The sequence below is a fragment of the Campylobacter sp. B0100352/1 genome (assembly GCF_020135855.1).
GTDB classification, from domain to species: Bacteria; Campylobacterota; Campylobacteria; order Campylobacterales; family Campylobacteraceae; genus Campylobacter_D; species Campylobacter_D taeniopygiae.
In genome coordinates this window covers 1-49,923 of sequence record NZ_JACHTP010000010.1, presented here as the reverse complement: position 1 = coordinate 49,923, position 49,923 = coordinate 1, and the positions used below count along the sequence as shown (strand labels likewise).

Sequence of the window (49,923 nt, the reverse complement as noted above, 5' to 3'; positions counted from 1 at the left end):
GTTTGGCGATAAAAATATATAATAATAAAGAAATAATTGCCACCATAATCAAAGAAGAAACAATTTGCACATAAGTCATTTTAAGAATTGGCTCGGTTACAATATCAAGTGGTTCGCCAATACATATGGTTGAATTTTCGTATTTTGCACATATAGCAAATCTTTCACTATTGTCTCTTTTTCTTGTATATTCAAAAGGTTCAAAATCCGCTTTTGTTTTAGATATAGCAGCAATTTGATCAATATTATAACCTTCTTTAAGTTGCTCTTTATCTGTCGCTGCAAAAATTTTATTGTTTTTATCAAATGCAAAAGTTCTTCCAGGATTTGCCTCATACTCTTGTTGTAAATCTTTAGTTAAAACATCAATTGCCAAAACTCCAATAAATTTACCATCTTTGTATAGGGCTTTAGAGTAGGTAAAACAAGGAAGTTTAGAAGTGATATCGACATAAGAAGGAGTTATATAAACATCATTTGTTTTTAAAGCTTCTTGATAATATTCTCTTGTTCTTGCATCATAATTATCTGCTTTTCCATAAATACCAAAATCTAACCCTTTAGAATCAGAATCAGAATCAGAAACAATTAATTCTCCATTAGGTTGAGCAATATAGGCTGCCAAAAATCCTCCAGCATCCCTTAAAACTTTAAGCTCCTCGCCCACATTTTCTTTAAGTGCTTGCTCACTACTCAATTCATCATAAGAAAAACCTGAAATTCTTTTACTATAATTTTCAAGAGCTTCCAAATTCTTTTCTTGAAATGATATAAGAGAGTTTTTAGCAACCTTTATATAACTAGTTTCTGTTTCAATAACTTCATCATAAATCAAGTTCTTTAGGAAAAAATAAGTTATAAAACCTAAAATACTTAAGCAAATTATAGTTATTAAACCTGCAACAAAAGAAACCTTAAATTTCAAATTTCCCATAAATATTCCCTTTTTCAATTTTAATAATTTTTACCAAAAGATGGTATTATAACGAAATAAGAATTTATTTTATATTAATTAAATACTATCTCTAAAATATTTAAAACAGGGTTTAAACAATGGTAAAAAAAATATTTTTCTTATTTGCAATTTTATTAAGCTTTTTAAATTTGACTTGGGCTAAAGATATAAAAAATCACAAAGATATCCCTACTGTAAGTGTGAGCATACCACCTCAAGCCTTTTTTGTTGAGAAAATAGCCGGAGATACTGTAAAAATAAATATTATTTTACCGCCTAATACCAATGAACATCATTTTGAATTTAAGCCAAGCGTTATGAAAAAACTCGAACAAAGCGAAATTTATTTCACTATAGGTTTAGAATTTGAAAAAATTTTTATTGATAAATTTCATCACAATTTTCCCAACTTAGAAATAGTCAATATGCAAAAAAATATCAAATTACTTGATTTTCAAGATTCACACCACCAAAAAGATCCTCACACTTGGCTAGATCCTGTCTTAGTGCAAACCATGGCTTTAAATATTTATGATGCCTTGATCCAAAAATATCCTGAAAATAAAAATCTTTACAAAGAAAATTTAAACAAATTTTTAGCAGAATTAGACAATCTTAATTTGCAAATTTCTTCAAAACTTGAAAATATAAAACAAAAAGAATTTATTGTTTATCACCCTTCTTGGGCTTATTTTGCTAAACGCTATCATTTGATTCAAATTCCTGTAGAAAATTTAGGAAAAGAGCCAAAGATAAAAGAATTAAAACAGCTGATAACTTTTATTAAAGATAAGCACATTAAAACTATTTTTGTTCAAAATGGCTTTCCTGAAAATGCAGCAAAAACCTTAGCTCATCAATGTGATGCCCAAATTTACATCATCAATCATCTTTCAAAAGATTGGGAAAAAGAACTTTTAAAAGTCAGTGATGCTTTATCTAAAGCTTTAAAATAGGTAATTTATGGAATTTTTTTCTATTAAAAATCTTAATTATTCCTATAATAAAGAATGTGTTTTAAAAAACATCGATCTAACATACAGTAATCAAGATTTTTTATCCATAATAGGTCCAAATGGTGCTGGAAAATCCACACTCATAAAGCTGATTTTAGGACTTTTAAATTCTCACAATACAATTATATTTAAACAAATTAAAAAAAGTGAAATCGGCTATGTTCCACAACATACTTTAGCTAATCCAAATTTTAATCCTAGAGTCCTTGAAGTCGTGCTTATGGGACTTATCAATAAAAAAAGATTTGGTTTTTACAAACAAGAAGATAAAAACAAAGCCTTAAAAGCTTTAGAAAAAGTCCAAATGCAAGATTTTTGGAATAAAAAAATCAACGAATTAAGCGGGGGGCAAAGACAACGCGTATTTATAGCAAGGGCTTTGGTGGATGAATGCAAAATGCTTATTTTGGATGAACCAACCGCAAGTGTTGATAGCAAATCAGCGATACAAATTTTTGAGCTTTTAAAATCTTTACATGAAAAAGGCATAGGCATTTTGCTTGTTTGCCATGATATCAATTTAGTTCTTGCTTATAGCGATAAAATCGCGCATTTAAATAAAGAATTATTTTTACATTCCAATCAAAAAGAAAAAAAGAAAAGTGATTTTTTAAAACATTTATACGAAAATCATTCCCATTTTTGCGATGTAGAAATGAGTTTAAATTCATGCTTGTGCGATCATAATTGCAAGGATAAAAATTTAAAAACATCACTGCACTTTTCTAAGGAAAAATAATGTTTGAAATTTTTCATTTCACTGTATTTCAAAACGCTCTTTTTGCGGCAATTTTAGTCAGTATTGCTTGTGGAATTATAGGAACTTTAATCATGATCAATCGGCTTTTTTCTATGGCTGGAGGGATTACACATGGGGCTTTTGGGGGTATAGGGATCGCTTTTTATTTTTCCTTGCCTATTTTACTTAGTACAAGCATTTTTACTCTCATCTTAGCCTTTATCGTTGCCTTTTTAGTCAAACATTACGAGCACAGAAGCGATAGTATCATTGCTGTGATTTGGGCATTTGGCATGGCGATTGGGATTATACTTATAGATTTAAGTCCTAACTATAATACTGATCTTATGGCTTATCTTTTTGGAAACATTTTAGCGGTTGAAAATGAGGATTTATACCTAATGGGTTTAATTGATGGGGTTGTGATTTTTTTAATGCTTTTATTTTATAGACAATTTGAAGCGATAAGCTTTGATGCTGAATTTGCAAAAGTGCGTGGAATTAATACAAATTTTTTCCATTATCTTTTGATTGCACTGATGGCATTTTGTATTTGTATTTCAATCCGCCTTGTTGGACTTATTCTTATTATAGCGCTGCTAAGCATTCCTAGTTTTATCGCTGAAAATTTTAGTAAAAAACTTGGTTTTATAATGATTCTAGCAAGTTTTTTAAGTATGATTTTTTGCTTAGGTGGGCTTTTGCTTAGTTATTATTTCGATCTTTCTAGTGGAGCTTGTATTATTATCGTTGCTTGTTTTGGTTTTTTAATCAACTTAGGCGTGAAAATCGTTTGCAAAAGGTAAGGGTGCGAACAAAATTTTTAACTTTATGCGACCTTCTAAGAAATTTAAAAAATCACTTGCTTTAAAAAAATACTCATCCTTTTTGCTTTTCTCTTTTAATTCTAAAGTCCTCCCGCACAAAGGATAAATAAGCCAAACCTCTTTTACCTTAAATTTAGCAGCATAGGCAAACATTTGATAAAGATCGCTTTGTGCGATAGAGTATTGTTTTTTATCATCACTATCACTTAGAATTTTCCATTTAGTATCTGCGATTATATGATCTTGGATATAAAGATCTGGTTTAAGCAAAAAACAATCTTCGCTGTTATTTTTATTCATTAGAAATTTAGTTTTATCTTGAGTTTTAATCTTAATTTGATCATTGGCTATTTTAAACATATGAGCTACATAATCTTCAAAAAGTTTTTCCATAGGAAAAAGCAAAGCAAAAGCTTCGTTACTTCCTTTATAAGGGGTAAAAGTTTCTTTTTGTAAAAAAATCCTACACCAAGAAAGCAAAGTTTCATAATAATCAAAATGTCTTGAAATTTTATACTCAAAATCCTTTTTATAATTTTTAGATAATTGCACATCATCAAGCATTTGCAAGGCTTTTGTGACTTTAAATTTATGCATAGTTGTTTTGGATTTTAAAAACTCAAGTGTAGATTTTATCAAACGATTTGGCGGAATATCCAAGATAAACTCATCGCTTTCTGTAAAAAATCTTTCTTTATGGATAAGATTGTGTTTTAAATTTTCACTAAAAAGCAATTTTCCCTTTAAAAAAGCCCTGTTATCTTGTATGCTCACATAATCTTTTTTTAATCCTTTTTTAAAAATCAAATCCAATTCTTCTAAAAACATAGAAATAAAAATTTCAAATAAAGGCATTTTAGAAGTTTTCAAAGATGAAATATGACTTTTTTTAAAAGGAGAATTTTTTAAGGTTGTAAGCAAATTTAACAAAAGCTGCTTAGAGGGAAAATTGTAATTTTTTTCATAGTTAAAATTTACAAATTTTTCTATTTTGATCTCGTTTTTAGGCTCGTTCTCTTGTATATCTAGTTTATAAATTTGTTTTAGTTGATGAAAATTTATTTTTTTTAAATTCTTATCTTTTTCTCCTTGATAATTTTCTAAATCGGTGCATTTGGGCAAAATCTCCAAAATACCGCTTTTTGTTTGTATCATACCCACATAATTTTTAGCTTTTAGCGTATTTTTATTTTTAAAACCTAAAAAAATTTCATTATTTTTAGCAAATTCTTCTAATTCTTTATAAAATTTATTTGCCCTATTTCCAAAATCTTTTTTTAAGTCATTCTCGCAAAAAGCTTGATACTCAATAACTTGAAAAACATTAGTCATTGTTTTTATTATTTTCTTCGGTTTTGTTATCGCTAATTTGATTTTCATAAATTTTTTGATACGTTTCTATTTCATCCCAAATTTCATTATCAAAAGGGTTAATATTATAAATAGTTTTCTCATCGTATGTTTCTAGCTTCTTAATGCTATGTAAATAATCATTTTCTTTATTTTCTGCTTTTTCAACCATACGATTATCATTTAAAACGGCATTTATTGAAGCATAATCATCGTAAAAATACTCTTGCAAAAGAGGGATGATTTTATTTTGAAAAACGCTCTTTAAATTTTCTAAATTTTTAACACCTATGAAAAACGCATGCCCTATAGTTTTTTCCCTATCTAGCAAGCATTCTATACGAGTATTGATAGCTGTTAATAGTTTTGATAAATCTACATCTTTATATTCTAAATTTTCTAATTCTTTAGGATTGGGCATCATCTCTACAAATTCAAAACGCCTTCTTAAGGCTGTATCAAGCGAAGTTATACTTCTATCAGCTGTATTCATAGTGCCTATAATATAAACATTTTCAGGTACTCCAAATTTTTCACCACTATAAGACAAAGTTACCCTTAGCTCTTCTTCTGCCCCTATTCTTTTGCTTGGTTCTATCAAAGTTATAAGCTCACCAAAAATCTTACTTACATTACCGCGATTGATTTCATCAATAATGATAATGTAGGGTTTCAATTCCGGTTTTTTGCTAACTCTATCATCTATTTGAAAACTTTGTTCTTTTTCTTTAAATAATTGAACTAATTGAAAATAATAGCTATCAATTTGTCTTCTATGCTTGTTATTTAAAATCTTTTTAATACTTCTTCCTTTTAAAACATCATCTTTGTTTTCTAAAAGTGTTTTAAAAATTTCTAAATTTAAATATAATTTTACACTAGTATCATCTGTGATAATTCTATACTTTCCATTATTTTCTTCTAGCTTAAATCCACCGCCTTGAGTTTTTTCTATAAATTTTTGTTGCTCTACTAATTCATCTAAAAAAACTTCTATTTTATTTTCTAAATTTTCATTCTTTGCAAATTCTTCTTGCGTTAATGAAGATTTTTCATAATTATCCAAAGCTTCTTTACAAAGTTCTTTAAAAATTCCATTTTTTATTTCGTATTCTAATTCTTTAGAACTTCTATTATCTTCGTTTATAACAGGTTTTATACCCTCTACAAATTCTTCATATCCGTAACTTTGATGAAAGGTAGTAAAAACTATTTGTCCATTTTTTACATACTCATCAAATTTTGCTTTTTTATCTATTCTATTTTCTAAATTTTCACCCAAAATTTCTAAAGCTTTATCTATAGTATGATAAGTCTTTCCTGTCCCTGGAGGCCCATAAAGAATTTGATTTAAAGATATATTTTCATCTTGTATATCTTTTCCAAAATGAACTTTAAAAAATTTCTCATAATATTTCAATGCATTAAAATACATATTACCATTTTTAAGATTTTCTGATAAAAAATTTTTATCTTTGTCTAATTTGTGTTTATTTCTATAAAATTCATTGTTATCGCTACAACTATACAAACTCTTATCTAAAAATTTCTTAGATATATTATCTATTGCATCAATATATTCTTTTATAACTTCATCGTGCAATTCACTTTTTAAAAAATTAAAAAATAGTTCTTTTATTTCTCTAATATAATTTTCACTATTTTCACCATATTCAAACCATAAAGGATTGGCTATTTTATTTATCATATCTATTAATGATAAATTTTCATCTTCTATTAATTTTCTATAAATTTCACATGTTTTCAATTTCTGTTTAAATTTATTTTTGGATATTACGTTTAAAACATCTTTTGAAAAAATATTAACTATTTTAATATTTTTTATATCTTGATAATGAAAAGCTATTTTCCATTTTACAGCATCCCCAAAATTTATCTTTTCTATCGCCTCTAAATCATTATTTTTACTTGCTTGTATTATTTTTACAATTATTTTTTTTACATTTTCAAAAGCTTCATCTTGGTTATTTCCATATTTAGATAACCAAGCATAATTTTGATTATACAATCTACCTTTAGAAGATTTTTTTTCACCCTCATCGTTTCTTCTATATATACCAAATTTAAAACTTGAGCCACCCCAAATGCTTCCTATATTGCCAAGTTTATTTTCTATCCAAAAAGTAAAATCATCTCTATTTGGATTTTCTTTTAACACACTGGTATATTCTTTTAAAGTCATTTCTTGGACTCTATCTAAAGTCCATACTTCTTGAAATTGTAAAAAATTATCCACCAATTCTTGAGATTCTTTTTTATCTAAATTCCACATTCAATTTCCTCTTTAGCTATTTTAAAAATTAATAAGCATTATAATAAATTATTTATTAATATTTAATAAATAATTTATTTACCACTGTACAAAAGTTCTAGCTTTTTTTATATCATTAAATTTAAGAGTGATTTTTTCATTATCTAAGGTTTGTAAATTTATATTTTCATTTTCAACGCTAAGAATTTTTGCCTCGATCTTTTCTTTTTCATTGGTTGTGATTTTTACAAGCTCATTGATACTTTTTTCAAAATGCTCTATTTTGCTAAGCTTTCTTTCAAGCCCACAGCTTGAAACTTCTAAAAAATATTCTCCACTTATAGGTGGTTCCACATCAAAAATAGGCGATAAAATCTCACTAAGCCTAGCACAATCATCCAAATTTATCCCCGCTCTTTCACCTTTTTCATTTAAAGGATTCATCACATAAATTCGGTAAATTTTTTTTCCATTTTCACTGACTAATTCACTATCATAAAGTTCTAAATTTGCTTCTTTGCATAAAGCCTCAAGATTCATTTTTTTCCTTTTTTATCTTTTCAAAAAGTGCATCCATGTGATTTTGATACTCGAGTCTATCATCAAATTTAAAATGAAAATTCGGACAGCGATACCAACCTTGCTCACTCATACAATAGTTTTGCAAAGCCCTTGATGCCTTTTTTAAAGTGTTAAGAATTTTTTCTTGCTCATGAGCATTGAAAAACATTTTATCAAGATACACAAAAGCATCATATCTGCCTTTTTTGCATTCTACATCCACAACGCAAAGATTTTTTAAATTCTCATCATCCAAATTTGCCAAAGCTTCAGGGATAAGCTCTTTTAAAATGCTTTCTGTGCGTAATTTTTTAATCTCAGCTGGATTCATAGACTTACTTTTTCTTCAACTTCTTTATAACTTTCTATATAATCACCCACTCTCATATCATCACATCCTTGTATGCCAACGCCACACTCATAACCTTTTGCAACCTCTTTAACATCATCTTTAAAACGTTTTAAAGAACTCACGCTTCCTTCAAAAACCACCACACCTTCTCGTATGAGACGAATTTTAGCCCCTCTATTGATCACGCCTTCTGTAACCATACAGCCCGCAATTTGACCCAATTTTGGCACATTAATCACTTGTCTGATTTCAGCTTGACCCAATTGCTCTTCAGAAATTATAGGGCTCATCATACCACCAAGCAAGGCTTTAACATCGTCTAAAAGATTATAAATAACATTGTAGGTTTTTATTTCAACACCTTTATCTTTAGCGCGTTCTTTGATTTCCCCTGTTGGACGTATATTAAAACCAAGCACGATAGAATTTTCACTCGCACTAGCAAGTTCAATATCGCTTTGTGTGATTCCACCTACCCCGCTATGGATGATATCGACTTTAATTTCATCGTTTCTTAATTTTTCCAAACTCGCTTTTAAAGCTTCTAGCGTTCCTTGAACATCTGCTTTTAATATAACTGGTAAAGCTTTGATATTGCCTTCTTTGATTTTAGCTCCAAGTTCATCAATGCTGACTTTTGTAGATTTGCTAAGCTCTTTTTGACGATTGTATTCATAACGTTTAGCCGCATATTCTCTTGCTTCTTTATCGGTTTTAACGGCGATTAAAATTTCACCCGATTGCGCTACCTCGCTTAAGCCAACTATCACTCCACATTCACCTGGCTTGATCTCTTTAAGTGCTTTACCTTGATCATCACTCATAGCCTTTATTTTTCCATAAGAAACACCCGCTACAACCGTATCACCTACTTTTAAAGTTCCATTTTGCACGATCACAGTAGCAACCGCACCACGACCTTTTTGTATGGAAGATTCTATAATGCTTGCTTTTGCGTAATTTTTAGGATTTGCTTTTAACTCTAAAATATCAGCCTGCAAAAGCACAATTTCGAGTAAATCTTCTATCCCCATCCCCGTTTTAGCAGATACACCTACAAATTCATAACTTCCACCCCACTCTACTGGCATGATCTCAAGTTCAGCAAGTTGTGTTTTTACCATATCAGGATTTGCACCCTCTTTATCCATCTTATTGATCGCTATGATGATAGGCACATTAGCAGCTTTTGCATGATTAATCGCTTCTTTTGTTTGAGGTTTAACCCCATCATCAGCAGCTACAACGATAATAACAATATCAGTGATACTTGCACCCCTTGCACGCATAGCCGTAAAAGCCTCATGACCTGGAGTATCGATAAAGGTGATCTTTCGATCATTTTTTTCCACCATATAAGCACCCACATGCTGGGTAATTCCCCCTGCTTCACCACTTGCAACACGAGATTTTCTGATAAAATCTAGCAATGAAGTTTTACCATGATCAACGTGTCCCATTATCGTAATAACAGGTGCTCTAGTGATTAAATCTTTTTCATCATCTTGAGTTTCATAATCTTTTACATAATCAAATTCATCCGCTTCATTAGTAATAGTAATTTCTATGCCAAATTCAGAGCCCAAAATCTCAATAGCATCTTCATCTAAAAAATCATTTTTAGTTGTCATCATACCAAGCATAAAAAGCTTTGAGATCACTTCACTTGTGCTTTTGCCTATTTTATCGGCAAATTCATACACTCTAATTTCTTTAGGAATTTCAACGCTTGTAATGGCTTCATTTTCTTTTTTTTCCACTTTTTTAGGCGGTTTTTTACGACTTCTTCTTTGAATTCCGCCTTCAGCAAAATTAACAGAATTACCCACAGCTTGGCGTAAAAAATTAGGCTGTTTTTTAACCATATTGTTCGGCTTTTCTTCTTCCTTAACGCTAAAATCAGGCAAAACAACCTCATCCTCATCATCTAAAGAAATTTCGGCAAAATCTTGATTTCCTAAAAGATCCATTTTTTGAGTATTTTCTTTTTTGACTGCGATATTAGGTTTTTTATCTTTTTTCTTCTTTTTTGCAGAATCATCAAGATCAGTATTTGAAAACATCGTTTTTAAATTAATTCTTTCTTGATTTGAAGGAGTATCAGCAGCACTTTTTGGTTCTTCTTTTTTTGCAAGTTCTTCTTCGGTTTTTTTCTTTTTAACAATCACAAGCCCTCTTCTTTTTGCCAAAGTAGCACTCGCTAAACTCTCTTGAACTTTTTCTTTAGGCTCTTCTTTGACTTCTTCTTTTGGCTTAATCGTTTCTACTTTTTCTACCTTTTCTTGTTTTGCTACAGTAGTAGTTTTTGCAGTTTGAACCTTGTCTTCTTTTGCTTTGGTTTTTGTTTTTTTTGCCGGAGTTTGCTTGATATTTTTCTTAAAAGCTTCGGGGATAACTTTAGTTTGTATGTATTCATAAATTCCCGCAGCAACATCAGGTTCTACGGCATTTGATGCGGTTTTGATATTGAGTCCTAATTCGTTGGCCTTTTCGATGATTTCTTTGCTATCGTATCCTAATTCTTTTGCGATTTCATGAATTCTAATTTTTGCCATTTAAAACGATCTCCTTTATATTCTGCTGAGTGATTTTTATATTTAATTTTTTACATATTTTTGAGAATGTGGCCTGAAATTTTTCATCCTCCATTAAAAGACAATGATTGCACAAATAAATACTACGACCAAAAGCTAAATTTTGGTATAACTCCGCCTTAAAAACCTTTAATCTATGCAATTCTTTTTGAAAAAAACGATTTTTGCAAACCACGCACATTCTAACCGGTTTATGTTTGTCTGCATTTTTAGAATTATATCTTTTTTTTTCATTTTTTAGCAAATTTCAAAACCTTTATTATCAAATTCTAAAACCAAAATTTTAAAATTTCTAAATTTTTTCTCAAGTTGCTGTTTTAAATAATTTGCATCCTCTTTATAAGCAAGATTAAAAAAACTAGAACCTGATCCTGAAAGAGTACTCATTAAAGCTTTGTTTTCTAAAGCAAATTTTTGCACCTCAAAAAGTTCGGGTAAATTTTTCATTCTATGATTTTGATGAATTAAATCTTTACTAGCTATAGTTAATAAATCGTATTTTTTTTCCAAAAAACAAGCTGTAAGAAAAGAAGAATGAGCTAAGTTAAATACGCACTCTTTAAGATTAAAACTTGATGGCAAAGCTGTGCGACTTTGCTCTGTGCTTATAAATACATTTGGAATAACTACAACAGCACTTAAATTTTCATCTATGGATTTTTTTATACTAAAAACATTTTCATTTTCAACTACAGAAGTTACGAATCCTCCCAAAACCGCCGGAGCTATATTATCAGGATGATTTTCATATTTTAATGCCTCATTTAAGATTTTTTGTTTTTCAACCCTAAATCCAGCCATTTCAAAAGCCGCTCCAATAGCTCCAACAATGACAGCAGAAGAGCTTCCAAGACCTCTAGATAAGGGAATTTTATTTTCAAAAATAAAGCGAAATTTTTCTTTTTTTCCACTCAATCTTTCATAAACTTCATTAAAAATATTCACAAAAATATTATTTTTTTTAAGGCTTAAATTTTCACTGCCTTCTCCATAAATACTGATGCTAAAAAAATTGGATTTTTCAATGATAGTGCTATTAAAAAGCCTTATGCTTAAACCAAGACAATCAAATCCTGGTCCTAAATTTGCACTCGTTGCAGGTACTAAAATTTTCAATATTGATTCCTAGTAAAATTATTTAAATTGCAGGTAAAAAATAAAAAGGTAGATTATCATCTTTTTTATTAAGCTTGCTTAAATTTGAAGGTAGGATAAACTCTCCTGAAACAGCCTTTTCTAAAACAATTTCATCCCCTTTTTTGACAAAACACATTTCCCTATGAGCACTGATGGGCTGATTATTATTCAACTCAAATGCGCTAATTGCAAACAAAGGGATATTTTTAACTATACTTAGGGTACTCAAACTCACATAAGAAATTTTAATCCCCATAAAAGAGCCTGGACCGTTAGCGTAAATAAGCTCATCAAAGGTGAAATCTTGAAGTAATTCTTGTAAAATTTTAGGTATAAATTCACTCGCTTTTTCATCGCTTATTATGCTTTTTACAAGAAGATCATTTTCATAAATACCAAGCATTAAAGGCTTAGATAAGGCATTAAGCAAGAGAGAAGTTTTTATGCAAAAACCTTTTCATAAGCTTTTTCATTTGCTTTTTCAAGACTGACAATCTCATAAGCTTCTTTATCTTTTAACACCTCTTTAGTGAGCAAGTGATTTAAATGATGGCTCCCAGCAAAAGATATATAATCGCCAAAAACTCTATATCCAAGCAAGGTTAAATCCCCAATAGCATCTAAAATTTTATGTCTTACAAATTCATCCTTAAAACGCAAACCTTCAGGATTTAAAATTCTACTCTCATCGACAACTATAGTATTTTCCAAACTGCCGCCAAGGGCTAAATTTTTATCTCTAAGCATTTGAACATCTTTTAAAAAACCAAAAGTTCTAGCTCTTGCGATATTTTCTATATAATTTTTTTTGCTGAATTCAAAATTATAAGTTTGCTCACCTATAACCGCATTATCAAATTTGATGGTATAATTAATGCGAGGCTCTTTAGTCGGTATTAATCTTACAAATTTATTCCCATCTCTTACTTCTATTGGTTTTTTAATAACCATAATTTTTTTAGGTGCATCTAGTTCTACAACTCCCGCTTCATCAAGCATCATACAAAAACTAATACTTGATCCATCCATAACAGGAGCTTCGTTTGCATTTAAAACAATACGCACATTATCAATTCCATAAGCATTTATAGCACTCATTAAATGTTCTATCGTTGAAATAAAACCGCGATCATCTCCTAAAACAGTGGCCATTTGAGTATTGATTACATTTTCAGGAATCGCTTTGTAACTTGCATTTAAATCACTCCTAAAAAAAACTATGCCGCTATCAGCCTCTAAAGGCTCAAGAGTAATTTCGATAGGTTCGCCTTTGTGTAGTCCTATTCCCACACCTTTTACTGATCTTGCTAAGGTTAATTGTTTCATTGTTTTTGTCCTAAAATTATTTTTTTTCCATTATTTAAAACTTTATAAATATTTTCCTCGATCCATTTTCTATCTTGCCATTGCTCCGGACGTGTTTCTACTCCTTGAACTAAAACGCCAAAATGCAAATGATCTCCAAGAGCTAAACCGCTTTTTCCTGTTCTTGCGATCACACTTTGACTGGCTATTTTTTCGCCAACATCAATATCTTTAGATGAGCAATGTCCATAAAGACTATAAACACCAAAGCCATGATAAACAATCAAATTAAGCCCGTAAATTCCATTCTTTTGTGCAAATACAACTTTTCCAGAATTATTGCTAAAGATTGGAGCTTCTCTAACACTAGCCAAATCTATACCCATATGGTAAGAATCGCTAACAAATTGACCATTATAAGAATAATATCTATGATCAGCAAAATCCCCAACTTTTAACGCATGTTTCAGTGGCAAAAATAAATTAAGGGAAAAATTATCAATTTTATCTTCTAAAACATTTGAAGTGATTTCATGTATAAGTTTTTCATTATCATTTCTTAAAGTTTCATTGACGAATTTAAATTTGTCAAAACGCGTAAAATTATTGTCCTTTGGAGCGTATTCTTGAGCTAAATTTTCAATTTTACCATCTAAGAAACTATCCGTAAGGCTGATATTAGAAACTTTATACTTTCTATTTAAAAAATAATACCTTATGCGCTCTTTAGAAGTATTTCCAGCCTTATCCGTTGCAATCACATAAGCTCTAAATTCATCATCTCTTGCATCCCAAGCAATAAGGGCTGCATAATAACCATCTTTAATATAAGGAGTTGCTTTAAAGATCTTTCCTCTATTTGTCTCGATATAAACTTGATCTAAGTTAGCATCTTTTGCAGAAAATACAACGCTAGCTGCCCCGCCTTGCTCGATTTGATAAGAATTGCTTAAAATATTTATTTTAGGAGAGGCATTATCGACTATAATCGCGATTTGTTTTTTTGCTTTATCTTGATCAAAAATATTCCAAAAACAATCATTTTCAGCAATGATTTCCATGATGAAAGATTTTGATTTTTCGCTACTTTTTGGCAAAGCAACTTGCAAAGTAATATCATTTAATTTTTGTATTTTTTCATCTGCAATTAACATTCCAGAATCTTGATCATCTTTTTTTAAGATAATTTTTACATTTTTAATAGAATGATTCTCATCTTTAATATGCACAGAAATAGGTTTTTCAAGATTTGTATAGACAATATCGGGCATAAGAATTTGAGGTAAGCTTTTTCTCACTATATCTTCTTTTTTTACAATAAAAAAAGCTGCCAAAACAACAAGGATTAAAAAATATAGATAAAAAGTCTTTTTCTTTCTTCTTGCCATCTTTTCTTCCTAAGATAAAAATCAATATTTTTAGTTTTTAAAAATTTTATAAAAATATAGTAAACACTTAAAATAGAGAAATTAAAAATCATAAAGAAGCTTAACTTAAATAAAAACAGCTTTAAAACATCTTGTTTTTGTTAAAATTTTTCTGATATAATCATAACTTTGTAATATAAAGCTTATTTTTAGGTAAAAAAATCAATGAAAAAAATTATCAGTGTTTGTTTATTAGCTACTTTGAGTAGTGCTACTGTTATAAAAGAAATTAAATTTAGCGGTTTAAATCATCTTTCAAATACAAGCGCACTTAATCTTACCGGTTTAAAAATTGGAGAAAAGCTAGATCTTTCTAAGGTTAATAAAGCCATACTTAATCTTTATAAGCAAAATTATTTTGATAATATTGCCGTAGAAGAAAATAATGGGATTTTAAACATTATTGTTACAGAAAAACCGAGTATTGCTAAAATCACAGTTACAGGAATTGCTTCCAATGATCGTAAGCAAATTGAAAGTATGCTCGGAATTAAAAGAGGAAATTTATTTGACGAATCAAGTGCCAAAGAAGCATGCGATCGCATTAAAAACTACTATGAAGCAAGAAGTTATTTTGACACTGTTGTAGAATACAAAACAAAAACTCTAAACAATACAGACGGCCTAGAACTTGAATTTATAGTAAATCGTGGAGAAAATATTATCATCGATAATGTTTATTTAAGTGGAGCTAAAAAGCTATCTTACTCCGATATAGAACCTGCTGTTATCAATAAAGAAAAAGAATTTATGGGCTGGATGTGGGGAAGAAATGACGGAAAGCTTAAAATATTTGAATTAAATAATGATAGCGCAAGAATTAGCGATGAGTATATGAAAAAAGGGTATTTAGATGTACAAGTTTCAGCTCCTTATCTAAAAACTTATACGGATTTATATCAAGCTGATTTAACCTATTTTATCAAAGAAGGCAAACCTTATAAAATTAAAAATATCTCTATAGAAAATCCTTTATTTGAAGAAAAGCAAAATTTAAAAACAGTTAAAAATCTACGCTCTAGCGTCGGTAAAATTATCAATATCGAAGATGTTAGAAAAGATGTAAAAACTTTAGAAACGCAAAGTGCTGATTTAGGTTATGCTTTTGTTGAAGTTTATCCAGATATCCAAAAAAATGATGAAACCCATGAGGTTACAATTAATTTTAAAGTCATTCCTCATGAAAAAGTTTATATTAGAAATGTAATTATTGCAAATAATTCTCGTACAGTCGATCGTGTTATACGTAGGGAATTATATATTACAGAAGGCAATTTATATAATAGAACGGATTTAACCGAATCCAAAAACGCTCTAAGAAGAACTTCTTATTTTGATGATGTTAATATTAAAGAAAAAAAGGTTGATGATACACATATTGATCTTATTGTCGATGTCAAAGAAGCTTCCACAGGTGCAATTTCTGGAGGTATAGGATATGGATCAAGTGATGGACTACTTTTAAATGCTTCTCTTTCTGATACAAATATTTTTGGATCAGGAATCAAAAGCTCGGTGAGTGTGGATAAAAGCGACGATACTTTATCAGGAAGAATCAGCTTAATTAACCCACGAGTTCTTGATAGTCAATATAGCCTAGGAGGAACTCTTTATTCTAATGATTATGAGTGGGATAATTATTCAGAAAAAAATTATGGATTTGATATTACTGTAGGTCGTCAATTTGCAAGATATTTTAATGCAAGTTTAACTTATAATTTAGAACAAAGTGATATTTATCATCTTAGTCCAACCCTTTTAAGAACAGGCTATGATCTTGGAAAAAGTATCAAAAGTTCTATATCTCCAGCCCTTTCATTTAATAATACAGATGATTATTATTTACCAAGATCTGGAATCATCACTTCGACAAGTCTTGAGTATGCTGGAATCGGTGGAGATCAAAAATTTCTATCCTCAAGCACTAAGTTTAATTTTTATCAAGGTTTGCAAGATTATATAGGCTATGATCTCATTTATCGCTATAAAGCTAGTTTTTATAAAGTTTGGAATAGAGGTTACTTACCAATCAACCAAAGAATTTATTTGGGAGGTATTCGCTCAATTCGTGGTTTTGAAAGTAGAACTGTAAGCCCTAAAAATGAATGGGGTGATGAAGTGGGCGGAACGATAGCTTTTGCCAATTCCGTAGAGCTTAGTTTTCCATTGATAGATAGAATCAAACTTCGTGGAAGTATGTTTTTTGATTATGGTATGATAGGACGTAAAAATTTAGATGAAATTAAAAGAATGAGTACGGGCGTTGGTTTAGAATGGATCACTCCTATAGGACCTTTACAACTCATCTTTGCTAAACCGCTAAATAAGAAAAAAGGCGATGATACGAGTACTTTTGAATTCAATCTAGGAACACGTTTTTAATATTTTTTAGATGCATTAATGCATCTAAAAATTCAAATACTTACTACAAATAAATTTCATTTCATAAAAATTTTACTAATTGCAAGAAAAGATAAGAAAATTTTGATATAATTCTTAAATTTTTTAAATCTAATTAGGTAGTTTATATGAATTTTGCAGATATTTTTTCAAAAATTAGAAGACAACAACCTAGCGTAAAAGAAGCACCAAATCACTGGGTAAAATGCCCAAGCTGTCATGCTTTAATGTATTATAAAGAAATAGAATCTTGTTTTAATGTATGTCCTAAATGTTCTCATCATATGAGAATTTCTCCTATAGAAAGAATCAATCTTTTAAGCGATGAAAATAGTTTTGTAGAATTTGATGCAAATTTGGAAGCTATTGATCCTCTAAAATTTGTTGATAGCAAATCCTATAAAAAAAGATTGAGTGAAAATCAAAATAAAACAGGCAAAAAATCTGCGGTCGTAAGTGGAGAATGTACAATTGATGGGATTAAAACTCAGCTAGTTGTATTTGATTTTTCTTTCATGGGAGGTTCTTTAGGATCAGTAGAAGGTGAAAAAATAGTTCGAGCCATACAAAGAGCCATCAGTAATAAAAATCCTTTAGTGATTGTAAGTGCAAGTGGAGGTGCTAGAATGCAAGAAAGCACCTATTCTTTAATGCAAATGAGTAAAACAAGTACTGCTTTAAAACTCTTAAGCAAAGAAAAAATTCCTTATATTAGCATCTTAACAGATCCAACCATGGGTGGCGTGAGTGCTTCTTTTGCTTGGCTTGGAGATTTGGTGATTGCCGAGCCAGGGGCTTTGGTAGGCTTTGCAGGAGAAAGAGTTATAAAACAAACCATAGGAGCTGATTTACCACAAGGCTTTCAAAGAGCTGAATTTTTATTAGAACATGGTCTTATAGATGCAATAGTCGAACGATCTGAAATGAAAAAATATCTTAGCGATGTACTTAAGTTTTTTTGCGGAAACTGATTTGCAAATTAATATTTTTTATATACAAAAAAGTGATGAATTTGAAATTTTAGATCAAAAATATTTTAAGTTAATATCTAAATTTGCCACAATTAAAGAATACAATCTTTTTAACAAAAAAATAGCTAATGCACAAAATCTTAATAATCCAGAACTAGCAAAAAAAAGTTATGAAGAAGTATTTAATGCACATAAAAAAGGCTTTAATATAGCCCTTGATGAAAGAGGCAAAGAGCTAACAAGTTTAGAATTTGCCAAAATGATACAAGATAAAATTGAATTAAGTTTTTTTATAGGTGGAGCTTATGGACTGAGAAAAGAATTTACAGAAAAATTAGATTTTAGCCTTTCGTTGAGTAAATTGACTTTGGCACATTATTTTGTTAAAACTTTGCTTTTAGAACAAATTTATCGCGCCTTTTGCATTAACTCCAATCACCCTTACCATAAATGAATTAGGAAATTTCATGAAAAAAAATGACTTAAACTTTTTTAAAGATAATATAGAGCAAAGAAAAAAAGCTATCAAAGAAGATTTGCACAGCAATTCTAAAGAAATTGAAGCCTTACACAATAGCGTTCCTAGCGATAGTGTTGATTTTTCAGTGATAGAAACAAATTCTCAAATTGATCTTGCTATCAGTGCTAATTTAAAACAAGAATTAAAAGAAATTGAAGAATCTCTCGATAAAATCAAAAACAATACTTATGGAATTTGTGAATCTTGTGATGACGAAATTGCTGTTGAAAGACTCAAAATAAAACCTCATGCAAAATATTGTATCACTTGTCGCGAAAATTTAGAAAAAGGAAAAATTTATGAAAGTTAAATTATTTTTGGGTGCTAGCCTTATTTACACTCTTATAATTTTTGCATTTGCTTGGTATTTAAAACTTGGTAGCTATACTCTAAATTTTAGGACTTATAATTTTGAGCTTCCGGTTATGATTTGGTTGATTTTACCTTTAATTCCTTTGATTTTTTTTGCTACTTTTCACATGATCTTTTATCATTTTTTACTCACTTTTAAATTCAAGCATTTCTTCAAAGACTCTGCCAAATTTGAAAGCTATATCCAAAATTTACTTTTAGAAAAAGAGTTAAATACAAGCTTTAGCACTCAAGAATTTAGAAAAGTGGCACAACTAGCAAAAATTGTAAAAACTCATGAAAAAATTCCAAATGAAACCAAGATCAATGAAATTCTAGATCTTATTGATGCTTTAAATAATCAAGAATATGTCAATATTTCTAAATTCAAGCTCACAAATAATAATATTTTATTTTTAAAAAATGAGCAAAATCGCATTCAAAATGATATAAATTATGCCTATTCTAAAATAAAAAACATCACTGAAATCAAAGACGAGTTTGAGGAATTAGCCTTTAATACTCTTCTTAAAAAAGGCAATTACGAACAAATCAAAAATATTAAAATTTCTAAAAATTCTCATCAAATTTTAAATTTAATCAAACGCTTTAAAGATGGAAATCTTGAACTTAATACCGCTGAATTTGAAGTTTTGCTAACTCATTCTCTCTTAAATGAAAAAGAATATTTAAGCATTGCGAAAATGAGTACTAAATTTTTTAATCCAGATGCAATACTAGGAATTTTTTCTAAAATAAAAAATGAAAAAAATGAAGCGTTAAAAGCATACTTATATTTACTTGCTGAATTTGGACTTTTAGATGAGTTAAGAGAGCAAATTAGAAAAGATGAAAAAAAATTCAGTGATTTTAAAGCCTTTTTAATCCTTAAAGAAAATAACATCAAATTTGATTTAAATCATCTTATACAATGATAGATTTTACCAATAAACCCTTATTTTTAGCTCCAATGGCAGGTTTTTCAGACTTGCCATTTAGAAATGTGGTTAAAAAATTTGGAGCTGATGTAACCATTAGTGAGATGATAAGCTCTAATGCTTTAGTTTATGAAAGCTCTAAAACTTTGCACATGTTAGAACGTTCCGAATTTGAAAAACCTTATATTGTGCAAATTGCTGGAGGCGATAAAGAAGTGCTTAAAAAAGCGGTTGAACTTCTTAATCAAATGGATTTTATAGATGGTATCGATTTTAACTGCGGCTGTCCTGTAAATAAAGTAGTTAAGCAATGTGCCGGTAGTGCCTTATTAAACGATTTGGAACTTTTTAAAACTTTAGTGGGAGTGATCAAGCAAACCAATAAAAAAAGATTGACAAGCGTCAAATTTAGACTAGGATTTAATGAAAAATATCCTGAAAAAATGGCTAAAATTTGCGAAGATTTAGGTGTTGATTTTGTAAGCATTCATGGACGAACAAGAAAACAACTTTATAGCGGAAAGTCTGATTATGACTCTATAGCCTTTGCTAAAGCAAATGTAAAAATTCCTGTTATTGCTAATGGGGATATTAATGCAAATAACGCGCTTGAAGTTTATAATATCACAAAATGCGATGGATTGATGATAGGAAGAGCAAGTATAGGTAATCCTTGGATCTTTTATGAAATAAAACATAATAAAAAAGTTGAAGAAAACTTAAAAAAAGAAATTATATTAACCCATTTTGAAGAAATGCTAAAGCATTACCAAAATCAAGCTGTAAGTATATTTCGTAAGCATTTGCATGAGTATTCTAAAGGACACAAAGAAGCTTCAGCTTTTAGAGATGAAATCAATCGCATCAATGATGCAAAAGAAATGAAGAAAAAAATAGAATCATTTTTCCAATCATTTTAAATTTGAAGTTTTTAAAAGATTAAAAACTTCAATAAAATTTTTTACTGACATCCCTCGCATTCTATGCTGCGATCGGCCACATTGACTTTTTCACTATTAGGGCTTTCACTTCTTAAATAATATGTAGATTTAACGCCAAGCTCCCAAGCGAGTTGGTAAATTTCATTAAGATAACCTCCGCTTGCCTTATCTAGCGATAAAAAGATATTTAAACTTTGTCCTTGATCGATCCACTTTCCACGTATAGCAGCTGCTTTTACTAAAATTCTTTGATCAAGCTCATAAGCTGGAGTATAATATTCCCAAGTTTCAAGGCTTAAATTTGGAACAACAACAGGTATCATGCCGCTTAAATTCTGCTCAAACCACTTACGCTTATAAACAGGTTCTATAGTTTGAGTGGTTCCTACCAAAATAGATATAGAAGAAGTAGGAGCGATCGCCATTAAATACCCGTTTCTCATACCATCTTTTTTTACTTTTTCTCTAAGTTTATTCCAATCACAATCACTTTGATTAAACAAGCCTTCTCTTAAAGTTAAAGCTTTAGCTTGTTCATTAGCAACATCAATAGGAAAAATTCCTTTACTCCAGTTTGATCCTTGAAAATCAGGATAAGATCCTTTTTCTATAGATAAATTAGAACTTGCATTGATAGCCTCAAAACTAATTTTTTCCATAATTCTATCAATCATTTCAAAATGCTCTTCACTTCCCCAATGAATTCTAGCTTCAGCAAGCATTTGCGCTTCTCCCATAACTCCAAGCCCTATAGAACGCGATTTTAAATTTGTATCTTTTACTTTTCTATGAGGATAAAAATTTAAATCGATCACATTATCAAGCATACGAATAGCCGTAGGCACAACGCGTTCTATATCTTCATTAGAATGTACTTTACTTAAATTAACACTTGCCAAATTGCACACAGCGGTTTTGCCGTCATTTTTGTATTTTTCAACTATATAAACTTTATTGCCATCAATACTATCTAAAGTTGAAATTTTCTTAGCTGATTTTTCATAGCCACCATCTATAATAACACGCTCTTCTTCATCATAATGTCTCTCATCGCCGTTTTCAAAAACAACTTTAATTTGATAATAATTAGCATCGGTATTTTGAAAAATTTCAGTGCATAAATTTGAACTTCTAATGATTCCAACGTGAGAATTTGGATTGGCTTTATTAGCAGTATCTTTAAAACATAAAAATGGCAAACCTGTCTCAAAATAATTTAACAATATTTTTTTCCAAAGCTCTTTAGCCTCTACGATTTCTTTAACTATATTTTCATCTTTTTCATATTCTTCATAGCGTTTTTCAAATTCTTCACCATACAAATCACACAAATCAGCTGTATCAGCAGGATCAAAAAGCGTCCATTTATCATTAGCTCTAACCCTTTTCATAAAAAGATCATTGATCCATAAAGCAGGGAAAAGCTCATGTGCTCTACGTCTTTCCTCTCCGGAATTCTTTCTTAAATCTATAAAATCGCCTATATCCATATGCCAAGGCTCTATATAAACCGCAATAGCACCTTTTCTAGTTCCAAGTTGATCTACAGCCACCGCAATATCATTTGTAATTTTTAAAAAAGGAATAATCCCTCCGGCTGCATTTTTATGTCCGTCTATGCTTCCACCCATAGCACGAACTTTAGACCAATCCCAACCTATACCACCACCAAATTTAGATAAAAGTGCCATTTCTTGATAAGAATCAAAAATTCCTTCAATATTATCAGGAGTACTTCCTATATAACAAGAACTGAGTTGATGTCTAGTGGTTCTAGCATTTGAAAGAGTTGGGGTAGCAAGCATAATTTCAAATTTAGAGATCAAATCATAAAATTTTTTAGCCCATTCTCCAGGATTAAATTCATTTTGCGCCAAAAACATAGCTATAGCCATAAACATTTGCTGTGGAAGTTCTATGGGCATACCCTTACTATCTTTGATCAAATAGCGATCATATAAAGTTTTAACACCCAAATAAGTAAATTGCATATCGCGTTCAGGCTTAATATAGTCATTTAAATCATCTAAATCATATTTTTCTTTTAAGCCTAATAAAATTCTTCCTTCTTTTTCTCCTCTTTCAAAATAATCACGTAGGTGATTATAGCGATTCATACCATTAACTTTTTTATACAAATCAAACAAAAAAAGTCTAGCAGCAACAAAAGTCCAATTTGGACAATCAATATCTATCTTATCTACAGCCGTTTTAATAAGAGTTTTTTGAATTTCTTCGGTTGAAATTCCATCCCTAAACTGAATTTTTGCATCAAGCTCTAACTCACTTAAACTCACACCTTCTAAATCTCTCACAGCATCAAAAGTGCATTTTTTAATTTTAGAAATATCTAACTCTTCTGTTCGGCCATTTCTTTTTATAACTTTCATTGTTTTCCTTGCTTAATTATTTAAATGTTCTTGCAAAAATAGCATCAATATTTTTTGTATAGTAATTATAATCAAAACATTTACGTATATCTTCTTCGCTTAAACTTTTTCTTAAATCTTCATCATTTAAAAGTGCGATTAAAAATAAACTTTCGTTTTTATCATTGATTGCTTCTTTGCCATTTTGCAAATCAGCCCATACCTTCATAGCATTTCTTTGAACGATTTTATAAGCTTCCTCGCGACTAATTCCTTTGAAAGGAAGTTCTAGTAAAACACGTTGAGAAAAAACAAGTCCTCCGGTAAGATTTAAATTTTTCATCATATTTTCTGGATAAACTAAAAGATTTTCAATTAAATTTGTAAGACGTGCAAGCATAAAATCTGCTGTTATAAAAGCATCAGGTAAAATAAATCTCTCTACACTAGAATGAGAAATATCTCTTTCATGCCAAAGTGCAACATTTTCCAATGCTGGAGTAACAAAAGATCGAAGAACTCTGCAAAGTCCTGTAATATTTTCACTCAAAACTGGATTTCTCTTATGTGGCATTGCCGAACTTCCTTTCTGCCCTGCACTAAAAAATTCTTCAGCCTCATAAACTTCCGTTCTTTGAAAATGCCTTATTGCCACAGCGATTTGCTCACAAGATGAAGCTAAAATCGCAATAGCTGAAATCACTTGTGCGTAACGATCTCTTTGGATAACTTGATTTGAAACTGGAGCAGGTTTAAGATCTAAATTTTTGCAAACCTCTTCTTCAAATTCCAAAGGAGCGTGGGCGAAATTTCCCATTGCACCGCTGATTTTTCCATAACTAATCACTTCTTTAGCGTACTCTATAAGATCTTTAGCGTGCAAAATTTCATCATACCAAATTGCCATAACCAAGCCAAAAGTTATAGGCTCACCATGAATTCCATGACTTCTTCCAACCATTAAAGTATTTTTATGCTCCATAGCACGTTTTTTTATGGCTTCTAAAAGCAATGAAATATCCTCTAAGATAAGCTCCAAACTTTCTTTGATTTGTAAAGCAACCGCGGTATCAATGCAATCAGAACTCGTCATTGCATAATGCACAAAGCGACTCTCTTCTCCCAAACTTTCACTCACACTTGTAAGAAAAGCTATAACATCATGTTTGGTTGTTTTTTCAATTTCATCAATTCTATCAATGTCAAATTTTGCATTTTTTAAGATTTTTTCACAGTCAGTATCATTAATAAGACCTAATTTATTCCAAGCTTTTACAGCTGCTAATTCTACTTTTAACCATGCATCATATTTGGCTTTAACATCCCATTTTTTAGCCATAATTTCTCTGCTATATCTTGCAACCATGCTTTTAAACCTTTTTTAGTTATAATTTTAAAATGAAAAAATGGAATTTTATCTAAAAAATTCTAAGAAAGAAGTTAAATGCCCTATATCAAAACAAAACTACCTAATAATGGAAAAAAGGCGTTTCAAGTCCTTATGGAGGCCTTAAAAATTCCCATAAATGAGGCACAAAGACTGATTGATAAAAAAAGACTTTTTTGCGATGGAAATTTAGTTGAAGAAAAAAATAAAATTTTACATGGAACGATAGAATTAATTGTTTATGAAACCCATCCAAAGGGAGTGGAGATTGTATTTGAAAATGAAGATTTTGCCGTACTTGAAAAACCAAGTGGCGTTCTTAGCCATCCTAATGGAAGGCATTGTCAATATAGCCTTAGTGATGAAATTTGGCATTTATGGGGAAAGCAAGCCTGTATAGCCCATCGTCTTGATAAAGAAACCAGCGGTTTAATCCTCGTTGCAAAAAATAAATATGCTCAAATTGAATTTAAAACCATGTTTGAAAAAAGACAGATTCAAAAAGAATATTTAGCTTTGGTTTTAGGAAAAGTAGAAAAAAATTTCAAAATTGATGCTTGTATAGATTTAATCAAAAATTATCACGATGTAAAAACCAGAATGCAAATTTGCGAAAAAGGAAAACAAGCTTTGACCGAATTTGAAATTTTGAATTTTTTTCCTAAACACAATTGCACACTTTTACTTTGCAAACCCTTAACAGGAAGACAGCATCAAATAAGAATTCACTTACACCATGCAAAATATCCTATATTAGGCGATCCACTTTATGGCTTAAAAAAAGAAGAAATTGAAGCGATATTAGATGAAAAAATAAATTTGGAAGAAAGAATCCATCTAACAGGTGCTAAACGCTTATGTTTACATGCTAAAACATTAAAATTCATTTTTAGAGATCATCAATTTATCATTGATTCTAAAAAAAATATTGAAAATGAATTTATACAAGCCTTATATATCTAATGCTTTAAAAATTTATTATTAATTAATAAATTTTACATTATGATTATAAAACTTTTAAAAACAAGGAAACTAAACAATGAAAATATTTTATACAATGCTATTTTTAATAACAACAACATTTGCAATTGATATGATCACTCCACTTCCAGATAAAATACCTTATGATAAACAAAAAGCTATCCTTGGAAAAAAATTATATATGGATACCTCTTTATCTAAAGATGGAAAAGTATCTTGCAATACCTGCCATAATATTAATAATTATGGAGTGGATAATACCACAAATTCAACAGGGGTGAATAATCAATTAGACACGCCTTTTAACACACCAACGACTTTTAATTCTGTGTTTAATTTTGTCCAATTTTGGAATGGACGGGCACAAAATTTACAAGAACAAGCAAAGGTGCCTTTATTTAATCCTAAGGAAATGGGTCTAACTCCAGAATTTCTCTTAAAACAAGTCAATGCAAATGCTGATTATGTAAAAAGTTTTAAAGACATTTATGGGGAAGTTAGCGTAGATAACATAGCTGATGCAATTACAGAATTTGAAAAAACGCTCATCACTCCAAATTCTCCTTTTGACAGATATTTAAAAGGAGATAAAAATGCAATTTCTGAAAAAGCAAAAAGAGGCTATGAAGAATTTAAAGCTCAAGGTTGTATTTCTTGCCATCAAGGACAAAATATAGGGGGCAATATGTTTCAAAAAATTGGCATTTTTCAAGAATATCCTAATCAAGAAAATTTAGGACGCTATGAGATTACAAATAAAGAGAGTGATAAAATGGTATTTAAGGTACCAAGTCTTAGAAATATAGCCAAAACAGCCCCTTACTATCATGATGGAAGTATACCGACTTTGGATGCTTGTGTTCAGTTTATGGCCTATTATCAACTTGGAAAATTTTTAGATCAAGAAACCGTAGATGATATAGTAGCTTTTCTAGAAAGTTTAACAGGAGAATATCATGACAGCATCCAATAAAAAAATTTCTTTTTTATATCAATTTATTTTTTTAGCAATTTGCACACTGGTTGCTATTTTTATATTATTAGGAATTATTTTCAATAATTACACCTCAAGTAAAAATACCAAAGAAATTATAAATACTTTACAGACGCTTCAAATTTTAAATACACGCATCGATAAAGTTTTTCAAAATAGCTTTAATTTTATCAACTATGATGAAAGTGTTGCAGCTGTTAAACAAATGGAAGATATGTTAAAAAAGCTTAAAGAATTAGGGATTGATGATTCTCATGCTGAAGCTATTTTTAAAGAAAAATTAGCACAATTAGATCATTTTAAATCGGCTAATTCCATCGCCGTAAATTCTAAATTTTATCTTTTTGAATTAGCTAAAGATTATTTCAATGAAACTGAAAATAATTTAAGCAAAAAAGATTCTCAAAATTTAAAGACAATGAATGCTATTCTTAGAATTGTTGCCACAGAAAATGTTTTAGAAAAAACCACATTAAAACATTTAGATGCCTTGATACAAAATTTATCAATGATGAAAAATAATGATACTTTAGATCTTTTTGCAACCCATTATAAAATGATCTTAAAACAAATCCAAATTATGCAAAGCGAATCAACTATTTATACTAATTCTACTTTAGCTAAGGAACTCAATCGCCTTAATCAAATCACACAATCAAATATTGATAAAATTAATATACAAAAACTATACGTAGCAATTGGGGTTTTTGTTTTGGTTTTTGTTTTACTGATTTTATTTATCTCTATTACTTTGAAAAAAATCATTATTCCTGTAAGAATCTTAGAAAAGCTAAGTACTAATTTAGCCAGTAAAGAAGCCAACTTATCCTCTCGCTTAAATATAGATCCAAAAAGCGAACTAGGACAAAGTGCTGCACACATCAATTCTTTTATTTCAGTTGTTCAAAATTCTGTACTTGAAGCTATTGAAAATGCAGAAGCCAATCATAAAAATTCCGAACAACTAAAAAATAACGCTAACACACTTGAAGAGAGTTCTAATTCCCAAAATAATCAAATTGAAAATGTGAAAGAAATTACTAATGTTTTAGATGATCACATTATACTAGCTGGAAATTTGGCACAAGAAAGCGTTGATAATATGCAAGATATGCATTTATTGATGAATAAAGTTGGAAGCACTCTTACTCAACTTGTTAATCTTATTAATGAAAACAATGCAAAAGAGCAAAATGTTGTTGTCAATATGGATAATTTAACCCAAAGTGCCGACAATATTATAGAAATTACTAATTCTGTTAGAGATATAGCCGATCAAACCAATCTACTTGCTCTTAACGCAGCTGTTGAAGCAGCTAGAGCAGGAGAACATGGACGAGGTTTTGCAGTCGTTGCTGATGAGGTTGGAAAACTTGCCGATAAAACAAGTAAATCTCTTTTAAGTATCAATGCTACTGTTAATACTATCGTGCAGCAGATCAATGATAATAAATCTTTAATGGATCTTATTCACGAATCCATGAAAGAAACTTCTGACAAAACCAATAGCTTACAACAAGAACTCATTAACTCTATGCACAAGTTAGAAAGCTCTATACAATCGACTCAATTTATGAAAGATAAAAGTACGCAAGTGCAAGAAAAAATGGTTATTTTAAGAGATAGCGTTGATAAAGTAAATGAACTTGCTAACCTTATCAAAGATCTTTCTTGTGAAATTAATAATATTTCTAGCAATGTCTTCAATGGAGCTTCTAAACTTTCACAAAAACTTAATAATTTCAAATAATTTTTTCCGTATTTTATAAATACGGATTAAATATTTTATGTTTATTTTATTTTAATGGGGTACAATTTAATAACTTTAGCTAAAAAGGAGTTATTATGGAGTTTTTGGAACTTTTATTAATTTTTGTTGCCTTAATACTCATCATTAAAAAACCAGAAAAAGAAAATCTGGCTTTTAGTTTAGTGATGATAGCTTGGCTTATGATGATTGTTTTTTATGTTGGTCACAAATCAACTGGACTTTTAACCATAATGAATTTGTAAAAAGGATAAAAAATGAACGAAATTAATAAAGCAAAAAAATTTTATACCTTAATGTGTCTAGCGGGTTTTTTAATCATACTTTTACCCGTAGGAACTGCAAATATTATTTTTGGTTATTTTCTAGCTGACAGCCCTTGTGTGCTTTGCTGGGGACAAAGAGAGGCGATGATTTTTATCGGAGTAATGGCTCTTTTCATAGTTCGCTATGGAATGAAAGGAAAATATCTAGCTGCTCTTTTAATCATGACTGCAGCGGGTCTTTATCAGTCTTTTGCGCATTTTGGAAATCATGCCATGGAAGATTTAGATCAAGGTTTTGGTTTGCCTGTTTTTGGAATTCATACCTATTTTTGGGCTGAAGTTGTATTTTGGGCAGTTGTATTGCTTTTAGGTTTCATTTTTATTTTTGCACCAAAATTCAGTGCCTTTGATAAAGAATTAAATGGTGAAAAATTTAGAAAATACACAGGCTTCTCACTTGCTGCTGTTGTTATTAGCACTATTATTGTAGCTTCAAATGTTTTTCAAGCTTTTGTTGGAACTGGCGTATTTCCTTATGTAGGTCAAGGAGATCCTGTAAGATTTACCCTTAATCCAAAATATATAATTTGGAGCACAGATAGCTGGAATGGATTATGGCAAAATATCTCTTTCTTAGGAAAACGAGATGTTAAAGCTCCTGATTATGCTTTTGCACCAGCAAGTGATAAACTAGGAATTAAATTTGATAATGATGTTAATAATTCTCCGTTTGCAAAAATTGATGAAAATCTAAAAATATTAGATGAACAAACCATTAGCTTTAATAAAGCGATCAATACACTAGATTTTATCAACAATGAATTTGTAGCAAGTTCTAAATGGGATGTTTATTTCTTAGACAACAACTTCACTACAAAAGATAGCTTTGAGCTTGATCCATATTTTTCAGCAAGCATCGATCCTATCGTAGGAATTATTCCTTATATGAATGATAAATTTATCCTTATGGGTTCTAATAAATCTTTCTTAAGATTTAAGAAAAATCCAAATGCGGACGACACTTTACAATATGCTGATTTTGTAAAAGGAGCTAATCACTTTGAAGGTCAAGGAAAAGATCTAGGCCGTGGAAGATTAAGTACTATAAGATCTAAATTTAATCACGTAGCAAGTATGACTACAGATGATCAATATTTTTATCTTGCTACAGTTCCAAACAATAAAGACGCTAAAACCTTTGTTATTTCTAAATACTCTTTAAAAGATCTTGTTTTATCTGGAGAATTTACACCAAAAGCAGATCTTAAAGAAGGTAAAACTTTAGGGGATCTTTATATTACTTCAATGACTGATAAAGATGGAAAAATATACGCTTTAAGTAAAAATCATAATGTTATAGCAGTGATTGATCCAGTTAAAGAAGAAGTTGTTAAAACTCTATCTTTTCCAAATACTATAACTAATGCAAGAAGTATTTTCTTTAAAGATGGAAAAATAAATATTCTTTCTTATCAAGATGGAGCAAATAAACTCTTTACTCTAAATTAAAACTCAAGTCCTAGTTAAAGCTAGGACTTTTGCATTTTTAAAAGCTTAAATCCAAAATCATCTTGATATTCCCCTACGATTTGAAAGCCAAATTTTTGATAAAATTTTAAAGCTTTTTTATTGTCAAAATTAACTTCTACTTTATTTAACTTAAAATCCTGCATCGCCTTTTTTAAAAGTTGAGATCCAAAACCTCGATTAAAAAACGAAGGGTGTATAAAAAGCATTTGAATTTCTTCTTGATGAAAACCTAAAAAACCTGCCAATTCATCTTTTTCATAAGCAAATAAAAATTCTAATCCTTTAAAATCAAAATCCATTAAATATTTTTTAATGATTTTAAAATTCTTTTCATCTAAAAAATCATGACTTGCCTTAACACTTTCTTCCCAAAGCCCTAAAAGCTTTTCTATTTGAGTTTTGCTTAATTCTTTATAGTGTCTAATCATTTTTATATTTAATCCTATCTTTTATTCCTGCTTTTTTAAAACCTTTTAAACGAAGCAAACAGCTATCACATTCCCCACAAGCTTCATCATTGCTTTCATAACAAGACCAAGTAAGCTCCAAAGGCACATTTTCTTTTAAAGCTAACTCAACGATTTGCCCTTTATTGAGATTTATAAGCGGAGTTTTTAGTGAAACTTTAAAATTTTTACTCGTTCCATTATTGATAAATCTCTCTGCTTTTTCTATAAATTCACAAGTACAATCAGGATAACCACTACCATCTTCTTCCACAACCCCTATAAAAATACTTTCACAATTTTCTTTTTCAGCTAAAGATCCCGCAATGCTTAAAAAAATTCCATTGCGAAAAGGAACGTAGGTTATAGGTGGAGTGTCGCTATTTAAAAGAAGTTCATTTTTAGGTATATTTAACTCCTTATTAGTTAAAGCATTTCCTCCTATGATCTTAATAAAACTTACATCCAAAATATAAGATTTTTCAACTTTTAAAGCTTGGCAAATTTTTTTAAAACATTCTCTTTCTTTTTCTTGAGTTCTTTGTTCATAATCAAAATGCAAAGCTACGATCTCATAGCCTTCTTTTTTTGCCAAATAAGCACACAAAGTGCTGTCCATTCCACCGCTGATTATGCAAAGTGCTTTTTTACTCATTTTTATCCTTAATTTGTTATAATTTTTGTAATTTTAACGAATTTTTTAATCTAAAAATATAAAAAGGCAATTTTATGATAAATATAAAACTCATAGAACACATTTTTAAAGCCGCTTCTATTAGTCGCTGGAATGATTACCCAAGAATGGCAAATTTAGTTGAGCTTGATAAACAAGCGCATAAATTTATTATTGCTTATTTTATTGCTAAAATGGAAAAAGATGTTGATATGAAAATGATTATAGAAGGGGGTATTTTTGAGTTTTTAAGTCGCGTTGTGGTGACCGATATACGCCCTGATGTTTATCATGAAATCGTGCGTCAAAAAAAAGATGAGGTTAATGCTTGGGTTTTAAGTAAAATCGAGCCCATGATAGCAGATATTGAAGATGGAGAATTTCTTAAACGTTTTGAAAATTATCTTAATAATAATTCCTATGCTAAAGAAAGACTCATTTTAAAGGCTGCTTCTTATTTTGCTACTAGATGGGAATTTAATATCGTTTATCAAACCTCAGCTTTTTTAAATGATATTGACGATATTAAAAACAAAGTTGAAGAAGAATTGGAAGATTATTACGAGTTAATAGGAGCTAGAAAAATCGCTCTAAATCAAAAAATAGCAAAAATAATCGATCTTAGCGGAAGATTACGCTTTCAAAAACGTTGGGCACAAACTCCAAGAATTCCAGAAACTGCGGTGCTTGGACATATGTTAGTAGTTGCAATTTTGGGTTATTTTTATTCTTTAAAAATCAAAGCTTGTGATAAAAGATTAGAAAATAATTTTTATTGCGCTTTATTTCATGACTTACCAGAAAGCCTTACAAGAGATATTATTAGTCCTGTTAAATATGGCATAGAAGGTCTTCATGAAATTATAAATGATTATGAAATGAAACTAATCAATGAAAAAATTCTTCCTTTTGTACCTGAAAATTTAAGAGCTGAATTTTCTTTTATACTAGGCATTAGAGAAGGAAGAGCTGGAGAACCTAATTTTGTAAAAAATGAATTTGAAAATCGCACCTATAAAAATAAAAAAATAGAACTTTGTAGTGGGAGCTTGAGTTCTTTTAATGAAAATGATTTTGGAGCGATTGATGGAAAAGCTTTAAAATACTGTGATAAACTCGCTGCTTTTATAGAAGCAGGACTTAGTATAAGCTATGGGGTTAAGTCCAAAGAACTTGAAGGTGGTTTTTTAGGAATGTATGAATTTTTTGAAAAAAACCGCACTATAGATGGAGTCAATTTTTTTGAAATATGCACAAAACTTAAAGAATACTTTAAAATTTAAAATAAATTTATTGACAAGATATATTGAATGCGGTAGAATGAAATTGTAATCAAAATCCAAAAAAAGGAGAGACTATGAAAACTGATAGAAAATATACTCTAGCATTTTTTATAGGGATTTTAGCAGGTGTTTTTGGTGCAATTGTAAAATGGGGATGGGAAGTGCCTTTTCCTCCACGAAATCCTAATGTATTTTGGCCAGTAGATGCATTAGAACGCGTAACTCCACCTAAAATTTTTCTAGAGCAATTAGGGTTACCTACGGATTGGACTTATACATTTTCAGGTATGCAAATGCCTTTGTCAATTTTTATAGTCCATGTGGGATTTTCTATTGTATTTGCAATAGCATATTGCATGATAGCAGAGAAATGGCATAAAATCACAATGTGCCAAGGAGCTGTTTTTGGCTTTTTTGTTTATCTTTTTGCCCATGTAATTGTTATGCCTTTAATTGCAGAAGTTCCACCTCTTCCAGAAATTCCTTTTGATGAACATTTATCTGAAATTTTTGGACACATAGTTTGGCTTTGGGGTATAGAAATCGTGCGTCGAGATATAAGAAATCGTATCACGAAAGAAGTTGAAATATAAAAGCATCTTGAATTAGATGCTTTGCAATTTCATCAAGTATTTATAATTGATAAAAATTATCAATTGACAGAAGTATTTTTTTATAATACAATACACACTTATCTTAAAAAAGGAGTCTAAATGAGACAATACGAAACTTATAAGTGTTCAAAATGTGGCAACGAAGTTGAAATTCAAGTTGTAGGCGGAGGAAAACTTACCTGTTGTGGCGAAGAAATGCAATGCATTACAACAGATTTAACGGCTGTAAATCTCATGAAAGCTTTTGCAGGAGAATCTATGGCTAGAAACAAATACGACTTGTTTGCCGATATTGCAGAAGAAGAAGGATGGCATGCAGTTGCTAGACATTTTAGAGAAGCTGCCGAAAATGAAAAATGGCACGCAAGGGCTGAATTTAAAGCTTATCATGAAATCGTAGATGGCAAACCTTTAGAAATAACAACAAAAAATCTTGTAAGCGCAGCAGAAGGTGAAAATTACGAACATACAACTATGTATCCAAATTTTGCAAAAATCGCAGAAGATGAAGGCAAAAAAGCTATAGCAAGATTATTTACTGCTATTGGAAAAGTAGAGATTGAACACGAAAGAGAATATCTAGCTCTTAAAAAAATGCTTGAAGAGGAAGAATTCTTTAACAGCGAAGAAGAAGATTTATGGGTTTGCGAAGTTTGCGGACATATCCATCGTGGCAAAAAAGCTCCTGCTGCTTGTCCTTTATGTAAAGCTCCAAGAGAATACTTTAAAAGAGAATTTTTAGGTTAATTAAGCAAGCCTTATATTAAGGCTTGTAACTCCTCTTAGATAAATTTAGTAAAATATTTCTATGAAACTTTTATTTTCAGATAATGAACTTTTACCTAGGTATGATGAAAATTTAATAGGCATAGATGAAGCAGGACGTGGGGCTTTAGCGGGTCCTATGATGATGGCAGCTTGTAAGCTTAATAAAAAAATAGACGGACTTTGCGATTCTAAAAAACTCAGCGAAAAAAAACGCGAAGAACTTTATGAAATCATTATACAAAATTCAAACTATCTCATCTTAGCTTTTTCATCCGATCAAATTGACACTCTAGGGCTTAGTGCTTGTTTAAAAACAGGCTTAGCACTTATAAAAAGGCATTTTAAAACATATTCTCATTTTTTGTATGATGGCAATACAAATTTTGGAATTAGTGGCATTAAAACCCTAGTTAAGGCAGACGCTAAAATTTTACAAGTAAGCGCAGCTAGCATACTTGCAAAAGTAAGCAAAGATAGAGTTATGAATTTTTTGGCTAAAGAATTCCCTTGTTATGAATTTGAAAAAAATAAAGCCTATGGCACCAAAACCCATAGGGAATTAATAGCCAAATTTGGAACTTGCAAACTACATAGAAAAAGTTTTAAACTAAAATGAAATTATCATTTTAGTTTATTTTTATCCTTGTGTGATTTTCAAAAAAGCTGCTAAACTTGGATCTTTTTCATGCTTACAAATTTCAAGCATTTTTAACATCTTTTCATAATCCCTTGGCATAATCTTAAAAAAATCCTTCTTATCAAATTTATCTAGTATATCCTTAGCTTTTTTTGAATCGGTATAAAAAATATGTTTTTCTATCATCTTTTTTAATTCTTTTTCGTCTTTAGCATTTAAATCCTTAATATCCACAAGCTCCGTATTAACATGAACTTCATTGTGCCTTCCTAGTATGTAAGCAACACCTCCACTCATTCCAGCTGCAAAATTAGCACCCACATCACCAAGCACGACTACAAGCCCGCCTGTCATATACTCACATCCATGAATTCCCATTCCTAAAACCACAGCTTTAGCACCTGAATTTCTCACACAAAATCTCTCTCCAGCTATGCCATCAAGATACACTTCACCTTCAGTTGCACCATACAAACAAGCATTTCCTGCGATGATATTTTCTTCGGGTGAAAAAGTCGCCTCATCTGAAATTTTAGCGATGATTTTTCCTCCACTTAAACCTTTGCCTAAATAATCATTACTATCTCCGATGATCTCAAGCTTGATCCCTTTGATCAAAAAAGCTCCAAAGCTATTTCCAGCATTTCCTATAGCTTTAATATGGATATTATCTTCCATTAAAGCATCTTTTCCATGAGTTTTTAAAATTTCACTTGAAAGCATAGTCGCAAAAGTCCTGCTTTGATTGCCCACTTCTAAAGAAAGTTTGATCGGTTCTTTTATAGCATTTTTACAAAGCGGGAGTAAAATTCTATAATCAATCGTTTTTTCAAGTTTATTATCTTTATAATCTTTAAAATGCACTGCGGTTTTATTGTAAGTGGATAAAGATTTTAAAATTTTATCTAAATTAATTTTTCCTGCTTTAGCTTGTGCATTTTTTTGATGAAGTTTATCCACACGACCTATCATATCGTCTAAACGTTCAAAACCTAATTTAGCCATGTATTCTCTTAACTCTTCTGCTATAAAATACATAAAATTAACAACCTCATCCACCTTACCTTTAAAATTCTTTCTAAGCTTTGCATCTTGAGTGGCAATTCCAACTGGACAAGTATTAAGATGGCAAACCTTATTCATACTACAACCCATTACAATCATAACTGCTGTTGCAAATCCGAATTCTTCAGCCCCTAAAAGTGCTGCTATGGCCAAATCTCTTCCCGTCATGAGTTTGCCATCAACTGCTAATTTTATTCTATCTCTAAGCTTGTTTAAAATAAGGGTTTGGTGTGCTTCAGTAAGTCCTAACTCCCAAGGAATTCCCGCATGTAAAATTGAAGTTCTAGCACTCGCTCCTGTTCCTCCATCATAACCTGAAATTAAAATAGAATTAGCTCCTGATTTTGCAACACCAGCAGCAACGGTTCCTATACCATTTGCACTGACGAGTTTTACTGAAATTTTCGCATCCTTGTTTGCATTTTTTAAATCATAAATAAGCTGAGCCAAATCTTCAATAGAATAAATATCATGATGTGGTGGCGGAGAAATAAGAGTAACAGCTGGAGTAGAATGTCTAGCTTTTGCGATCCAAGGATAAACTTTAAAACCTAGCAATTGTCCCCCTTCTCCAGGTTTTGCCCCTTGAGCAACTTTAATTTGAATTTCTTTTGCATGGATTAAATAATTTAAATCCACTCCAAAACGGCCACTTGCAACTTGTTTTATGGCAGAATTTTTATCGCTTTCATAGCGTTCTTCATCTTCCCCACCCTCACCCGAATTTGACTTTGCACCTATTTTATTCATCGCCATAGCCAAACACTCATGAGCTTCTTTAGAAATTGATCCATAGCTTATTGCACCGGTTCTAAAACGTTTTACTATGCTTTCTACACTTTCTACTTTATCGATGCTGATAGCTTCATTAAAATCAAATTCCATTAAAGAACGCAATGTCACTTGTTTTTCATCAACCAAAGAAGAATACTTTTTAAAAATTTTATAATCATTATTTTGACACGCCTTTTGAAGATTAAAAACAATCATAGGATCGATTAAATGTTCCTCTTTAAAAGTTTGCTCATTGAAAGCATTTTTATAAAAATGAAGAAATTCTTTTTCAAAATCGTGCAAACTAATACCCTCTATACGAGAGACAGTAGAGCCAAAATATTTATCAATCATTTTAGAATTTAATCCCAAGCATTCAAAAAGCGCCGATCCATTATAACTTTGCAAAGTAGAAACACCCATTTTAGAGGCGATTTTTACTATGCCATTTGAACTTGCATGGATAAAATTTTCCACCGCTTTTTCATAACTTAAATCAAGTTCTTTATCTTGAATGAGTTTATAAATACTTTCATAAACCAAATAAGGATTGATCACAGTCGCACCATAACCCAAAAGACAAGCAAAATGATGAATTTCTCTAGGTTCTGCACTTTCTATAATGATACTTGTATGTGTTCTTAAATTTTTTCTAACCAAATAATTATGCACCCCAGAAACCGCAAGTAAAGCAGGGATATAAGCATTATTTTCATCGGCTCCTTTATCGCTTAAAATCACGATAGAAGTTCCTTTTTTTATCTCTTTTTCTATTTCTATAAAAAGATTATCCAAAGCCTTTTCTAAATTCATTTTAGAATAATCATAAAGTATAGAAAATTCTTTCACTTTAAAATTTTTCAAAGATCTAATCTCAAACAATTCTTCATTCGTAATAATTGGTAAAGAAATTTTTACACGTTTCGCGTTCTTTTCATCAGGCTTTAATAAATTTCCTTCACAACCTAAATAAATTCTCGTTGAGGTTACGATTTCTTCTCGTATAGAATCAAGCGGAGGATTGGTCACTTGCGCACAAAGCTGCTTAAAATAATTATACAAAGGTTGATAGTTTTTAGATAAAACAGCCAAAGGCGTATCAACTCCTGTAGAAATAATCTCTTCTTTAGCATTTTGTGCCATAGCCTTAATACTAAGTTCGACCTCATCCCAACCAAAAATTTTTTGAAGTTTAAAAATTTCATCTTGCTTTAAAAATTTGTGCTTATAGGCTCCACTATCTTGTTTTTCAAGATCGATCAAATTTGTAAGCCATTTTTGATAAGGTTTAGCATTAGCATAATGTTCTTTAATTTCATGATCAGTTACCACCCTACCTCTTGCAGTATCGACAAGTAAAAGTTTTCCTGGCTCTAAACGTTTTTTAGCTTTGATATTTTTTTCATCGATTTTTAAAGCTCCTGTTTCACTAGAAAGTATCAACATATCATCTTTTGTAAGGTAATACCTTGAAGGACGAAAACCATTTCTATCTAAACTCGCCCCCATAATCACACCATCTGTAAAAACAATCGCAGCAGGACCATCCCAAGGCTCCATTAATAAAGAATGATACTCATAAAATGCACGTTTATGACTTTGCATATTTTCATTTTTATGCCAAGGTTCAGGCACCATCATCATAAAAGCTTCTTCTAAAGTTCTGCCATTTAAAGCTAAAAATTCTAAAGTATTATCAAACATGGCAGAATCACTGCTTTCTTTAGCAATGATTGGAAAAATTTCATCCAAATTTTCAAAATAATCACTTTGCATCAAATCTTGTCTTGATCTGATGCCATCAACATTACCTCTTATAGTATTAATCTCACCATTATGCACCATATAACGATTTGGATGTGCTCTTTCCCAACTTGGAAAAGTATTGGTAGAAAAACGAGAATGCACTAAGGCTATAGCTGATTTCATATTGACATCTTTAAAATCAAGATAAAAATCACTCAATTGTGTAGAAAGTAACATTCCTTTATAAACAATAGTCCTAGAAGAAAAGCTAGAAAAATAAAATTTAGGTACATGTAAAGCCCTTTTTTCTATCAAACGACGGCAGCTATAAAGCACTCTTTCAAATTCAATTCCTGCATTGATTGCATCAGGCTTTTTTACAAAGGCTTGTAAGAAATAAGGCATAGCTCTTAAGGCACTCTCTCCTATATCGCTAGGATTAAAAGGAACTTCTCTAAAACCTAAAAATTCAAGATTTTTATCTTTTAAACCTTGTAAAAATATAGCCTTAGCTTCCTCTTTAGCCTCTAAATTAGGAGATAAAAACATTTGTGCAACAGCATAATCACCTTTTTTTGGAAGTTCAAAGCCTAATTCTTGAGTTTTAAAAAAATCGTGCGGAATTTGGATTAAAATTCCAGCTCCGTCTCCTGAATTTTCTTCAGCTCCAAAACCTCCTCTATGCTCTAGATTCATCAAAATTTCTAAAGCATTACAAATAACCTTATAAGAAGCAATACCGCGTATATTAGCAACAGCAGCAATCCCACAAGCATCATGCTCATTTTTAGAATCATAAAGTCCTATGCTTTGATTTTTTTCTAAAATATCCTCTAAATTCATCTTTACTCCTTATAAATTGTTTTTCACTATTTATAAGGATTATAACATAAATAAGAATATAAACTAGACGCTATAAAAACATAGCGATAATACTTCCTAAAATCAGTAAAGGGCCATTGTAAAAAATAAAAGTTGGTATGCAAGTATCTTTAATATGATCGTGCTGTTTATCAGCATTTAAGCCCACAGTTGTTCCCATTGTGGTTTCACTAGCAGGACTTCCAGCATCTCCTAAGGCTCCAGCTACCCCTAAAATAAAAATCGTCAAAGGGATACTAAAACCAAGCTCTATACAAATAGGACAAAAAAGCGTCGCAATGATAGGAATCGTTCCAAAAGAAGTTCCTATACCCATAGTCACGATAAGTCCGATTAAAAGCATTAAAAAGATGGCTAAAAATTTGCTTTGTTTGATCCATGGAATCACAAAATTAACAAGTTCTTGCACCGCTCCACCATGTCTTAAAACTTCTCCGTATCCCGCTGCTACAAGAATAACAAAGGCGATAAACCCCATAGTCTTAAGCCCATCATCAAAAATTTCATTAACATTGCTATATTTTACCCCACCTAAAACGACCATTAAAATAAAGCCTAAAAGTCCAGATAAAGGTAAATTCATAGTGATAAGTTGCAAAATTAAAGTCAAAATCAATCCAGCTAAAACACCCCATTCTTTACGTGTCATTTGCAAATTTTCTAAGTCGATTTTAGCTAATTCTATTTCTTTATATTCCTTTGGTTTGCGATAAAAAACAAAAATCGCTAAAAAAAGTCCAGTAATCATACAAATAGCTGCAAAATACATCGTATGAGTGACATCATTTAAAGTTACATTAACGCCGTTTTTTACAAGATTATCTTTTAAAAGATCTTGGAAAGTCAAACCAAATCCAACAGGCAAAACCATATAAGGAGTTGTAAGACCAAAAGTTAATGCACAAGCAACTGCCCTACGATCTATCTTTAAGCGATTAAACAAACTTAAAAGTGGCGGTATAAGCAAAGGAATAAAAGCCACGTGAATAGGGATTAAATTCTGAGAAAAACAAGAAATTATAGCAATGGATAAAATCAATAAATATTTTTTATGAGAAATAAAATGACTTACTATTTTAATCAAATACGCTGTTAAGTGAGTGCGAGAAATGGCTGCAGCGATCGCGCCCAAAATAACATAACTTAAAGCCGTTTTTAAATTGCCTTGCATACCATCAATCAAAACATTCATACTCTCTGTTAATGGCATATGATCTAGCATTCCTGCTACAAGTGCTGAAATTAAAAGGCTTAAAAGCACATTGAAACGAAATAAACAAAGTAAGCTCATCAATAAAACGCTTACTATAACTGGATTTGTAAGTAAAGTCAATTTTTTTCCTTCATTATAAATTTTGATTTTGTAAAAAATCATGGAAATGTTATTTTATTATAAAATACTTATTTTTACATCATTATTTTAAAATAATAATTTTTTTTAATTAAAAACATTAATATTATAAATTATTTAGATTATTTAAATTATACTAAAATTATCGTATTTAAAAAATCAAAGGAAGTTACAATGAAAAAAACTGATCACAATGAAGAAAACAGAAGAGATTTTCTAAAAAATTTAGGAGTGAGTTTGCTTGGTATAAGCGTATTATCTAGTTTTTCTTTTAAAAATTTTCTAGGCAGCAAAGCTTTAGCAAAAGAATTACCAAATTTTAAATTAGAAGGAAAAAAAGATTTGATCTATCATGGTGATAGACCAATGACTGCAGAAACAGAAATTTATGCTCTTGATAGCGACTTTACAAAACCTGAAAATTTCTTTGTTAGAAATAACGGTGTTCCACCAACTCTAGAAACTATCAAAGCAAGATTAAAAAAAGGTTGGACTTTAGAAATCGGCGGCGAAAGTGTTGTGAATTCTAAAACTTATACTTTAGATGAGTTAAAAAAGAAATTTAAAACTTACACTTATGCCTTAACTGTTGAATGTGGCGGAAACGGAAGAGCAGAAGTTTTACCTAGCACTAAAGGAACTCAATGGGGTTATGGTGCTGTGGCTTGTGGTAGATGGACTGGAGTAAGATTAAAAGATATTTTAGAAGATTGTGGTCTTAAAAAAGACGCTGTTTATATCGGATATTATGGAATAGATACTAAATTAAATGGTGAAGAAAGCGCTCCTATTAGCCGTGGTGTTCCTATTTCCAAAGCTTTACAAGATGAAACCTTAGTCGCTTGGGCTTATGAAGGAAAAGACATTCCACTATACAATGGCTATCCTTTACGTTTAGTTTGTGGAGGTTATCCTGCGAGTACCAGTGGAAAATGGCTAAGCAAAATCGTTGTAAGAAATAAAGTTCATGATGGTGAAAAAATGGAAGGATCTTATAGAGTTCCTGTAACTCCGGTTAAGCCAGGTGATTTTAGCTATAAAGGCGAAACAAAAATCATAGAATCAATGCCAGTAAGATCTGTAATCACTAATGTAAAAAATGGCACTCAAGTAAAAGTTAATAAAAAATTTGAAGTTAGAGGAAAAGCTTGGGCGGGAGAGTTGTTTGTAAAAGATGTTTTTGTAAGTTGTGATTATGGTGTAACTTGGATTAAGGCTAAAGTAGAAAAACCACTTAATCGTTTAGCATGGCAAAAATGGAGCGCTGAAGTTTCCATCCCAACAAAAGGATATTATGAAATTTGGGCTAGAGCAGTCGATAGTGAAAATAAAAGCCAACCTATGGTTTTAGCACAATGGAATCCAGGCGGTTATTTAAATAATGCTTGCCATAGAGTGAATGTATATGGAGTTTGATCATGTTTAAAAAAATTTTATTTTTACTCACTTTAAGCTTGAGTTTTTCCCTTGCTCAAGATTATAAAGTCAATCCAGAAACAGGTTTGATCATCGATCCTGTTTCACCTTTAGTGGAAGCTAATTGTCTTGCTTGTCATAATTCAGGACTCATTACAAATATGCACGCGAACAAACAAGCTTGGTTAGCTGCTATTAGATGGATGCAAGCAGAAGAAGGACTTTGGGAAATTCCGGCTGAAGATGAAGAAAAGATTTTAAATTATCTTGAAAAATACTACGGAGAACAATACAACACTAGAAGAAGAGTTCCTTTGGCTGTTCTTTTAGAAAATAAATAATTTTAATTTTATCAAAAAAAGAAATTCACTTTTTTTGATAAAAATCTTTAAATGATTTTTTTATCTTTCAAATATTTTTGCATTTTTTCATCATTATAAATTTCATCATAAAATTTATATCCTATTCTTTCAATATCTGATATATCAATATCCTTGTTTAGATTTTGTATAAATTCATTAAAATCTTTATTTTTATTTACCAACAAATCTAAAGTAATAAGATCTAAATTTGATTTTTCTCTAGCCTTAATGATTACTTTAGAATCGTTAATATCTCTAACATCAAGCTTGATAAAACCGATTCCAAAAGCATTGTTTAATCTCCAAAGCTCATTCATAATCTCATCATCAAATTCCAAAGCAACCAAATAACCTTCATTTGCCCAGCTAGAATTACTCACAGCTTGAAAATAACTTTGTCTTAAATTTGAAAAATCAAGTTTTATTTTAAGCTCAAAACTATAAATTTTGTAAGAAATTTGATTTAAATTCTTGCAAAGTTTAAAAGTTTCATCTTCATAATCTTTGAAAGGAAAATGCACACCTACTATATCAGGATGGATCCATTCATTTTCACCACTTTTTCCTTTATGAGACTTTTCATGAAAAATAGTCTTAGAATAAAGATTAAAATTGGGACTTTCAAATAAAAACTTGACCACTAAAGGGTGTAAATCTCTTTCTCTAAATTTACTTTCTTCTTTTTGAATTTCTATATTTTTTGATTTTGCAAGATTGAGTTCATTTTCTCTTTCTTTTAGCCAAAATTTCGTTGGATTTTTAGAAACAACTAAAAATAAAGAATCTTTGCCATTTAAATTAACATAAATTTTAGCAGCTAAACTTGCAACAGGGGTTTTAGTTAAAGTTCCATTTTGATAACTTTGGAGTTTTTTATCAAAATTTTTATTTAAAGCGTATTGCCAAATTTCATTCGCACTTAAAGGAATTTCACTCTCTTTTAAAACTTCTATAATCAAATCTAAAAAGCTATATTTTTTCATCAAATTATCTTTAAATCAGTTTTGAAATAAAGAAGAAAAAATCTTCTTTATTTATTCACACATCCAAATGCTTCACATCCTTAGCGTGTGCTTGGATATAATCGCGTCTTGGTTCTACCTCATCACCCATGAAAAGATTAAAAGTATCATTAGCGCTTTGTGCGTCTTCTATGGTGATTTTAAGAAGTCTTCTTATGCTTGGATCCATAGTCGTTTCCCAAAGTTGTTCAGGATTCATCTCACCTAAACCTTTATAACGTTGGATATAAGCTCCTTTTTTAGCATTTCTCTCAACTTCATCTAAAATTTCTAAGATATCTTTTTCAAAAGTTAAATCACGTTCTTTGATTTTATTAAAGATATAATTTGCTTCTTCATAAAGTGGATGCGCAAATAAATCATCATTGATGATGAGTTCTTCTAGGCCATTTTCAGTTTGTATATACATACGAATTTCATTTTCATTGATGTAATGATTTAAGATATTGTGGCCTTGTTTGTCTAAAAATGCTTTGATGATTTTAAAAAGTTCTTCATTGTTTTCTTTGATAAAATCAGGATTTTCTATAAGATAACGGATCACAGAAATCACATTAAAACGTTTTTTTAGATCATTTAAAACTGATCTATAAGCGGCAACGATTTTTAAAAAGTCTTTAAGATCGTTTAATCCTATACCTTCATAATTAGAACTTTCAATTCCAGTTTCGATCAAATAATCATTTAAAGCTTTTTCATCTTTAAGATAAATTTCTTTTTTTTGCCCTTTTTTATAACGATAAAGTGGCGGTTGTGCAAGATAAATATGTCCATTAGCCACAAGTTCATTCATAAAACGGAAGAAGAACGTTAAAAGCAAGGTTTGTATGTGCGATCCATCCACATCCGCATCCGTCATAATGATGATCTTATGATATCTTAATTTTGAAATGTCAAAATCATCCCCTATACCACAACCAAAAGCGGTGATCATATTTTGAATTTGTTCTGATTTTAAAATTTTATCCAGTCTTGCTTTTTCAACATTAAGAATTTTACCACGCAAAGGCAAGATCGCTTGAAAAGATCTTTCACGTCCTTGTTTTGCAGAACCACCCGCAGAATCACCCTCAACAAGATAAATTTCACTTTCACTTGGATCCTTACTTTGACAATCAGCCAATTTTCCTGGCAAAGTTCCAACGCTTAGACTTTCTTTTTTACGGGTTAATTCTCTAGCTTTTTTAGCCGCTTCTCTACCACGTGCAGCCATTAAAGCTTTATTCATAATGGCTTTTGCTTCGATAGGATTTTCTTCAAAATATTTGCTTAGATACTCAAAACTAGCCTTTGAAACGATAGGACGCACATAAGAAGATCCTAATTTTCCTTTAGTTTGTCCTTCAAATTGTGGTTCAGGCACCTTCACACTTACAACAGCTATAAGGCCTTCCCTTACATCTTCACCGGTGATTTTATTATCTTTTTCTCTAGCGCTAGCATTAGCTTCGATGTAATTGCTGATCACACGAGTTAAGCCCATTCTAAAACCGGCTTCATGAGTTCCACCATCTGGAGTTTTGATGTTATTTACAAAAGAGAGTAAATTTTCACTATAAGTGTCATTATAAAGCAAAGCTACTTCTACATTAACATCTTCTTCATCTACACTAAAGAAAATCGGTTTTGTTAAAGCTTCTTTTTTATTCATATCGCTTACAAATTGTGAAATTCCACCTTCAAAATGAAAACTTTCATTTTTTCCTACACGATTATCTTTAAAATTAATCGTAATTTTTGGATTTAAATACGCAAGTTCTCTAAATCTTTTTGCCAAAATTTCATAATCAAATTCAGTCACTTCAAAAATGGTATTATCAGGCCAAAATTCAATTGTCGTTCCTGTTTTTTTACTTTTTCCTATGACGCCAAATTCACTTGTAACTTTACCTTCTGAAAATTCTTGACGATAAATTTCTCCATTTCTTTCAACTGTGGCTACAAGTTTTTTAGAAAGGGCATTAACAACAGAAACTCCAACCCCGTGCAAACCACCTGAAACTTTATAGGTATCTTTATCGAATTTACCCCCTGCGTGAAGAACGGTTAAAACAACAGTTAAAGTAGGCATATTTTCCGTTGGATGCATATCTACAGGGATACCACGTCCATTATCACTTACGATACAGCTTCCTTCAGTGGTAATTTCTACATCGATAGTATCACAATGTCCAGCCATAGCTTCATCGATAGAATTATCCACTACTTCATAAATCATATGATGAAGTCCGCCTATATTGGTATCACCTATATACATACCAGGGCGTTTTCTAACAGCTTCTAAGCCTTTTAAAACTTTAATATTACTTCCGCCGTAATTTTCTTGCATATCTTTCCTTTTTTATCTAACTTTTTAAAAAATTTCTTACAAAATCATAGGCATAATGATCATAGATAAACCTTGAGATTTAACTACGAAAGCTAGATTAGATTCATTAACATTTAAGCTGAATTTTTCTTCTTCTATAGACATTAAAAAATCAAGTAGATATTTTATTTTTATAGTTAGAGTGAATTCTTCATTTACACCTGTTTGAATTTCAAGTTCAGTTTTTGCTTCCATATTATCTAAGCTGATACCTTCAAAGATGATTTTATCTTTATTAAAATGAAGTCTCATTTTTTCAGTTACGACGCTGATTTTTTTAAGACTATCGATAAAATCTTCAGTTGAAAATTCAAGAGTTTGTTTGAATTCTTTTGGAATGACTTTTTCATAATCTGGGAATTTATCGTTGATAAGTTTAGTAAAGAATTCAAAATTATCATTTTTAGCGATAAGCATATTTTGATCATAATAAATTTCTATTTTTTCATAGAAAAGTTTTTGCATTTCCATAATAGCTTTTTTAGGAATGCTTATAGAAAATTCTTGAGGATTAGTTTTATCAAGAGTATAAACAGCAAGGCGTCTAGTATCAGTTCCAACGAAATTGATTTTATCAGTTTTGATATCTAAAAAAGCACCATTTAAAGAATATTTTGGATTGTTAGTATCGATGCTTGGTAATATTTTTTTAAGAGAACGACTCAAATCACTTGAATCAATATCAAATTGATTTTTTCCTTCTGTTTTTGGAAAATCTGGAAAATCTTCATAATTAAACATAGGCAATTTATATTTTGTTCTTTTTTGTCTTATAAACAAGAAATTATCAATAGTTTCTAAGATAACTTCTTCATTATTTAAACTTTTAACAACATCAGCTATATTTTTTGCATTTGCAGTTGCAAAACCACTGCTTTCAACGCGGATTTTTCTTATTTTATAATTAATTCCTATTTCAAAATCACTTGCTTTGATGATGAGTTTGTCTTCTTCAGCTTGAAAAAGTAAGTGTGAAGTGATGGTGCTAGAGTCTTTTTTTTCAACGTAAGCATTACATAAAAGTATAGCTGACTCAAGTGTATTTTTGTTAATACTGAGTTTCATTTTTTCTCCTTGCTTATATTTAATTTTAAATTCGTCGTAATAATAGGGCTGTTGAAATTGTGAAATTTTTCAGCAAAAAATCATTAAATTTGTATTTTATCATACTTTGCTTAATTCTATTTTTTTCACATACCCTTTCTATTTTTTTCACCTTTTTTCACTTAAATTTGACTTTTGGCTAAGACTTTATTTTTTAATTCTTCTATTTTGATTTTTGTTTCGCTATTTTCTTCCATCAATTCTTTGATTTTTTTCACATTATGTGAAATAGCTGTATGATCTTTCATCACGAAAAAATTCGCTAATTGTGAAAAAGTAAGGCTAGTAAGTTCCCTTGCTAAGTAGATCGCAACGCGTCTAGCTGTGACTACATTTTGTTTTTTATTGTTTGATTTCACATCGCTTGGCTTGATGTTAAATTCTTTACAAACTAAGGCTAAAATATCTTCTATGCTAATATTTTCTTTTTTTTCTTTGATATGATCTTTCATAACACTTTTTGCAAGTTCAAGCGTGATTTCTTGTCCGACTATATTTGCATAAGCGTTTAAGCTGATGATGATCCCTTCAATTTCTCTTATATTATCCCCTAAAGAAGTAGCGATGTAATTTATGATGTCATTAGAAAGATTGATATCATTAAATTCACATTTTTTTCTTATGATAGCGATTTTAGTATCAAGTTGAGGTGGAGTGATATCAGCGATGATCCCATGTGCAAAACGGCTTTTTAAGCGTTCTGTGATGCCTTTTAACATATTAGGTGGATTGTCTGAAGTCATGATAATTTGACCATTGTTATTTTTGATTTCATTAAATATAAAGAAAAATTCTTCTTGAATTTTATCTGTTTTGCCTAAAAATTGCACATCATCTATGAGTAAAACATCGCAATTTCTATATTTTTCATGAAATTTATCTAAAGAGCCATTTTTTAAATTTGAAGTGAATTCATTGACAAAATTTTCACTCGTTGCATAGATCACTTTTTTACCCATTTCTAAACTTGCATTACCCACAGCCTGAAGTAAGTGAGTTTTTCCAAGTCCTGTTGGCCCATAGATAAATATAGGATTATAAAGTTTGCCGAGTTTATCTTTATGAGTGATGGCCTTACAAGCTCCATAAGCGTATTTGTTAGAATCCCCAACTACAAAACTTTCAAAAGTAAAAGAAGGATTTAAAATCGTGCTTTGCTCTTTAGTGTTTGCAATATCGATTTTAGTTGTGCTTTTGCTGTGTTTTTGATTTTGGGCTTGAATTTTGATATTGGCTTTTATCCCGCTTTGCACTTCGTAAAAATGTGAAATTTGATGGGCGTATTTTGTTTGTATGAATTTAGCGATAAGTTCATTTGGTGCGTTAAAAACTAAAAGATCAGCTTTGCTTAGTTTTTCATTGAATTTTAAGATCGATATATAATTTTCGTATTCGTTTTCGCTTAATTCTTTTTTTAAAGATAGGAGTATCTCGCTCGGGTTCATAATCTCTCTTTAGAATTTTTTAATTGTATAAATTTTATCTTAAATTTTATAAAAAAAGGTTAAAATCCTTTTTTATCTTTAATAAGGCTAGTTATGAAAATTTTAGGGATTGATCCAGGTTCAAGAAATTGCGGTTATGCTATTATTGAGGCGGATAAAAATAAAAATTTATTGATAGAAGCAGGACTCATTAAAATCAAGCCCAGCACCTTACAGTATCAAATCACAGAGCTTTGTGAAGGTTTGGATCTGATTTTTAAAGCACATCAATTTGATGAGGTAGCCATAGAAGATATCTTTTTCGCTTACAATCCAAAAACCGTTTTAAAACTCGCACAATTTCGTGGAGCTTTGAGTTTAAAAATTCTACAAATTCACGGAGATTTTGCAGAATACACCCCTTTACAAGTTAAAAAAGCTGTTACAGGAAAAGCAAAAGCGACAAAAGAACAAGTTGCTTTTATGGTAAAAAGACTTTTAGGACTAAGCAAAGAAATCAAACCTTTAGATATCACAGACGCTATAGCAGTAGCCTTAACTCACGCTGCAAATTTAAGAGTGCGTGTTTGATCAAAAATTTCTAAAAAATTCTTATTTTTTACTCAAAAATTTCAAAAGTTGGAACAGAACTTGCTTATAAAATTGCATAAAACGCTAATGCGTTAAAAAGCAATATTTTATAAAGGATTCAACCATGATGAGATCACTTTGGTCCGGAGTGAGCGGACTTCAAGCACATCAAACAGCAATGGATGTTGAAGGTAATAACATAGCCAATGTTAATACAACAGGTTTTAAATATTCTCGTGCTGACTTTGGAACGATGTTTAGTCAAACGGTTAAGATCGCCACAGCACCAACTGATGGTAGAGGCGGACAAAATCCACTTCAAGTTGGACTCGGTGTTTCTGTAAGTTCAACCACAAGAATTCATTCTCAAGGATCGATCCAAACTACCAATAAAAATACCGACGTTGCGATCAACGGTGATGGCTTTTTTATGGTGAGTGATGATGGAGGTTTGACAAATTACCTTACAAGAGACGGGGATTTTAAACTTGATGCTTATGGAAATTTTGTAAATAATTCAGGTTTTGTTGTCCAAGGTTGGAATATCAACTGGGATACTCAAACCATCGATTCTTCAAGAACCCCTCAAAACATCTTCATCGATCCAGGTATGCACATCCCTGCCGCAAAATCAACCGAAGTCGCCATTAAAGCAAACCTAAACAGCGGTTTAAACATAGGCACAGCCAGCAGACCTTTATATTCTTTAGATTCTATCCACGGTTACAATAAAAAAACCGGTGAAACCAAAGACGAAAACGACACAGGCACAACCCAATTTTACACCACTTCTAAAAACGCCATCGATGTAACCGAAAAAGGTGTCGATTGCGCTTCTTTATTTAACGCCAGCGGCCAAGGACTTAATCTTAGAGAAGGTCAAGGCATTTGGGTATCTTATGCAGACGCGAAATATGAAACTAATAAAGCTGGTTTAAGCGCCTTTGATGAAAATTCACATAAAAACCAAACTGTAGCCTTTTGGGGTGATGGCAAAGAACAAAAAGTTCATTTAAGTATAGTTTTAAATGGCGTTAAAATTGAAAATAAAGACATTAAAAGCATTGATGAAGCCGTAAATTATATTAACACCTTTACCGTAGCCAATGACAACAGACCAGGCACAGGTGTAAAAGCGGTTAAAAGTAAAGATGGTAGCGGTATAGAATTTGTCAATGACAACTCAAACGGCACCACCGATAATATGAAAAATATCGATTTAACCGTAAATGCAGAAAATACAGCTGGTGAAATTTGGAATGCTACATGGGCTGATGACAAAGGTTTTACATTTACATCAAACAAAAATGGCGATAAAACTTTATGGACAGCTACTGCAATGGATACAGGAGTTAATGCTGGAAAAATAAAAACAGGCGGCGAAACCAATAAAAAAGTTATCACAGCTCATAAATACATCTACAGCTCTTCAGCCCAAGATCTCCC

The 49,923-nt window shown here is 30.7% G+C and carries 43 protein-coding genes and 1 pseudogene; 23 read left to right on the top strand and 21 right to left on the bottom strand.

Annotated elements, in window-relative coordinates; genetic code table 11:
- Positions 1-934, bottom strand: a 934-nt coding sequence (locus H2279_RS04385) for a PDC sensor domain-containing protein (RefSeq protein WP_337195736.1), incomplete at its 3' end; no start/stop codon positions are given.
- A 119-nt stretch (positions 935-1,053) separates the two neighbouring features.
- On the opposite strand from H2279_RS04385, the gene H2279_RS04380 reads away from it, so the two are divergent.
- The 3 genes from H2279_RS04380 to H2279_RS04370 are packed head-to-tail and all read left to right on the top strand — an operon-like array spanning position 1,054 to position 3,516.
- Positions 1,054-1,911, top strand: a complete 858-nt coding sequence (locus tag H2279_RS04380) for a metal ABC transporter solute-binding protein, Zn/Mn family (protein WP_137623911.1) — start codon at positions 1,054-1,056, stop codon at positions 1,909-1,911.
- Between the two features lie 7 nt (positions 1,912-1,918).
- Positions 1,919-2,710 (top strand): metal ABC transporter ATP-binding protein, encoded by a 792-nt coding sequence (locus H2279_RS04375; RefSeq protein ID WP_337195735.1) that lies wholly within the window; start codon positions 1,919-1,921, stop codon positions 2,708-2,710.
- Positions 2,710-3,516, top strand: coding sequence for a metal ABC transporter permease (locus H2279_RS04370; protein ID WP_337195734.1), 807 nt, complete (start codon positions 2,710-2,712; stop codon positions 3,514-3,516). Before H2279_RS04375 ends, H2279_RS04370 begins: the two co-directional genes overlap by 1 nt.
- Here the strand turns inward: H2279_RS04370 and H2279_RS04365 are convergent.
- The 10 genes from H2279_RS04365 to H2279_RS04320 all read right to left on the bottom strand — a co-directional run bounded on the left by H2279_RS04365 (position 3,487) and on the right by H2279_RS04320 (position 14,496).
- Complete coding sequence (locus H2279_RS04365; protein WP_337195733.1) at positions 3,487-4,869, bottom strand: McrC family protein; 1,383 nt, start codon at positions 4,867-4,869, stop codon at positions 3,487-3,489. The two genes, H2279_RS04370 and H2279_RS04365, sit on opposite strands and share 30 nt — an antisense overlap.
- Entirely contained in the window at positions 4,862-7,180 is a 2,319-nt protein-coding gene (locus H2279_RS04360) for an McrB family protein (RefSeq protein WP_337195732.1), read from the bottom strand. Before H2279_RS04360 ends, H2279_RS04365 begins: the two co-directional genes overlap by 8 nt.
- 78 nt (positions 7,181-7,258) lie before the next feature.
- Positions 7,259-7,699, bottom strand: coding sequence for a ribosome maturation factor RimP (gene rimP, locus H2279_RS04355; protein ID WP_337195731.1), 441 nt, complete (start codon positions 7,697-7,699; stop codon positions 7,259-7,261).
- Complete coding sequence (rbfA, locus tag H2279_RS04350; RefSeq protein ID WP_200281545.1) at positions 7,689-8,051, bottom strand: 30S ribosome-binding factor RbfA; 363 nt, start codon at positions 8,049-8,051, stop codon at positions 7,689-7,691. The genes rimP and rbfA overlap by 11 nt, the downstream gene beginning before the upstream one ends.
- Positions 8,048-10,627 carry a translation initiation factor IF-2 gene (infB, locus tag H2279_RS04345; RefSeq protein WP_337195730.1) on the bottom strand — a complete coding sequence of 860 codons (2,580 nt, stop codon included), beginning with the start codon at positions 10,625-10,627 and terminating at the stop codon, positions 8,048-8,050. The genes rbfA and infB overlap by 4 nt, the downstream gene beginning before the upstream one ends.
- On the bottom strand, positions 10,614-10,910 hold the full coding sequence (locus tag H2279_RS04340) for a DUF448 domain-containing protein (protein WP_137623904.1): 297 nt from the start codon (positions 10,908-10,910) through the stop codon (positions 10,614-10,616). The genes infB and H2279_RS04340 overlap by 14 nt, the downstream gene beginning before the upstream one ends.
- Complete coding sequence (thrB, locus tag H2279_RS04335; RefSeq protein ID WP_337195729.1) at positions 10,904-11,782, bottom strand: homoserine kinase; 879 nt, start codon at positions 11,780-11,782, stop codon at positions 10,904-10,906. The genes H2279_RS04340 and thrB overlap by 7 nt, the downstream gene beginning before the upstream one ends.
- A 22-nt stretch (positions 11,783-11,804) precedes the next feature.
- A complete protein-coding gene (locus tag H2279_RS04330) occupies positions 11,805-12,233 on the bottom strand; it encodes a tRNA threonylcarbamoyladenosine biosynthesis protein TsaB (RefSeq protein WP_337195728.1) in 429 nt (142 codons plus the stop codon).
- A gap of 11 nt (positions 12,234-12,244) precedes the next feature.
- Positions 12,245-13,129, bottom strand: a complete 885-nt coding sequence (gene lpxC / locus H2279_RS04325) for a UDP-3-O-acyl-N-acetylglucosamine deacetylase (RefSeq protein WP_137623901.1) — start codon at positions 13,127-13,129, stop codon at positions 12,245-12,247.
- Positions 13,126-14,496 carry a M23 family metallopeptidase gene (locus H2279_RS04320; protein ID WP_337195727.1) on the bottom strand — a complete coding sequence of 457 codons (1,371 nt, stop codon included), beginning with the start codon at positions 14,494-14,496 and terminating at the stop codon, positions 13,126-13,128. The genes lpxC and H2279_RS04320 overlap by 4 nt, the downstream gene beginning before the upstream one ends.
- Before the next feature lie 204 nt (positions 14,497-14,700).
- Between H2279_RS04320 and bamA the strand changes: the two genes are divergently transcribed.
- The 6 genes from bamA to H2279_RS04290 all read left to right on the top strand — a co-directional run bounded on the left by bamA (position 14,701) and on the right by H2279_RS04290 (position 20,635).
- The gene (bamA, locus tag H2279_RS04315) at positions 14,701-16,917 is read left to right on the top strand and encodes an outer membrane protein assembly factor BamA (protein WP_337195726.1); all 2,217 of its coding nucleotides are present in this window, start codon (positions 14,701-14,703) and stop codon (positions 16,915-16,917) included.
- Between the two features lie 146 nt (positions 16,918-17,063).
- Positions 17,064-17,906: an acetyl-CoA carboxylase, carboxyltransferase subunit beta gene (accD, locus tag H2279_RS04310; RefSeq protein WP_137623898.1), complete on the top strand. Its 843-nt coding sequence runs from the start codon at positions 17,064-17,066 to the stop codon at positions 17,904-17,906.
- Between the two features lies 1 nt (position 17,907).
- Entirely contained in the window at positions 17,908-18,360 is a 453-nt protein-coding gene (locus tag H2279_RS04305; RefSeq protein ID WP_171000082.1) for a 23S rRNA (pseudouridine(1915)-N(3))-methyltransferase RlmH, read from the top strand.
- Positions 18,361-18,373: 13 nt separating this feature from the next.
- Positions 18,374-18,736 carry an RNA polymerase-binding protein DksA gene (gene dksA, locus H2279_RS04300; RefSeq protein WP_337195725.1) on the top strand — a complete coding sequence of 121 codons (363 nt, stop codon included), beginning with the start codon at positions 18,374-18,376 and terminating at the stop codon, positions 18,734-18,736.
- Positions 18,726-19,712: a hypothetical protein gene (locus tag H2279_RS04295; RefSeq protein WP_337195724.1), complete on the top strand. Its 987-nt coding sequence runs from the start codon at positions 18,726-18,728 to the stop codon at positions 19,710-19,712. The genes dksA and H2279_RS04295 overlap by 11 nt, the downstream gene beginning before the upstream one ends.
- Positions 19,709-20,635 carry a tRNA dihydrouridine synthase gene (locus H2279_RS04290; RefSeq protein WP_137623894.1) on the top strand — a complete coding sequence of 309 codons (927 nt, stop codon included), beginning with the start codon at positions 19,709-19,711 and terminating at the stop codon, positions 20,633-20,635. Before H2279_RS04295 ends, H2279_RS04290 begins: the two co-directional genes overlap by 4 nt.
- A 41-nt stretch (positions 20,636-20,676) precedes the next feature.
- On the opposite strand, the gene H2279_RS04285 is transcribed toward H2279_RS04290, so the two are convergent.
- Together H2279_RS04285 and purB are read right to left on the bottom strand one after the other, a co-directional pair.
- On the bottom strand, positions 20,677-23,046 hold the full coding sequence (locus H2279_RS04285) for a ribonucleoside-diphosphate reductase subunit alpha (protein WP_337195723.1): 2,370 nt from the start codon (positions 23,044-23,046) through the stop codon (positions 20,677-20,679).
- A gap of 16 nt (positions 23,047-23,062) precedes the next feature.
- Entirely contained in the window at positions 23,063-24,391 is a 1,329-nt protein-coding gene (purB, locus tag H2279_RS04280) for an adenylosuccinate lyase (protein ID WP_337195722.1), read from the bottom strand.
- Positions 24,392-24,469: 78 nt separating this feature from the next.
- On the opposite strand from purB, the gene H2279_RS04275 reads away from it, so the two are divergent.
- The 6 genes and pseudogenes from H2279_RS04275 (at position 24,470) to dsbI (ending at position 29,930) form a co-directional block, all read left to right on the top strand.
- Positions 24,470-25,375, top strand: coding sequence for an RluA family pseudouridine synthase (locus H2279_RS04275; protein ID WP_337195721.1), 906 nt, complete (start codon positions 24,470-24,472; stop codon positions 25,373-25,375).
- A 76-nt stretch (positions 25,376-25,451) separates the two neighbouring features.
- On the top strand, positions 25,452-26,366 hold the full coding sequence (locus H2279_RS04270) for a cytochrome-c peroxidase (RefSeq protein ID WP_337195720.1): 915 nt from the start codon (positions 25,452-25,454) through the stop codon (positions 26,364-26,366).
- Positions 26,350-27,030: pseudogene (locus tag H2279_RS08895) on the top strand (DAHL domain-containing protein); the annotation flags it as partial. The gene H2279_RS04270 and the pseudogene H2279_RS08895, both read left to right, overlap by 17 nt.
- Positions 27,031-27,489: 459 nt before the next feature.
- Positions 27,490-28,137: a methyl-accepting chemotaxis protein gene (locus H2279_RS08890; protein ID WP_407920026.1), complete on the top strand. Its 648-nt coding sequence runs from the start codon at positions 27,490-27,492 to the stop codon at positions 28,135-28,137.
- Between the two features lie 95 nt (positions 28,138-28,232).
- Positions 28,233-28,400 carry a disulfide bond formation protein Dba gene (gene dba / locus H2279_RS04260; protein WP_137623888.1) on the top strand — a complete coding sequence of 56 codons (168 nt, stop codon included), beginning with the start codon at positions 28,233-28,235 and terminating at the stop codon, positions 28,398-28,400.
- 12 nt (positions 28,401-28,412) lie between these two features.
- A complete protein-coding gene (gene dsbI / locus H2279_RS04255; protein WP_137623887.1) occupies positions 28,413-29,930 on the top strand; it encodes a disulfide bond formation protein DsbI in 1,518 nt (505 codons plus the stop codon).
- Positions 29,931-29,950: 20 nt separating this feature from the next.
- Here the strand turns inward: dsbI and H2279_RS04250 are convergent, their stop codons facing one another.
- Together H2279_RS04250 and queC are read right to left on the bottom strand one after the other, a co-directional pair.
- A complete protein-coding gene (locus H2279_RS04250; RefSeq protein WP_337195719.1) occupies positions 29,951-30,379 on the bottom strand; it encodes a GNAT family N-acetyltransferase in 429 nt (142 codons plus the stop codon).
- A complete protein-coding gene (gene queC, locus H2279_RS04245; protein ID WP_337195718.1) occupies positions 30,372-31,052 on the bottom strand; it encodes a 7-cyano-7-deazaguanine synthase QueC in 681 nt (226 codons plus the stop codon). The genes H2279_RS04250 and queC overlap by 8 nt, the downstream gene beginning before the upstream one ends.
- Positions 31,053-31,126: 74 nt before the next feature.
- On the opposite strand from queC, the gene H2279_RS04240 reads away from it, so the two are divergent.
- The 4 genes from H2279_RS04240 to H2279_RS04225 all read left to right on the top strand — a co-directional run bounded on the left by H2279_RS04240 (position 31,127) and on the right by H2279_RS04225 (position 34,351).
- On the top strand, positions 31,127-32,353 hold the full coding sequence (locus H2279_RS04240) for an HD domain-containing protein (RefSeq protein WP_137623884.1): 1,227 nt from the start codon (positions 31,127-31,129) through the stop codon (positions 32,351-32,353).
- Positions 32,354-32,427: 74 nt separating this feature from the next.
- Positions 32,428-32,946 carry a YagU family protein gene (locus H2279_RS04235; protein ID WP_337195717.1) on the top strand — a complete coding sequence of 173 codons (519 nt, stop codon included), beginning with the start codon at positions 32,428-32,430 and terminating at the stop codon, positions 32,944-32,946.
- A 120-nt stretch (positions 32,947-33,066) separates the two neighbouring features.
- Positions 33,067-33,714, top strand: a complete 648-nt coding sequence (locus H2279_RS04230; RefSeq protein WP_137622688.1) for a ferritin family protein — start codon at positions 33,067-33,069, stop codon at positions 33,712-33,714.
- 61 nt (positions 33,715-33,775) lie between these two features.
- Positions 33,776-34,351 carry a ribonuclease HII gene (locus H2279_RS04225; RefSeq protein WP_337195716.1) on the top strand — a complete coding sequence of 192 codons (576 nt, stop codon included), beginning with the start codon at positions 33,776-33,778 and terminating at the stop codon, positions 34,349-34,351.
- Between the two features lie 21 nt (positions 34,352-34,372).
- Here H2279_RS04225 and gltB read toward each other — a convergent pair whose 3' ends face one another.
- Positions 34,373-38,800 carry a glutamate synthase large subunit gene (gltB, locus tag H2279_RS04220; protein ID WP_337195715.1) on the bottom strand — a complete coding sequence of 1,476 codons (4,428 nt, stop codon included), beginning with the start codon at positions 38,798-38,800 and terminating at the stop codon, positions 34,373-34,375.
- A 70-nt stretch (positions 38,801-38,870) separates the two neighbouring features.
- On the bottom strand, positions 38,871-40,214 hold the full coding sequence (locus tag H2279_RS04215; protein WP_337195714.1) for a Na+/H+ antiporter family protein: 1,344 nt from the start codon (positions 40,212-40,214) through the stop codon (positions 38,871-38,873).
- 150 nt (positions 40,215-40,364) lie between these two features.
- Here H2279_RS04215 and sorA point away from each other — a divergent pair, with 150 nt between their 5' ends.
- Together sorA and sorB are read left to right on the top strand one after the other, a co-directional pair.
- On the top strand, positions 40,365-41,606 hold the full coding sequence (gene sorA / locus H2279_RS04210) for a sulfite:cytochrome c oxidoreductase molybdopterin oxidoreductase subunit (protein ID WP_137623879.1): 1,242 nt from the start codon (positions 40,365-40,367) through the stop codon (positions 41,604-41,606).
- Between the two features lie 2 nt (positions 41,607-41,608).
- Entirely contained in the window at positions 41,609-41,947 is a 339-nt protein-coding gene (sorB, locus tag H2279_RS04205; protein ID WP_137623878.1) for a sulfite:cytochrome c oxidoreductase monoheme cytochrome C subunit, read from the top strand.
- 47 nt (positions 41,948-41,994) lie between these two features.
- Here sorB and H2279_RS04200 read toward each other — a convergent pair whose 3' ends face one another.
- The 4 genes from H2279_RS04200 to dnaA form a co-directional block, all read right to left on the bottom strand.
- Positions 41,995-42,954 (bottom strand): HTH domain-containing protein, encoded by a 960-nt coding sequence (locus H2279_RS04200; RefSeq protein ID WP_337195713.1) that lies wholly within the window; start codon positions 42,952-42,954, stop codon positions 41,995-41,997.
- 52 nt (positions 42,955-43,006) lie between these two features.
- On the bottom strand, positions 43,007-45,319 hold the full coding sequence (gene gyrB / locus H2279_RS04195; protein ID WP_337195712.1) for a DNA topoisomerase (ATP-hydrolyzing) subunit B: 2,313 nt from the start codon (positions 45,317-45,319) through the stop codon (positions 43,007-43,009).
- Positions 45,320-45,355: 36 nt separating this feature from the next.
- Positions 45,356-46,423, bottom strand: a complete 1,068-nt coding sequence (gene dnaN, locus H2279_RS04190) for a DNA polymerase III subunit beta (protein WP_137623875.1) — start codon at positions 46,421-46,423, stop codon at positions 45,356-45,358.
- Between the two features lie 161 nt (positions 46,424-46,584).
- On the bottom strand, positions 46,585-47,907 hold the full coding sequence (gene dnaA / locus H2279_RS04185; protein ID WP_137623874.1) for a chromosomal replication initiator protein DnaA: 1,323 nt from the start codon (positions 47,905-47,907) through the stop codon (positions 46,585-46,587).
- A gap of 93 nt (positions 47,908-48,000) precedes the next feature.
- Between dnaA and ruvC the strand changes: the two genes are divergently transcribed.
- Together ruvC and flgE are read left to right on the top strand one after the other, a co-directional pair.
- Complete coding sequence (gene ruvC / locus H2279_RS04180; RefSeq protein WP_137623873.1) at positions 48,001-48,477, top strand: crossover junction endodeoxyribonuclease RuvC; 477 nt, start codon at positions 48,001-48,003, stop codon at positions 48,475-48,477.
- Positions 48,478-48,601: 124 nt separating this feature from the next.
- Positions 48,602-49,923, top strand: a 1,322-nt coding sequence (flgE, locus tag H2279_RS04175) for a flagellar hook protein FlgE (protein ID WP_337195711.1), incomplete at its 3' end; no start/stop codon positions are given.

Bases quoted from the DNA above. Each gene is read 5' to 3' on its own strand.
- H2279_RS04380 (WP_137623911.1), top strand. From the start codon at position 1,054: ATGGTAAAAAAAATATTTTTCTTATTTGCAATTTTATTAAGCTTTTTA.
- H2279_RS04375 (WP_337195735.1), top strand. From the start codon at position 1,919: ATGGAATTTTTTTCTATTAAAAATCTTAATTATTCCTATAATAAAGAA.
- H2279_RS04370 (WP_337195734.1), top strand. From the start codon at position 2,710: ATGTTTGAAATTTTTCATTTCACTGTATTTCAAAACGCTCTTTTTGCG.
- H2279_RS04365 (WP_337195733.1), bottom strand. From the start codon at position 4,869: ATGACTAATGTTTTTCAAGTTATTGAGTATCAAGCTTTTTGCGAGAAT.
- H2279_RS04360 (WP_337195732.1), bottom strand. From the start codon at position 7,180: ATGTGGAATTTAGATAAAAAAGAATCTCAAGAATTGGTGGATAATTTT.
- rimP (WP_337195731.1), bottom strand. From the start codon at position 7,699: ATGAATCTTGAGGCTTTATGCAAAGAAGCAAATTTAGAACTTTATGAT.
- rbfA (WP_200281545.1), bottom strand. From the start codon at position 8,051: ATGAATCCAGCTGAGATTAAAAAATTACGCACAGAAAGCATTTTAAAA.
- infB (WP_337195730.1), bottom strand. From the start codon at position 10,627: ATGGCAAAAATTAGAATTCATGAAATCGCAAAAGAATTAGGATACGAT.
- lpxC (WP_137623901.1), bottom strand. From the start codon at position 13,129: ATGAAACAATTAACCTTAGCAAGATCAGTAAAAGGTGTGGGAATAGGA.
- H2279_RS04320 (WP_337195727.1), bottom strand. From the start codon at position 14,496: ATGGCAAGAAGAAAGAAAAAGACTTTTTATCTATATTTTTTAATCCTT.
- bamA (WP_337195726.1), top strand. From the start codon at position 14,701: ATGAAAAAAATTATCAGTGTTTGTTTATTAGCTACTTTGAGTAGTGCT.
- accD (WP_137623898.1), top strand. From the start codon at position 17,064: ATGAATTTTGCAGATATTTTTTCAAAAATTAGAAGACAACAACCTAGC.
- dksA (WP_337195725.1), top strand. From the start codon at position 18,374: ATGAAAAAAAATGACTTAAACTTTTTTAAAGATAATATAGAGCAAAGA.
- H2279_RS04295 (WP_337195724.1), top strand. From the start codon at position 18,726: ATGAAAGTTAAATTATTTTTGGGTGCTAGCCTTATTTACACTCTTATA.
- H2279_RS04290 (WP_137623894.1), top strand. From the start codon at position 19,709: ATGATAGATTTTACCAATAAACCCTTATTTTTAGCTCCAATGGCAGGT.
- H2279_RS04285 (WP_337195723.1), bottom strand. From the start codon at position 23,046: ATGAAAGTTATAAAAAGAAATGGCCGAACAGAAGAGTTAGATATTTCT.
- purB (WP_337195722.1), bottom strand. From the start codon at position 24,391: ATGGTTGCAAGATATAGCAGAGAAATTATGGCTAAAAAATGGGATGTT.
- H2279_RS04275 (WP_337195721.1), top strand. From the start codon at position 24,470: ATGCCCTATATCAAAACAAAACTACCTAATAATGGAAAAAAGGCGTTT.
- H2279_RS04270 (WP_337195720.1), top strand. From the start codon at position 25,452: ATGAAAATATTTTATACAATGCTATTTTTAATAACAACAACATTTGCA.
- H2279_RS08890 (WP_407920026.1), top strand. From the start codon at position 27,490: ATGCAAGATATGCATTTATTGATGAATAAAGTTGGAAGCACTCTTACT.
- dba (WP_137623888.1), top strand. From the start codon at position 28,233: ATGGAGTTTTTGGAACTTTTATTAATTTTTGTTGCCTTAATACTCATC.
- dsbI (WP_137623887.1), top strand. From the start codon at position 28,413: ATGAACGAAATTAATAAAGCAAAAAAATTTTATACCTTAATGTGTCTA.
- H2279_RS04250 (WP_337195719.1), bottom strand. From the start codon at position 30,379: ATGATTAGACACTATAAAGAATTAAGCAAAACTCAAATAGAAAAGCTT.
- queC (WP_337195718.1), bottom strand. From the start codon at position 31,052: ATGAGTAAAAAAGCACTTTGCATAATCAGCGGTGGAATGGACAGCACT.
- H2279_RS04240 (WP_137623884.1), top strand. From the start codon at position 31,127: ATGATAAATATAAAACTCATAGAACACATTTTTAAAGCCGCTTCTATT.
- H2279_RS04235 (WP_337195717.1), top strand. From the start codon at position 32,428: ATGAAAACTGATAGAAAATATACTCTAGCATTTTTTATAGGGATTTTA.
- H2279_RS04230 (WP_137622688.1), top strand. From the start codon at position 33,067: ATGAGACAATACGAAACTTATAAGTGTTCAAAATGTGGCAACGAAGTT.
- H2279_RS04225 (WP_337195716.1), top strand. From the start codon at position 33,776: ATGAAACTTTTATTTTCAGATAATGAACTTTTACCTAGGTATGATGAA.
- gltB (WP_337195715.1), bottom strand. From the start codon at position 38,800: ATGAATTTAGAGGATATTTTAGAAAAAAATCAAAGCATAGGACTTTAT.
- H2279_RS04215 (WP_337195714.1), bottom strand. From the start codon at position 40,214: ATGATTTTTTACAAAATCAAAATTTATAATGAAGGAAAAAAATTGACT.
- sorA (WP_137623879.1), top strand. From the start codon at position 40,365: ATGAAAAAAACTGATCACAATGAAGAAAACAGAAGAGATTTTCTAAAA.
- sorB (WP_137623878.1), top strand. From the start codon at position 41,609: ATGTTTAAAAAAATTTTATTTTTACTCACTTTAAGCTTGAGTTTTTCC.
- gyrB (WP_337195712.1), bottom strand. From the start codon at position 45,319: ATGCAAGAAAATTACGGCGGAAGTAATATTAAAGTTTTAAAAGGCTTA.
- dnaN (WP_137623875.1), bottom strand. From the start codon at position 46,423: ATGAAACTCAGTATTAACAAAAATACACTTGAGTCAGCTATACTTTTA.
- dnaA (WP_137623874.1), bottom strand. From the start codon at position 47,907: ATGAACCCGAGCGAGATACTCCTATCTTTAAAAAAAGAATTAAGCGAA.
- ruvC (WP_137623873.1), top strand. From the start codon at position 48,001: ATGAAAATTTTAGGGATTGATCCAGGTTCAAGAAATTGCGGTTATGCT.